This window comes from Sediminibacter sp. Hel_I_10 (genome assembly GCF_000688335.1).
In the GTDB taxonomy this organism is placed as follows: Bacteria; Bacteroidota; Bacteroidia; order Flavobacteriales; family Flavobacteriaceae; genus Psychroserpens.
This window is the reverse complement of record NZ_JHZX01000001.1, coordinates 1,845,489-1,903,159: the sequence shown is the minus strand read 5'-3', so window position 1 is coordinate 1,903,159 and position 57,671 is coordinate 1,845,489. Positions and strand designations below refer to the sequence as shown.

Here is a 57,671-nt window from a genome sequence, read left to right as displayed (position 1 = left end):
TTTACCTAAAAGTAAATAGGCTTCATCAATTTGTGGATTGTGCTCTTTGCCTTTAATGTTCATCCCGTGTTTTTGAACGGCCTTAATCGCTTTTTCCTCAGCACGTTCAAAATCTTGATTTTTAGATTGACCAGGTAGAAAGATATCTTCTGAAACCTGCATACGTTCTATAGGCAGAAGTTCCCAATAGTTATCTGTGGCAGCATTATCTACGGTAGCTCTACCATTTTCTAAAGCAATCTCGCCATTGTAGAGAATGTTATATTTTGTGCCTAAAGCATGGAAGTTCCTATTGACAAAGGTGTCCTTTTTTCGTGAGCAACTGGTCACCAAAAGCAAGGCGACAAACATAAAAATAACGACTTTTAACGTTGTTTTCAAAAGGTTAAGTTTTTTGTAATAGGTATAACTAGATTGTGTTATAAATATTATGTAATGCTGTAAAAATAAGCATCTTTTTGAATTTTGAATGGGTTTTTACGTATTTCTGTTGGTATCCAATTGGGTTTGGGTAATTGTAGTGATAGTTTTAGACAGCATATTAAAAATGACTCAGCCTTCCTTTTTTAGAAATAAAAAGATATAGAGTATAGACTTGACTTCGTTGATGTAATTGATCTCTTTAGAATTGCCAATGCAAAATAAGATGCAATCTCAAAAAGCGGCACAAACAATATAGAGCTTATTATACTAAAGTACTTCCAGAGAAATGGGCTTCAAGTTCTTTTAAAGTAGCTTCATTAGTTGCTAAGTCCTTAACAATCTCTCCTTTTTCTAAGACAACGATTCTTTCGCATACATCGGTTACATGCATGAGGTCATGGCTAGATACCAAAACGGTGACGCCTTGGGTCTCAGCCAAATCTTTAATGATGCCTTTGAGTCTAATTTGGGTGGTTGGATCTAAATTAGCGAAGGGCTCATCTAATATAATGACTTCTGGTTTTCCTATGAGAGCGGCAACAATACCCGCTTTTTTCTGGTTCCCTTTACTTAAATCTCTCAAGTATTTTTTTTGATTTAAGATTTCGCCATGGAAAAAATCAGAAAACTGAGCGACCAGCATGTCCACATCGGCTTTGTTTTGACCACGAAGCTCTCCTATGAAATAAAAATATTCTTCTGGGGTAAGATATCCAATCAAGAAACTCTCGTCTATAAAAGCAGAGGTAAAAGGTTTCCAGTCTTCACTTTTGTCAACTTCAACGCCGTTATTTTTTATGTGACCGCTGGTTGGTTGAATCAAATCCAATAACAGACTGAAATAGGTTGTTTTCCCGGCGCCGTTGTTGCCTACAAGCCCGAAGCTTTGACCTTTGGGGATATCGAGATGGTCTATTTTCAAAACAGTTTTTGAACCGTAGGATTTTGAAAGATTTTCAGTTTGTATCATGAGAGGTTAGATTAATTGTCTTGTGCAAACGCACCGATCATTTTGTATTTAGAATTTTGATATTTCTTCACAATGTAGGTCATTAGCTTAGGGTGTAATACAATGCCAATAATCCCTAAAAGGCTTAGAACCGAGCAAGCAATTTCAAAAGAAAGAAGCGCATAAGTAATACCAAAAATAGCCAATGGTAATAGCATGAGAGGGATACCAATAAGCCATTGTACAGCTCCTGTACCTTGATAGTTGAAAGCGGCGCGTTGGCTTAAGTCAATTTTTTTACGATTATAAGAGCCACCAATTAAAATGACATGCGTGTTTACGCCAATATTGTAAAGCGCTGCGGCAAAATGTGCCAATAAAATTTTCCAGCCAAAATAGACATAAGGGATGCTGAGTACAAATAATAAGATGACACTCATGGTCATGAGTATGAACTTAGATTTTAAATATTGTTCATACTTAATGTTTTGGCTCATGAGCATTTTGTAATAGCCACTGTCCCATGCCGGTACAAATTGTCCGAAATTGATTAAAAATATCCCGGTAACAAAAATGCCGATAAAGGCAAAAAACCAAGGCATGTCTTGATAAGACTGCTGCGGATAGAAAAACAAACCGTAAAGCAGGCCAAGCACCAGCATCCAAACGGAAGATTTGGTGCGTTTGTTTCGCCAAATCAATTTAAGATCCAGTTGTAAAAAAGGCGCAATGTTTCCAAAACGTTTGGTCCACTCCATAGAAGAGGCATTAACTTCTGTGGCTTTTGTTTTGAGACCGCTGTCAAGATAAAGTTTAGCCTTTAATAGTTTATGGTTGAAGAGGTAGAGCCCTACAAGAATAGCTAACAGCACTACAATGAAGATAGGGCTAGCGTATATCGCTTGAAAGGAGCTTGATATTACTTCTGAAAAGGAAATGATATTGAAAAAATTTAAAGCAAATAAACCTCCGGTTATAAGTAGTAACGGCAGAAATGACAGCTCTGTTTCCGAAGAAAAACTCTCAATAATAAAATTGAGAAAGTTGATGATAAGCGTTAAAATAACAATTGCAAAAAACCAAGTGATCACAGATCCTGGAGGATAGCCGTTGGCTAATAACATGATGTTAAATGGCAAAAATGCAAATAGCGGTAAAAAGTTAAAAAATGAGAATGCCGATTTACGAAGTACATAATGTACCACATTACTGCGTCTCACCGGGAGTGTCAACAATGGTTTGACACTCATAACGGGTAATTTCTGAAAAAAGAAACGCAAAACAATATCCATTAAGACATAGTAAAACAGATAGTTGTTTACTACAACAAAGGGATCTTGCTCTGGAAAAACCTCTTTAAGTCCGGGATAAAGGGCAATGCCCATAATCAAGAACATGAGCATAAAGTACAAGGCCACAAACACCAAAAGGATGTTTATGGCGATGCTTTTTTGCCAGTATGCAGATCTTACATACTGTTTCCATTCTAAATTAAGAAACTGTTTTAAGGTCATGATTCTTGGTTGGTTGAATAGGATATCTTAGTTGGTATATTTTTGAGCAATCTGCTGAACTTGCATCCCCCAGGTTTGACCTACCATCATTGCAGATTGGGTAAGCGTCGTTTGTTTTGAAGCTAACTTTTTACCAAGATCAGTTTTATAGAATTTTACCAACTCAGCAATATCTTCTTTTGTAAACTCCTTCATGTAAAGATCGGCGATTTTTCCATAAAGATCATCAAGCGTAGCGTTGGCCTCCTTTTTATACGCTTCTTTTTTCTCTGCAGGTACAGCCATGCCAATTTGAGAAATCGCGCTGTCGAAAGCATCAGAAGTTCCGGTTAGTTTTATAAACTCAATTGTTTGTTGTTTAAACTCAGAATTTTCTTGAGCTTGAATTGAAGAGATTATAAATAAAAATACAGCAGCAAATAATAATTTTTTCATGTGTTTTGTTTTTTAAATAGTTGTGGTTTTAATGTATGAGTAGTCTTAAATTAAATTTTGTTACAAATTAACGGCCTCAAATTCTGGATAAGTCTCTTTTAAAAGACTTTCGGCTTTATTTGGAAGTAAATAAAAACTTATAAAGCTGAAAAGAATAAATGCAGATGTTACAAGGGATATGATCAATATGGAATAAAATGAATTTAGAAGTTCGTCTGAAAAATTATAAAGTGATGGTACTTGTGAAATCAGTGCAAATCCAATTCCGCCTGCTTGCTTAAAAATGATATCTTCAAGCAGCCACTTTTTGCTCGAGACGGCCTTTCTTTGCCTATAACTTCTAGAGAGTTTGACCATACTATAAAATGAACACACAACGATAATGGCATAAATAGCTACAAGCCAGTAATTACCAAACGGAATGGAAAACAAAGTATACAACGCACAAATTAAAGCAAGAGTAGCCAATATTTTAGGGATCCCAAACCAAGTTTTTAGTTCTTGCCATAAATACTTGTAGTAACGTTTGTTCATGGCTTTTTGACGCTGTTCTACAACCTCCATAAAACCAAATATCCCGAACTTTTTAAAAGATTGATCTCTAGCCTCCTCAAAGCTCAGTTGTGGATTTTGTTCCCAAATGGCTTCAATATCGTTGGCGAGATGGTCAACGAGTTCGGTTTGTAAATCGTAAAACTCAACGTAATGTTGTTCCGTAAAACTGTAGAGCCGTTCTATATGTGTTTCGGTAATGTGCTTCATTATTATAAACTCCATTTAGGGTTAACGAGTGTTTGCATCATGGTGATGTAATCTTGTAACTCTTGTAATTTATTTACGGTTTCCTTGGTGCCTTTTTCAGTAAGTTTATAATACTTGCGTAAGCGGTTATCAACTTTAGCAACTTCGACCTCTAGCAAACCATCAGCCTCCAATTTATGTAAGGCAGGGTATAATGCACCTTCTGTAATGTTAAGTTGGCCCTTGGTAATTGCTTTAACTTTTTGTGTGATCTCGTAACCATACATTTTATCATTTTCTTTCAAAAGTCTTAAGATAATGGTAACCAAGCTGCCCTTATATAATTTGGAATTTGCCATAATCAAATATACATAAATTTCTTAGGCATCTATTTTAGAGGTCCATTATTTTTCTCTTGAAATTGAAAAGAAAACCGTTTTGGCTTGCGTATTTTTGCAAAAAATAAATGACATGGCTCAATTTCATCAACTTGTTATAAAAGATATTCATCGAGAAACCGCTAAGGCAGTTGCCATTAGTTTTGAGGTGCCAGAATCCTTATCCTCCCAGTTTCAATTTAAAGCAGGACAGTACATCACGCTTAAATGTATGGTTAACGGAAAAGAGGTAAGACGGGATTATTCCTTATTTGCATCTCCAAAGAGCGGCCTGTTAAAAGTTGCCGTTAAAGAGGTGGCCAATGGGACTTTTTCGGCGTATGCTAACACCACTTTAAAAGTAGGAGATACTTTGGAAGTTGCTCCTCCAAATGGAAGATTTTTATTTGACCCTATGGATACGTCTGTTAAAAACATTGCGCTTTTTGCTGCGGGAAGTGGTATCACACCTATATTAAGTATCGTTAAATGTGCTTTAGAGGAGACGGAGCATCAAGTGGTTTTGATTTATGGGAATAAGTCCAAAGCAGAGACCATGTTTTTGGAAGAGCTAGTGTTACTTCATCAAAAATATCAAGACAGATTTCACCTTCAATTGGTATTTAGCCAAGCCGATGAAGTAGATGCGATCTTTGGGAGAATTGAAAAGAGCAACGTGAACTATGTCTTTAAAAACAAGCACAAAGGGCTAGATATTGATGCTTATTATTTGTGCGGACCAGAAGCCATGATACATCATGTCAAAGAGGTTTTGGTTGAAAACGGAGCGCACGAGAACACGATTCACTTTGAATTATTTCAAGCGGCTCAACCTGCACAAGAGGCGTCTGCTAGCATAGGAGAGGGACAAACAAAGACAACGGTTATTTTAGATGATGAAACCTTCACTTTTGAAATGTCTCAAGAAGATTCCATATTACAAGCAGCGTTAGATGAAGATATTGATGCGCCCTATTCTTGCCAAGGCGGAATTTGTAGTAGTTGTTTGGCAAGAATTACCGAAGGCGAAGCTACAATGCGACAAAACAATATTTTAACAGATAGTGAGGTTGCTGAAGGATTGATCTTAACTTGCCAAGCGCATCCAACTACAGCGAGCATAACGATAGACTATGATGACATATAATTGAAGCATCATTGCATAAAACGGCTTTTTATCTTTAAAACGCGCACTTTGTCGAATTTCAAAAAGATGTTTTAACATTTTCTTTAGACTTAGATGTATAAAAAATAAATTCGCCCCAGGATTAGAATTAATTATAGGGATTATTTAAGAAATTCTATACCTAGCCTCGTTGAAAAACGGGGCTTTTTTTATGTCAAAATGTGCTCAACTTTTGCAATAACTTGTTCTGGAGATACACTTCTTAAGATGTTCTCGTAACCTTTAGGAAGCGTTTTGCCGTAAACGGACGTGGGAATTTGAGGATATTGTTTTCGGTCTGCTAAAGCCGCATTTTGCTTGCTTTGGTTAAAAGGATAAAAACCAGCATAGGGATGGGTCACCCCCCAAATGGTCACCACCTCAATACCCATCATTGCTGCCATATGGGCATTGCCAGAATCCATGGCAACCATAAGGTCTAGGTTAGATATGATATCAAGCTCTTGACTTAGGGAGAATTTTCCGGCCAAATTAAGTACTTGACTTTTGTTTTCCGAAAGCTTTTTGAGCAATAACTCTTCCTCTTTGCCAGCACCAAAAAGTAAAACTTTGTAGCGTTTTGATAAGTCATCAATAACGGTTTCCATAAGATCGATAGGGTAGACCTTGCCAGCAAAAGCTGCAAAAGGAGCAACCCCTATCCATCGCTTCGTGTCTTTACCAATAAAGGTAACGAGTTCTTCATCTAAAGAAGCTCGTTCTGGAAATGTAGGGTTTGATAAGTCAACTTGAAAACCCAAGCCTTCTAAGACATCTGCATAACGTTGGTGTGAGGTTTTTAGTTGTTTGAAATGCTGACCAGTAACCAAGGCTTTTTTCTCAGCCCGACCTTTGTTGATTTGTACTGTTTGTTTTCCGAAGAAAAAGAATATTATTTTTAGAATATTGCTGCGCAGTACATTATGAAAGTCCGCAACCACATCAAACTTGAGGAGTTTTAACTCTTTGGCCAAACGCCATAATCCCAGAAGTCCACTATGTCGCCCTTTGAGATCTGCCTCAAACACTGAAACATTTTTCAGATCCCTAAAGAAGGGTTTGAAAAAAGACTTGGTTACCACCGTAACCTTGATATCTGGATATGTTTGGGTAAATGCCCTTAAGACGGGAACGGTCATGGCCACATCGCCCATTGCAGACAATCTTATAACTAAAATATGCTTATGGCTAGACTTCTGCATCATTTAGGTGACGCCTTAATTAGGTATCATTATTTCTGTGAGCGCAAGACTGGGTTGAGTTCATCATCATTATACATTTTCATCTGCTTGTAGACTTTCATGTATTTGTCTCCTTGGCTGATATCTTTTAATAATGTATCTATTGCAGTAGACAGATCTACTCGTTGTTCTAATAAAATATCAAGTTTTTTCTGGCAAGCTTCGCGATGTGCATTTGAGGCGTCTTCGCGAGTGGCTTCCTCATGCATATGATATATTTTAAGAGCTAAAATAGAAAGCCTATCTACACCCCAGGCAGGACTTTCTGTATTAATGGTTGCCTCATCCTTAGGAGAAACCGTTTTATATTTTTCAAGAAAATAGCTGTCAATATACTCCACCATATCTGTTCTGTCTTGGTTAGAGGCATCAATTTGACGCTTTAATTTTAACGCCGCTACAGGGTCAATATTAGGGTCTCTTATGATGTCCTCATAATGCCATTGTACCGTATCAATCCAACATTTTCTATATAGTAAATGCTCGATTAATTGGTCTTCTTTATGATAGGGATTGTGAAAAGATTGATCAACGCTATTTACTACATGATAGGTAGTTATAACCTCTTGAAAGATGGTATTGGCTTTTTTTGAAAACATAAACGCTTAAATTAAAGTACAAATATATGGGGAATTATTAACTTTAGACCTCTAAATACCCATCAAGCATGCAGGTTCATAACTTATCTGAAGACAACTCGATTCTTAACTCATTTATTGCAGAACTGCGTGATGTAAACATACAGCAGGATCGGATGCGCTTTAGGAGAAACATTGAGCGCATTGGGGAAGTTTTGGGCTATGAGTTGAGTAAAACGCTTCAGTTTAAAGATCAAATTATTAAAACACCTCTTGGAGAATCCCATACACAGATTTATAACAGTGATATCGTTTTATGTTCAATTTTAAGAGCAGGGGTGCCTTTGCATAACGGCCTGCTTAACTATTTTGACGATGCTGAAAATGCTTTTATTTCGGCATATCGACATCACAAGCACGATCCCGAAAGTTTTGAGATTATTGTGGAGTATTTGGCCTGTCCAAATCTTGAGGGTAAAACCTTGCTGTTGGCTGACCCTATGCTAGCTACGGGTCAATCTATGGTAGCTACATTTGAAGCACTAAAGCCTTTTGGAACTCCTAAAGAGGTGCATCTGGTAAGTGTTATAGGGGCAAAAGAAGGCGTTGATTTTGTGTCAAAACACTTTTCGAAAACTACGCACCTTTGGATTGCAGCGGTAGATGATCAATTAAGTGACAAAGGCTATATTGTCCCTGGTCTAGGAGATGCTGGTGACTTGGCTTTTGGACAAAAACTACAAAACTAAAATCACGAAAGGCGTGACAACCAAAAGCCAAAGAAAACTTTCTTTGAACCACTTTTCTGAGATAATTTCTAAGTAGTTGGTAATAATAATTGCCAATGGTGTGAACAGAAAAATGAACTCACTTCCATTTTTTGAAGGAGCAACAGCAATTACAAATAGACAAAGGATTAAATTAAAGACGATGAGTTTAAAAGTGGGTCTATGACTTTTCATTTTTGATTTAATGTTCCTCAGATAGTAAAACAAGGACCATAGCCCCAAAGAAAACAATACGGTAGTTCCAATAATAATGCGCTTAGAGTTTAGAGAACTGAAATCTAAACTGTATGCTGTAAATGTCTTCAGACCGTTAAGAATCTCAATATTCATTAGGATTCTATAACAAACAACGATAATGCCCACAGTTGCCAATCCCACTAGAGGGATGAGATAATTTTTTATTTCACTAAAACTATACACTAAAAGCGCCACGTAAATCAAGATAAAAAACACGATACACCAAAAATAGAGTAAGGAGGCAGCCGCAACCCAAAAGGCGGCGTCAAAAAGTTTTTTCTTTACATCGCGATGGGTTCTAAGGCTCAACATACGGCGTAAGGCAAAAATCAAAAATAGGTTGGCCAATACAATCTTTGCGTTCATTAATGTCTCTGGTAAAATGGCAACAAAAACCAAAAACAAGAGCATTTTGAAGCTGTTTTTTTGAGTGAGTTTATTTTTAGTCACAAAAAAATCAAAGACAAATACTGAAATGATCAACGCGATAAAAACGCCCAATTGTTTCAAGATCCAAAGGGTGTCAAGTTCTTGAACTTGCACATTAAGTCTTGAAACTGTGAAAATGACCAAAAGTAAAATGCCAAGCACTACATAATGGATAGGTTTTGATTTATTGAAAAACACCGAGAGCATTGCGATAGTTTAATCGAATTTAAATTCTCAATTTGAAAACAAATACGTAATTTTGTGCGGTAAATATAAGAGTATATCAACTGAAACGTTTATCGGTTTCTGAAATATTGTGACAATGAAAGATTTTTTTTACGCTATTCAAGATTTATTTGTAGACGTTCTTTTTGCACCTTATGATGCATTAAGAGCTTTGGAGTTAGATAACTGGTGGGCTGCAAACTTTGCATCTTGGTTATTTATCATTGTTGGTATTGTGGCTTTTGTCTATTGGATGCTACAACTTAAGAAGTACAATGATAATGATGAGGAGAACAAAAGCATTACCTCACATTCTTACCTATAATATGAGTTTTGATCTCGATGTTTAATCGAGATCAAATCCAATATCTTTACGATAATTGATCTTATCAAAATGTAGTTTTGCTATAGTTTGGTAAGATTTTTTTATGGCCTCTTGATAGCTGTCCCCATAAGAGGTTATCGCCATGACGCGCCCTCCTGAAGTTACTATTTTACCATCTTTTAAAACAGAGCCAGCATGGAAAGCAATAGAGTCTGTAATGGTTTCAAGTCCAGAGATTTCTTTTCCTTTTTCATAAGCCTCAGGATATCCACCAGAAACAAGCATCACGGTAGTTGCTGCACGGTTATCAATATCAATTTGAATCTCATTAAGGCGTTCTTCAGAAATCGCTTTAAAAAGAGAAACGAGATCATTTTTAAGTCTTGGTAAGACAACTTCTGTTTCTGGATCACCCATTCTTACATTGTACTCAATCACCTTAGGATCATCTCCAACTTTGATAAGACCTATAAAAATAAATCCTTTATACGGGAGCTTATCTTTTATCAAACCATCTACCGTTGGCTTTACAATTTGATCTTCTACTTTTTTCAAAAAGCTTTCAGAAGCAAATGGAACGGGAGAAATGGCACCCATGCCGCCAGTATTAAGACCAGTGTCACCTTCACCAATTCTTTTGTAATCTTTGGCTGTAGGTAATATTTTATAATGCTTACCGTCGGTTAAGACAAAGCAACTCAATTCAATACCATCCAAAAATTCTTCAATGACCACTTTTTGACTTGCATCTCCAAACTTAGCATCTAGAAGCATGCTTTTTAATTCGGTTTTGGCCTCGTTGAGGTCATTGAGTATCAATACGCCTTTTCCGGCAGCTAGACCGTCTGCTTTTAAAACATAGGGAGGTGTAAGTGTTTCTAAAAAAGCGTATCCTTCGGAAATGTTTTCAGCATTAAAACTTTGGTAGGCTGCAGTAGGAATATGATGCCGAATCAAAAATTCTTTAGCAAACTCCTTACTACCCTCTAAAGCCGCAGCAGCCTTTTGTGGCCCTATCACAGCAACAGTTTTTAACGTGTCATCATTCAAGAAAAAATCATGAATACCCAAAACCAAAGGATCTTCTGGGCCAACCACCACCATATCAATTTGGTGCTCTATCACCAAAGCCTTAATGGCTTCAAAATCTGTGACATTAATGTTGACGTTAGTGGCTATTTGAGCAGTACCAGAATTTCCAGGTGCAACATATAGTTTCTCACATTTAGGGCTTTGAGCTAATTTCCAAGCGAAGGTATGTTCCCTTCCGCCAGAACCAAGAATTAGAATGGTCATAAAAGTTGTTGATTTTGTGTAAAAATAATAGTTTTTAGTGGCTCCAAGAGGATTGTAAGGCGAGTTTTTTTCTTTACTTTACATCAAATACTAGTGCTGTTTTTTGTGAAATTGTTTGACCTTACCTTAAAATTGAATGGCTTTCCGCTGGAAAAAGCAAAGCGAGAGTTGACTGCTATTCAAGAAATAAAAGAACAGGCTTTCGATTCATTTCTATCCAAAAAACGAAAAGATATCCTTGACTTTCATATTAAGAACAACCCCTTTTATAAAGCGATAGTTCATTCTCGTGACATTTCAGATTGGGAGCACCTTCCAGTAATGACCAAACGCGACCTACAATCTTCTTTAGAAGAACGGCTCTCTCATGGCTTTTCTTCAAAGCATGTCTATATCAATAAAACGTCTGGCTCTTCTGGCGATCCCTTTATTTTTGCCAAAGACAAGTTTTGTCACGCCATGACTTGGGCAGTGATACAAAACAGATTTGGTTGGTACGGTTTAGATTTTAATAGCTCGAAGCAAGCGCGATTTTACGGCATTCCGCTTGATAAAAAGGGGTATTACAAAGAGCGTCTTAAAGATGCTTTTGGGAATCGATATCGGTTTTCGGTTTTTGATTTGAGCGATGCAGCTTTTGAGACCTGTTTACAAAAGTTTGAGCGTAGCCCTTTTGATTATATTAATGGCTACACCAGTTCTATTGTGCAGTTTGCTAAATTTTTGAAAACACGTGATCTTAAATTAAAATCCATCTGTCCCTCGCTTAAGGTGTGTATCGTTACTTCGGAAATGTTATTTGAAGACGATAGGCAGTTAATGGAAGAGGCGTTTGGAGTGCCTATTGTCAATGAATATGGCGCCTCTGAGTTAGATTTGATTGCTTTTCAAAATCCAAAAGGTGACTGGCAAGTAAATAGTGAAACGCTTTATGTTGAGATATTGAATGCGCAAGGTGAGGTTGTTCCTAATGGAACAGAAGGCCGAATCGTCATTACCTCACTTTATAATAAAGCACATCCTTTCATACGCTACGATATTGGGGATATAGGACAGTTATCTAAAGCCAGTACACTTCAAAAACCGATTTTAGAAAAATTAGTGGGGAGAACCAACGATATTGCTATTTTGCCAAGCGGAAAAAAAGCAGCAGGTTTGACCTTTTACTACATTACCAAAAGTATTATTGAAAACGACGGAAACGTCAAGGAATTTGTAATTGAACAGCAGAAGCGTCATCTTTTTAAAATTACTTATGTGAGCGAAACGTTACTTTCAGAAGAAAAAAAGAACACCATTTTGAAAGCGATAGTTACCTATCTCGAAGATGGCCTTACCGTAAATTTTGAACGGAAAGAGCGTTTATCACGATCTGATAGTGGAAAACTCAAACAATTTTCTTCCCTGGTTAATATTGAAGACTCATGAAGGACATTGCCATTATAACAAGTTATTTTCCTCCAGAAACTGGGGCGGCCTCTAACCGAATTTTTCATTTGGCTCATGGATTAAAACAGATGGATTATAAGGTTCAAGTATTGACACCTTTGCCCAATTACCCTACCGGTCAAATTTTTGATGGGTACAGAGGGCGGTTCAAACACATTTCAAATGAAGACGGATTGACCATTAATCGTTTATGGATTTATGCCAGCAACTCAAAAAACAAAGCTTTAAGACTTTTAGCGATGTTGTCTTACAGTTTTAGCTTGGTCTGGTTTTTTATGTGGAATACATTACCAAAGACTGTCATTGTGCAATCGCCCCCACTATTGGTCGCCTTTACGTGTATGTTGTTTTTGCGTTCTAAAAAGCGCAAGCTAATTTTAAATGTGAGTGATCTTTGGCCAATTGCAGGGTTAGAGCTTGGTGTTTTCAAAAAGAATTGGAGCTATAGACTTTTAGAGCGTATTGAAGCATTCAACTATAGAAATGCTGACTTAGCATTAGGTCAAAGTGAAGAGATCTTGACACATATCACATCAATTTCTCCAACTGTTCCCCAATTTTTATATCGAAACTATCCAGATTTTGAACCTCCTAAATTGCAGGGCAATTTGATAGAGAAAAAGAAACTTACCATTGTTTATGCCGGTCTTTTAGGTATTGCACAAGGGATTTATAAGCTGTGCCAGAACATAGATTACAATAACATTGAGTTGCATATCTATGGTTCTGGAGCTGAGCAATCTAAAATTGAAAGGTTTATTCCAGAAAATAAAAGTCTTCCTATATACTACCACGGTCAAGTGGGCAGAGCAGAACTCCATAAGGTGTTATTGCAATATGATTTGGCCATCATACCGTTGTTAAACCGAATTTATGGATCTGTACCCTCAAAGATTTTTGAATATGCACGATTGGGTCTACCAATGTTATATTTTGGAGGCGGTGAGGGAGAGACTGTCATTAAGGAATTTAAACTGGGCTGGATTGCAGAGGCAGCTAATTATGACGCGCTCAATGAAGTAATTTCAAGTATTGAAGTTGGGATGATTACGAACGATTTCCGAAGAGAGATACAGCAATCAGCAGTCTCCCATTTTAATTTTAATGAGCAATTAAGACACTTAAAAGAGGTACTTTAATAAGCTTTGTCATCTCCCTTGATGGCGCTTAAAAAGGTACGAGTAATGATTTTTAAATCGAGAAGCAAAGACCAGTTTTCAATATAGAATATATCATATTTTACTCTACCAATAATGTCTTTGTCTGTTTCAATTTCTCCTCTATATCCGCTTATTTGCGCTAAGCCAGTAATGCCTGGTTTTACAAAATGGCGTACCATAAATTTGTCAATTTTCTTGGCATATATGTTTGTGTGGCTTACCATGTGAGGTCTAGGTCCAACCACAGACATGTCTCCAAAAAGTACATTGAAAAATTGAGGTAATTCATCAATACTTGTTTTTCTTATAAACCTCCCAATTTTAGTGATACGCTGATCTCCACGTGTGGCTTGGTATAAATGTGCATCTTGATTTGGTGTCATAGACCTAAACTTATAACAATCAAATTCTTTAAAGTTAAAGCCGTTTCTAGACTGTTTAAAAAAGACGGGGCCCTTAGATTCTAACTTAATAAATATCGCAATGATTGGTGTTAGCCAAGATAACACGAATATGATGATGAAACTTGAGAAGAGAATGTCGAACGTTCTTTTGATTACGGTGTTAAGAGAATCTTCTAGAGCAATATTTCTTAAGGAAAGTATGGGGATATAATCATAATATTCGTACTTAAGTTTCTTAGAGTAAATCTCTTTGTTGTCTGGCAGAAACTTTAAAATCTTGAGATTGTTATCGGCAAAATCTACTATTTCACTAATCTGTAAGTTGGTTAGTTCTGAAATGGAACAGTAAATCTCATCAATTTGTTCTTCTTTAATAAACCGAAAGCATTCGTTCAGATTAATTAATTTTCGTTCTTTAAAACTAAAGGTCTTTGTATGAATGTAGCCATATTCTGGGTTCTTATTAAAAAACTGCTCTAAGGCCAAGGTTTTTTTATTGGCGCCAAAAATCACCGTTCTTCTGTAATTTCCGCCGAAGGATACCCGATATTTCTGCAGAAGGTAGTAGATGGCAAATTTGAAGAAACTAATACTTAGAAATACAGCGACGCTATAATTAAAAATGGTGATTGGATAAATATTCTGTTCATGGTAATATCCAGAAAATGCAAATATAATGAGTGTAAATAAGACGAGTTGTGTTAAGATAAAGGACAATATTTTTACCTCTCTGGTATATCGGTATACTTCATAAAAGTTAGAATATACAGAAAGGATGATCCATGATAAAGACGCAAACCCCACAAATATGACGGGATCAATATTTTTAAAAAAATAAAACACAGCAAAACCATTGACAATGCTCAAATCAATGAGATATGAAATAGGTCTTAGGTATCCAGAATATCGGCCTTGTTTAAATAAACTCAAATTGTTTTAATTGAAATTTTAAATAATTTCCCTCAATTAAGGAAAGCATATTTTTCCAAAGATAAACCGCGGTATGTTTTGAGCGAAATTTAATTCAAAAATTCAGAAAACCTCTCTTTTAATTTGAAGATTTCGATGTGCAAATACTTTTAAGATTTGAACTTTTCTTTTAAAACTAAAAAAATGAATTTTGAATTGCCAATAAGATAACGTTTCCACATGCGTTTAGGTTCTTGTAGAAAGCGATAAAACCACTCTAAACCTACATTCTGCATCCACAATGGTGCTCTTTTTATTTTACCAGACACCACATCAAAACTACCGCCAACTCCCATTATAAAACTTACGTTTTTCAAATATTTTTTGTTATTGTATAAAAAATTTTCTTTAGTTGGAGAGCTAATTGCTACAAATAAGATATTAGCATTGCTGCTTGAAATCTGCTTAGCTATTTCCTCTTCCTCGGTAATGTCGAAATAACCATTGCGGTATCCCGCGATAATATCTGGAGAAAATTTTGTGGAATAAGTTTCAACTACTTTCTTGACGATCTCTTCTTTGGCTCCAAGGAAAAAGATTTTATAATTTTTAGAATGGGCTAAGTCTATTATATTAGACATTAAATCTATTCCTGCTACTCGCTCTTTTAGAGGCTTATTTAAAAATTTAGAGGCCCAAACTACGGCTTGACCATCTGCATTGATCAAATCGCTGGAGTTTACGCTCAATCTTAATTCAGCATCCTCTTGCATAGCGACAATTTTACCAGCATTAACAACAACGTGATGCAACTGCTTTCCATTGGAAATCGTGTTTTCAACCAATAGCAAGGTTTCTTGCATATTGAGATTATGAATGTAAGCTTTGAGGATGTTTATTTTGTTCATCTATGTGATAAGGCGTTGCAGTAAAAAAGGAGTACATTATGAATAATCCGGCAAAGTTAGTTAAAAGTTTACCCCCTAGAAAACTAAGAATAAGTATAATGATAAAAATAGCAGTATCCTTACGATTTATAAATTCTTTACTAATACGATAGAAAATCCATAAAAAAAGAGCAGTACCAAGTATTCCCCAAAAAAAGAGTAAGTCGAACATTTCCATTTCGACCCGATAGTCGATAAATTCACGATTATAAAATAAGATATCCATAATTTGAACTTCGCCGTTAAAAATTCTTGTAAAAGAATTAATAGCATTTGAAAACCTCGTACTCGATATGGCTGATAGCAACCCATCCTTCTCATATATTATGATGTGTTCCTTAAAAATATTTGTAAAAAAACTTATTGCGAAGGTTTTATAGTATAATAGTGTAATTGTAACAGTACTTAATGCTACATAGAAAGAATATTTATTATAATCAAAGAGTTTTATCACTAAAAAAATAAGCGCTAAAAAAATAACCATTTTTGTTCCCACTAAAATTGCAATTAATACATTTAAAACTATAAGTATCTTATTTCTTTTTAATGGTGGATATATAAGATTAACTAAAATATAAAAGCTATAGATATAATTAGTATCGCTAATCATATTGATAAAACCATTGTACCCTAGCCGATCTCCCCTATAGGTCTCAAAAAATTTTAAATCGAAAACAAGCCCAATAATTATTAGTGCAGAATTTAATAATAATAATCGATCTATATAAGTTAGTATTTTATACTTATTAGATTTGTTATACTCTTTAAAAAAAATTAAAAACAATAAGACGTATAAGTATCGTACAGCGTAAATATAAAAATCTATTTTTACGCTACCGTTATATATTAATAGCTCAAATAACAAATAACAGCAAAGACATAGCAGGTATTTTGATAATTTATTCTTATCGTCTTTAAGAGCTAAAAAAAAAGTGAAGACAACAAATACCAATTTTATGAAAAAGCTTAAAGAAACATATAAACCACTGTAATGAAAGCCATAGATTTTGGTAATAAACTCACTGAAAAGAATAATTGTTATTACTATTTGAGGACTATTTTTTCTAAAATAAGTATCAAGCATAACATTGTTTGTTTATTGTTAGCACTTTTTTTTATTACCGCTCCTTTAAAATATAATTTGAACTCAATATCCGTTATATTACTATTAGGTTATAGTGTGGTAAAATATAAAGATTTTAAGGTTAAAAAATTCTGGGAATTTTATCCCTTTTATCTATACTATTTTATTGTGTGCTTTAGTATTTTCTACACTGCGAATATAGAAAATGGATTCAAGTACTTTTTAAACCAAGTACCCTTTTTAATTTTTCCTTTTATATTTTCTACAATTACCGTTAAGGAAAAAGCCTTAAAAAAAATTATCCGTATTTATATTTATTGGATCTGTGCGCTTATTATCTATAGTGAACTCTCAACAATTTGGAGCATTTTGGCTAATGGTGATAGTCTCTTTTTATTGTTTAGAAAGGATTATTCCTATATAGATTTAGCTAATAAAATTGACATACATCCTCCCTACATGATGCTTCAGGTTTCATTTTGTATTATTTATTTAATTTCAAATTTCAAGACTTCTAGTATTCATAAATTTTTGAGTATTGCAATTTTGCTTTTGATGTTTTTTTATTCAGTTCATTTATCTAGCAGAATGCCTTTAGCCGCACTAGTCTTAGTGTCTATATTCTTAACGTATTTAAAATTTAAAACACCTTATGGCAAAATAAAAACAGTTTTTAGTCTCATTTTATTAGGTCTTGTATTTTCCTTTATTTTATTTAATGTTAGATCAACTCGCTATCGGTTTCAAGAGCTTATTGGGATGCAGTATTCAAATGGAGTATATATAAAATCTGGATACTCTAAAATAATCCAATGGGAGTCTGCTATTGAGGGAAATAAAAATTTTATTTTTGGTAATGGGGCCGGAGATGCTAACCAAAGTATTATTGAAAGTAATTATAAAAACAATCTATTAAAAAGTGCAAGACTCAGTTACAATGCTCATAATCAATATATTCAAACCTATGTTGGGATTGGTATTATTGGAGTTGTGATTCTCTTATTTTTATTGTACAGTTCATTTTTACAACCTTCCAAAAAGTTACTTTATCTTACTGCTAAAGCTTTTATAATTTATTTAATAATTGTTTTTATGACAGAATCTTACCTTGAACGACATCATGGAATAATGTTTGTCAGCTTTATTTTATGTCTTTTCAACTCTAAAGAAGATCGTTAAAATAGATTGAGGGATTTATTTTTTAATTTCATAAATAAGCTCATTGTCATTATTTATAATTTTAATTTGGTCTTCTTCATCTACTACTTCAAAACTTAAAGCTTCACCATAGTTGCCATTTTTTACCTCAATTAACGTTACTATTTGCGCCTTTTTATTTTTAGCCTTTTTTGAAAAAACTACCATATTGCCATCAATGGCTTTCCCGTAGCCCAAAGTATTCACTCCTCGAAATTCATGAGAATCGATGTTGCTTGAAAAAACGTTAACTTTTGATGGGGCTATATATTGATTAAAGATTAAATCATTTTTTTTAAAGTTTAAAACCCATTTAGTATTACCCGCTTCCTCAAAATTATAAAAACCGCTGCCAAGATTAAAAATTTGATTTAGTTCAAACTCATTATCGTCACTTAAACTTGTCACACTATCACTTATTAAAATAAAATTTGGTTTAAAAACCAATAAAGCTCTTTTCAACATGAATGATTTAGTTTTTAAACTCGACTCAATTATAGCGTAATTTTCATTTATTGTAAAATTTTCAATTTTCACATCATTGGAATCGATTTTTTTAAAATTGAACTCTTGATTGTTAACTGTAATTCCACTATGCGCAAATGTGGTTCTTACAAATTTAGAAATACTGTCTTTTTCATATCCTAAATGTCCTGCGTCGGTTATTAAATCTTCATTATTACTCGATAAAGTAATTGACATAAAATCGTTATGCTTATGAACTGGCGATAGGTTTGTATTGATAAAGGATAAATAGGTTCGCTCTATAGCTTTAACAGCGTTCAAATCACCTAAAGCCTGCTCTTTATATATGAAATAACCGCTTTTCGGGAAAACCTTGAAAGCGCTATTTCTTTTTACATGGCCTGCATCCTTTTTGGGAATAGAACCAACATTTGATGAATCAGGAGTGGCTCCGTATTTTTCAATTAAATTCATTGGATATTTAGAATAATAGGTGTCACCAATGATTGGCATTGTATTATTCGGCTTAATTATAGCTTCAGCAAAAAGTTTCATTTCACCTATTTTAGAATCCCAATCTTTATTGTATTTTAAATCATAACTAGTAAAAAGCTCTGTGATTTCTATTAAAAGGTCTAATACATAAAGATGATACCCTGGACTGTTTTCCGTACACACGCCTTCATCTGTAACTTCAATGTCAAAAATATTATCTAATCTTTCAATAGCTTTTTCCTGCCACTTTTGTCCTTCTTTAAAATTCAATAGTTGTGATACTTGGAGTAAGGCTCTGTCAATCATCACTGCGTGATTACCTTGGGTATAGTTTGAGTCTAAGTAAAGCCATTCACAATGAAAACTTAACATTTCTATAATTTTACTTCTTAACCTCTTTTCATCAGGATAAGTAAAATAAACATGTAATAAATTAAGAACTCTGTTTGCAACAGCATGATCATTCCATACATCGGAAGATAAGTCCTTGGGTTGCTCTGTGAAATCACTTTTATAATGAGCATACCATGAGTATATTATTTCCTTAGACTTGTTTATATCGGCAACATCTTTTGTGTAATTATAATCTTCGGCTAAAAAACCTAACATTCTTAAACTTTGGAAATATAATCGCCAGGATTTATTATTATATGGGTTAGCATCCCAATTAATGGCATCATTATACTTAAAAGGTTTCCATAAATTAAAAACATAAATTTCATTATTAACAATATAATTCTTCGCTTCGGCTGCTACGTTTTTTGTTATGTCAACTCTTTTAGTTAATTTATTTAAGCTTTCCGCATTAGAGTAATTTTGCTTCTGTGCACAACCAAAATTCATAAATAAAAAGATAAATATTATGTTTATAGTTGATTTCATGTTTTTAATTTTTTATATATGATATCATACTTCTTCGCATTATTACTCCAACTTCTATTTTCAGTCACATATTTATATGCTTGGCTAATTATTTTAAAATCTAGACCATTTTTCACTAATTGCATAATTGAGCGCTCTAAAGCTTCGAGTGAATCACTCTTAAACAAAATTCCGTTAAAGTTATCTGTTATCAATTCTTTCATACCGCCAACATCACTTGCTATTACTAATTTCTTATACGCCATAGCCTCTAAAGGCTTTAAAGGGGTAACAGTATCAGAAATTTTTGATTTAATTCTAGGGTTAATTATCACATCTATATTTTTAAAAGCAAGGTTTATTTTGTCAGACTCTACACGGCCTTTGAAAATAACATTTTTAACTCCCAGATTCTCTTTTAAATTGATGAGCTCGTTTAGAAACGTCCCAGACCCGTAAATATAGAATTTATTAGTAAATTCTTCGCTTTCAAGCTTAGCCCATAACTTTATAATTAAATCTAAACCTTCAATGGGGCTTACACTGCCGATATAACCAAATCTTAAAGGAAACGTTTGATTGTAATCAATGGTCTTATCTATTAAAGATAAACTTACAGCGTTTGTTATGACTTCAACATTTCTAATTCCCCGATCACTAATGTTCTGTCTTAAATTTTCGTTTATAACAATGACTTTATCAGCTCTTTTCATACACTCCGTTTCAATATATGAAATAATTTTAGGTTGTATTTTTTTTATATAGTTGTTGGCGCCATTTTTTTCTCTCTCTTCCCACAAGGAACGCACCTCATATACTACAGGAATCTTAAACTTTCTTCCCAATACAATAGCAACTATAGCACAAAAAAAGGTTGCATGTGCATGTAAAATATCAGGTTTTTCTACGCTTAGAATTAGTTTTACTTTTTTGTAAAATGAAAAAATGGCAAAACTTTTAAGGATTCTTTTATTTAAAGGCGTCTTGCTTTCTTTGACTAAATAATCAGGCTTATTATTATAGGTTCTATAGTGTTTAATATCATTAATTATATCTAATTCCGAATCACTAATTCCATTTTGAAATGGACTAGAAACAACAACCGGATTAAGGCCAACATCTCTTTGTGCCATTACAATATCTCTCGTTCTAATACTTGAACCAGATATATTGGGTAGCGATTGATATACTATGTGAAGGATTTTCATTTTATGAATGTACTTTTTTCTTCAAAATATTCTGACTGAAAAGAAAAATAAATAAGAGTACCAGTGTTAAATAATTTTGATAAATAAATGAATTGGTCAAACTTAAAATAATAAATAATAATAGATAATACTTGAAGGATTTGACATCTGATAAATACTTTAAAAAATAAAAGAAAAAAATTAGAGGCAGAAAAAAGAACAAACCATATTTACCGTACAGCGTGGGTAATAATGAATCTAAATAAATGTTGTAATCGTCTAAATTCTTCCTATAATGAAACCAGGGAATGTAATATGTAAAACCTATTCCTTTTCCTAAAAAATAATTGACCAAACTAAATGATTCCAAAGCATTATAGAATGGACTGAGCCTTGTATTTAATATTGAAACTAAATATTCTAGAGATAATAATTTTTTAAATCTAAATAAGGCAGATGTTTCGCTTATTTTTTGAATATTGAAGACCATAAAGACCACTATGCTAAGTAAAGCAGAGAAGACTAAAAGAATCTTTCTGACTGATACTTTTTTTAAAAACGACAAGCCTATGAAAAAAAGTAATATTAGAGAAATCGTTCGATTTCCGGAAGCTAGCAGTGGAATTATAATATAGATCCAATTAGTAAAACTAATCCTTATATCATTTGCTAGGCAATGAAGTACATAAAAAGGAAGAACAAAAGTCGCATAATTCATGTATCTTACTTCATTTATACTAAAATAATTGTCCTTAGTAATATACTTGTGAATTTCATACTTATATAGTAAAAAATAAATGATTAATGAAAGTAAAAAATTCCATTTTATCAGTTTGTTAATATAGTTATAATCTAATTTTAAGCTACCATTTAGTTTAACAAATACATATAGTATTACACCAAAAACAATAAATCTCAAATCTTTAAAAATATTAATTATAGTGTGGTCTAAAGCTAAGGGAATGGTTATTAGCACGAAGAACAGAAATGCAAGTATTGCCAACAAAATTTTATAATCAAGAACATAAAACTTGATGCTTTTAAATCTTAATTTAAGAAGTCCGCCTAAAATAAAAAACAAAAAAATAGGTATTTGAAAATTAATGTGCCAATTCGTATTTAAGTTCGTAAATGGAAACACAAAAATTATAAATGTAAAAAGTTTTGTATATTTTGAATTATTACAGTTTAAACCTAAAAGAAAAAATAATAAAGAAAATAAGATATATAATGCGACTCCCATAATTTTAAAATTTCTTCAATAGCTTTAATGGTGAACCACCATAAACACCACTATGATCAATAGATTTTGATACTAGAGAGTTTGCACCAACAACAACATTATCGGCTATACTAACACCCGGTAAAATGGTTACGTTACTCGCAATCCAAACATTATCGCCAATTAACACGGGATTTCTATCATAGCCCTGTAAACGAATTGGAACTTCCTTTCTATCAAATTTATGGTTTTGTGAGTAAATAATTACATTAGGTCCTATTAATACATCATTTCCGAGTGTAACATTGCCTCCAGCGTTAATTATTGTGCCCCGATTTATAGAAACATTATTTCCAATATTTAATTTTGAAGGGGAGTCTATATGAACCAAGTCCCAAACTTTAACATTTTGACCACATTTATAGGGTAAAAAGACATTTCTTAAAGTACAACCAATGTTTCCTGGTATTATTTTTAAAAACCCGTTAAACCACAATATTAGTTCATATTTAATTCTCATTTCTAGAAATATTTTTTCGAATAAAAACCCCAAATAAAAACTCTAATAAGCCATAAAAAAGAAAAAAAACATATTGTTATCACTACAGACTTATCCATAAAATAGAAAAACATTAAGATAATGAGTGACAAAAGAATAAAAATAAAATTCATTTTTTTTATATCATTCAAACCTGCCTTTACCCCTATGATAGCTGAAAAAAGAGAATAGATCATTTTAGTATTTCCCATAATTAGAAACATGGCTATAATTATGAAATTTTCTGCAAAATCTATTTTTAAAACATTCCATTCTGTCAAAAAATAGGCAAGTAAAATGATAAATCCCGTAAGTAACAGAGAAACTTTCAATATTGAAAGGATTCTCTTTTTGATATCTATGTCTCGATATTTAATATATACTAATTCTTTAAATCCCACATAACTCTGTAAAAGTGAAAATGGAAACAAAAAAACAGTTCCCAAATAAAAGTAATCACCAAATTCCTTTTTTGTGAATAAGAATTCAATAAAAAACCTATCTCCTTGAGCTAAAAATGACAATGTTAATAGTGCAATAGAAAAATGAAAACTAAATAGTAGTATTTCATTATAGCCCAATTTATCATTTAATTTAATTTTATTTTTTTTTATTAAGAATATAAACGATACGGTTATTACAATCCATAGGACAATGGTCACAATGCGCAAATAGTAAGCTAACTCACCTATAAATAAAAAATAAAAAGCAAGAAATCCTATTGTCAATTTCCAAGAATTTTGGATAGTCTGAGAATAGAAAAATTGACTTCCCAAACGAAACACATTATACAATAACATTGAACATATTACCCCTAACGAGAGGAAAAAGGTTGTGAAGTAATTAATATTTAATTTTAAAATCACAATAAAATAAACCGACGCTAATACTGAGCTAAACAAAGCAGCTATTAGCGCAATTTTGATCAATTTAACGTCGAGTAAGATTTTTTTATTCTCCCTAACCTCTGACAATCTCAAAAAAACTTGCTCTATGCCAAATACACCAAATGATGTTAAAAGTGTTAGCACAGTAATAATTATCGAGTATTGATAATAACCATCAACACTCATGACGTTTTTAAACCCTAGGTTTGCAATAAAAATACTCAATGACCCTAGAGCCATTACAGCTAATGAAGAGTGTTTTATGCTTAAATCTATAATCCTTTTAAACATAAATAACTTCTAAAGGTTATAATCTTACAATTCAAGTTGTTTCCTAAGAATTCACCTTTATAATCAGATGAAGGATAAAAATAAAATAATGTTTATCAACTTTGATAAGTTCTATATTTGATATGATATTCACCAATAGTATATCAAATGATATTTCAAAGCTTTAAATTAAACAATCGTTGTTTCGGTTTCGCATATAGATTTAGACTCTTTCTATTTCAAAACAAAAAAATACTATACCTCACAGAGGTTTAGTTAAGGAATTGACAGATATTGTATTTATGTTCCATATCCATCGGCCATTTTCTAGCCAGATATTTCAGCCATCCGAAGAATCGAAATAATTTTTCTCACTAAGTTAAACTTTCTCATTATTGCTCCAATTTAAATAATGGTAAAAGACTAACAAATAACCTAGATATCGTTTTCAATTTAAATTCACTTAAATACTCCACAAAAATCCAACACAATTTGATCTTCTCTTGGGGAAATTCCAAAAAACTCATCATGAGCAACTAAAAACACAAGAATATCTGCTTTTTCAAATGCAACCCTATAATCGGTGATTTTAAATACATTATGATCAGAAATGTTTGGTTCCACAATGTAGTAGATTTCATTATTTGAGTTTTGCAATACCTTTTGAACAATATACTTAGCTGGGGATTCTCTTAAATCATCAATATTGGGCTTAAATGCCAATCCCATTAAAGCTATATTTGGCTTCTTTCCGTGTTTTAATTCGTATTCTAGTCTTGCATTTTGAACTTTTTCTGCGCACCAAAAAGACTTATAATTATTGATTTCTCTTGCTTTTCCAATAATTTGGGATTCCATGGGGTAATCTGAGACGATAAAATAGGGGTCTACAGCTATACAATGCCCACCAACGCCACAACCAGGTTGCAGAATATTGACTCTTGGATGTTTGTTTGCTAATTCTATAAGTTCCCAAACGTTGATATCTGCTTTATCACAAATTAACGATAATTCATTAGCAAACGCAATTTGCACATCTCTAGAAGAGTTTTCAACAAGTTTGCACATTTCGGCCGTTCTAGAATTTGTCTCATGAAGATCTCCTTTAATATATTTACGGTAAAAATCAACTGCCTTTTTCGTAGATTTTTCATCGATACCCCCAATTACTCTATCATTATGAACTAGTTCGTACATTACGTTGCCTGGAAGCACTCTTTCTGGGCAATATGCAATAAAGATTTCTCCTTTCAATTCTGGTCTTTGCTCAAATATAAGGTTTGTCATAAGCTCTGTAGTGCCTATGGGCGAAGTGGATTCTATAATATATAAATCTCCTTTTTTAAGTAGTGGGATAATACTATTTGTGGCATTCGAAACGAAAGAGATATCGGGTTCATTTTTTTCTTTAAAGGGAGTAGGGACCACAATAAGAAAAACATCAGCTTCTGTAGGTATTGTGGCGGCTGAAAGATACCCTTCTTTTACGGCTTTAGAAATAACGACATCTAAATCGGGCTCAACGATATGTACGTCGCCTCTATTTATAGTATCAACTACATTTGGGTTAATATCAACGCCACTTACATAAGTGTGATTTTTTGCTAGGAGGGCAGCCATTGGCAAACCAATATACCCCAATCCTATTATTGAAACTTTAAACGTATTATTCACTTTATTTGTCTTTAATAAATTCTACTATCTTTTGACAAGCGGTCCCATCACCATAGGGGTTGTGCAACATGCTCATTTTGAGATAAGCATTTTGATCGTTTAAAAGCTTGTTTGCTTCATCATAAATTTTTAATTCATCTGTGCCTACTAAAAGTACTGTTCCAGCTTTTACTGCTTCTGGTCGTTCTGTATTATCGCGCATAACTAAAACGGGTTTGCCTAAACTAGGGGCTTCTTCTTGAACACCTCCACTATCGGTAATGATAATATGAGATCTATTCATTATATAAACAAAAGCAGGGTATGAAAGTGGATCAATTAAAATAATATTTTCAACTTTTCCTAAAATCGAGTAAACAGGTTGTTGAACCTTTGGATTTAGATGTACGGGATATATTATTTGAACATCCTTGTTGTTAAGAGCAATTTTTCTAAGAGCGTTGCAAATATTTACAAATCCTTGACCATGATTTTCTCGTCTGTGACCAGTAACTAAAATAAGACGCTTATTATTGTTTATAATTAAATTTAAGTGTTCAATTTCAGGATCCTTAAATTCTGAAGATTTTACTTTTTCAGCACTAAAATTTAGAGCATCAATAACGGTATTTCCAGTGACAAGAATATTTTCTTCCTTTATATTTTCATTTAGTAAGTTGTCTCTTGAAGTAACTGTAGGTGCAAAATGAAATTCTGATACTTGACCCGTAATACTTCTATTGACTTCTTCCGGGAATGGAGATTTTTTATTAAAAGTTCTTAGTCCGGCTTCAACATGACAAACTTTTGCCCCAGAATAAAATCCAGCAATACTGGCGGCCATAGTTGTTGTAGTGTCTCCATGCACGAAAACAAAATCTGGTTTAAATTCTTCTAGAATTGGCTTTAATGCAGTAATGATATTTGCAGTTAAATGATATAGATTTTGATTAGGTTGCATTAAGTTTAAATCGTAATCGGGGATTACTTCAAAAAACGATAATACTTGATCTAGCATTTCACGATGTTGTGCCGTGATGCAAACCTTTGTGTTAAAAAGTTGATGTTGGTCATGTAGAGCTTTAACCAGCGGGCACATTTTAATGGCTTCGGGTCTAGTTCCAAATACGATCAGTACTTTTTTTTTATGCATTTTCTGTGTTATGGGTATCAGGATTTTAAAAGGATGTTATTACTAAACTATCATTCCAGCAGCTACCGTTTCATTGGTGGCATCATCAATAAGAATAATGCTACCTGTGGTTCTGTTCTCTCTGTAAGAATCGACCATCAAGGGTTTTGTGGTTCGTATTTTTACTTTTGAAATATCATTCATAGTCAGTGTATCATCGTCATTGATACGGTCTAACGTTTCAATGTTAATTTTATAGATCACTTCTTTGATCATTGCCGTTTGCTCGTTACTTGTGTGTCGTATACTGTATTTCGCTCTTGGTTTTGAAGGCTCATTATGCAACCAGCAAAGCATGACCTCAAGATCTTGAACCGCCTCGGGTTTGTTATTAGAACGCACAATCATATCGCCACGGCTTACATCTATGTCGTCTTCTAACGTTAGAGATACAGACATTGGAGCATGAGCTTCATCTAAAGGCTTGTCTAGGGTGTCAATAGTCTTAATTTTTGAGGTAAATCCAGAAGGCATTACCGTAATCTCATCGCCAACTCTAAAAACGCCGCTAGCAACTCTACCAGCGTAACCTCTGTAATCTCGATGCGCTTCGTTCTGTGGTCTTAAAACAGTTTGTACAGGGAATCTCGCATCTACTTTGTTAATGTCACTACTGATGTGCATGGTTTCTAAAGTGTGCAATAAAGGAGCACCTTGGTACCAATCCATGTTTTTTGATCGATTAACGACATTATCCCCATTTAGGGCACTTATTGGAATAAAACGAACATCTTTTACTAATAATTTTGAAGAAAAGTCCTCAAATTGCTCTATCACATTATTGTAAGCCTCCTCTTTATAATCAACTAAATCCATCTTGTTTACGCAAACAATAAGATGCGGAATTTGTAATAAAGAGGCAATAAAGGAGTGTCTTTTAGTTTGCTCAATAACGCCATGTCTAGCATCCACTAATATAATTGCAGCATTTGCTGTGGATGCTCCAGTTACCATATTACGGGTGTATTGAATATGGCCAGGAGTATCAGCAATAATAAATTTTCGTTTTGGAGTGGTGAAGTATCTATAAGCCACATCTATAGTTATGCCTTGCTCTCTTTCATCTCTCAATCCATCTGTAAAAAGGGCTAAGTCTACACCATCATGACCTTTCTTTTTACTTGTGTTCTCTATGGCTTGAAGTTGGTCTTCAAAAATAGATTTAGAATCGTATAGTAAACGGCCTATTAAGGTACTTTTACCATCATCTACACTTCCTGCAGTTGTAAATCTTAATAATTGATTATTATCTAACATGCTCATTTGTTGTTTAAAAATATCCTTGACGCTTACGATCTTCCATGGCGGATTCTGATCTCTTATCATCACTGCGATTTCCTCTTTCTGTTTGGCGCATTCCAGAAACTTCTTCTGCGATTTTCTCCAACGTATCTGCATCAGATTCAATACCCCCTGTAATGGTAATATCCCCCAAGGTTCTAAATCGAATTTTTTTAGTTACTATTTCTTCATGATCTTCTAGCACTAAGAATTCGGAATTAGGAATCCAGCTCCCTTGTCTCCATACCACTTCGCGCTCATGTGCAAAATAAAGTGATGGAATTGCAATATTTTCACGTTGGATATAATTCCAAACGTCCATTTCAGTCCAATTACTTATTGGGAAAGCTCTAAAATGTTCTCCTTCAAAATGTTTTCCATTAAAGATGTTCCAAAGTTCTGGTCTTTGATTTTTTGGGTCCCATTGTCCAAAATCATCACGATGCGAAAAGAAGCGCTCTTTAGCTCTTGCTTTCTCTTCATCTCGACGCCCGCCACCAATAGCACAATCTATTTTATTGCTCTCAATAGCATCTAAAAGCGTCGTGATTTGCAAAGCGTTACGAGTAGCATTTTTACCTCTTTCTTCGGAAACCCTTCCGCCATCAATGGATTCTTGTACCGATCCAACAATTAATTGAGCCCCTAAGTCGGCGATGATATCATCTCTAAACTGAATAGTCTCCGGAAAATTATGTCCAGTATCCACATGCATTAATGGAAACGGAATTTTAGCTGGATAGAACGCTTTTTTTGCAAGATGCGTTACTAAGATGGAATCTTTACCACCAGAAAATAATATGACTGGGTTTTCAAATTGGGCCCAAACTTCTCGTAGAACATAGATCGCTTCACTCTCTAGTTCGTCTAAATAATTTAAAAAATATTTACTCATGGTTGAGTTGTAATTTTGGTGTTATAAGATCGAGAATCTTTGTAACGGATTCTTCTATGGTTTCGTTTTCTGTAAGAATTTCAAGATCTGGATTTTCAGGTATCTCATAAGGGGCTGAAATCCCAGTCATATTTTTAATCTCACCTGCACGTGCTTTTTTGTAAAGTCCTTTAACGTCTCGTCGTTCACACTCTTCAACGCTTGTATTGATGAAAACTTCTACAAAGTTAACATCTTTGACTATAGTTCTAATATTCTCACGGTCTTTTTTATAGGGAGAAACAAAGGCGGCTAAAACCACCAGACCCGCGTCTACCATGAGATTTGCTACTTCTGCAATACGTCTTATGTTTTCAGTTCTGTCTTCAGGAGTAAAAGTGAGGTCGTTATTAATACCTTTTCTTATGTTATCCCCATCAAGAGAATATGTTTTAATCCCTTTTGTGTGAAGTTTGTTTTCGACCAAATTAGCGATGGTAGATTTACCAGACCCTGAAAGTCCCGTAAACCAAATTAAAAAAGACTTATGCTTATTGGCTATATTTCTATCAAGTTTAGATGTTTGATAGTTATGAGCAATGATGTTTTCTTTCATAATAATTTTAATCGCTAGTTCTTGATTTTAAACCATAGTTGATTTTGTACCATGTACGTTCATGAAAATAATAGAGTAACATTTTAGTGACCACTTCAGCAAAACCAATTTTTAAACCTGTTAGAGGATTGCCAGAAATGAACCATGCTAACAACATGGTATCCATGGTACCAATTAAACGCCATGTAATGGTTTTAGCAATATGTCTTTTCCTGCTTTCTAACGTCTCGCCATCTTTAGAGAGATTTATTTTAAACCAAACTCGTTCATGAAAATAATAAAGTAGCATTTTGGTAACCACCTCTGCCATGCCAATTTTTAGACCGGTCATGGGATCTCCAGAAATAATCCAAGATAAAATGATGGTATCAATAGTACCTACAAGCCGCCAAGTTATGGTTTTTGCGATATGCCTCTTATAGGTGTTGTCTTTCATTATTTTGAAACTAAAAACCAGGGGTTGAGTAAGTTGTGTTTATTGTAGAGTAGTGGTTGGTCGGTCTCTTTAGAAATAACTTCAATACCTACAGCGTTACAAATGGCCTGTCCGGCAGCGGTATCCCACTCCATGGTTGGTGCAAAACGTGGATAGACATCGGCACTACCTTCTGCTACCAAGCAAAATTTTAATGAGCTCCCTTTTGACACAATATCTACAGATTTCCCGGCTTTTTTTAAGCCTTCTACATAGTCTAAAGTTTCCTGACTCATATGAGATCTACTACCAACAACTTCAACAGTTTGCTCATGATCTGGTTTTGGTTGAAGTACTTTTGAACGCTCAAGAATATCATGCATTGGGGTCAAATGACTGCTCAATTCTGCTTTATAAGCTTTTTGAGTCGCTACATCAGCGTAATAAAGAATCTTTGTAGCTGGAACATAGATCACACCTAATTCTGGTTTACCATCTTTTATAAGAGCGATGTTGACTGTGAATTCTCCATTACGTTTAATAAATTCTTTCGTGCCGTCTACTGGATCAACTACCCAACAGTGTTTCCAATCTTTTCTAATGGAATAATCGGTCTGTTTATTTTCTTCACTAATAATAGGAATTTCTGTAGGAATCAAAAATGAATTAATAACATCGTTTGCTCTTTTATCGGCTTCTGTCAGCGGGGATTTATCATCTTTAAGCTCCACATCAAATTCAGTATCATAAACGTGCATGATGACTTCACCTGCCTTTAATGAGGCCTCTATAGCCGTTCTTAAATTACTATTGAGCTTTATACCAGTTGTAGACATGTTCTATTCCGTTTTCTAAATTCATTTTGTGTTTCCAGCCTAGTGCGTTTAATTTTGAGACATCGGTTAGCTTTCTCATTGTGCCGTCGGGTTTATCAGAATTATAAACAAGTTTGCCTTTAAATCCAACGATTTCTTTTATCATTTCGGCTAGTTCTTTTATAGAAATATCCTCTCCTGTGCCTATATTAATATGGGTATTACGCACTTCTTTATCTTCTTTAGAGAAGGTGTCATCGAAGTTTCGGTTTTCCATCAGAAATACGCAAGCATCGGCCATATCCTTAGACCATAAAAACTCTCTTTTAGGTGCTCCAGAACCCCATATTTCCACACTTTCCGAAGTCACCCCAAATGATGATAGATAAGATTTGGCCTCGGTAATATTTGAAAGCCCCGTATTTGTAAGAACAGCAGCTTCATCAGATTCATTCAGTAATTTTGCTAAATGTAATTTTCTTATTAGTGCTGGAAGCACGTGCGATTTTTCTAAATCAAAATTATCATTCGGCCCATAAAGATTTGTGGGCATTACCGAAATGAAGTTCGTGCCATATTGTAAGTTATAGCTCTCACACATTTTAATTCCGGCTATTTTAGCAATAGCATAGGGCTCATTGGTGTATTCTAAGGTGTCTGTTAACAGACAGGACTCTTCCATAGGTTGCGGGGCATTTTTTGGGTAAATACAAGTGCTTCCTAAAAAGAGCAGTTTTTTAACGTCATGAAGGTAACTTTGATGGATGACATTGTTTTGGATCATCATATTCTCATAGATGAAATCAGCACGATACACATTATTTGCAATAATGCCACCTACTTTAGCTGCAGCTAGAATTACATAGTCTGGCTTTTCTTTTTCGAAAAAATCGCTAACTGCATTTTGGTTACTTAAGTCTAATTGGGCATGAGTTCTAGTAATGATATGATCATAGCCTTTTTGCTCAAGATTGTCTAAGATTGCACTTCCAACAAGACCTCTGTGACCTGCAACATAGATTTTTGAATGTTTTTCCATATCGGATTATTCGAAATAATTTTGGATTCTGTATCCTCCATCTTTAAGATACTGTTGTTTTTTCATGAGATCAATATCACTGGTCATCATGTCTTTAACCAAACCAGCCAAATCATATTCTGGAACCCAACCTAACTTTTGTTTTGCTTTTGAGGCATCACCAATGAGTAATTCCACTTCTGTTGGTCTAAAATATTTTTCATCAACTGCAATAACTTCTTGACCAATTTTTATTTGATAATCTGAGTTGCTGCAAGACTTAACATAACCCTTCTCGTTTGAACCTTCTCCTTTAAATTCGAGTTCAATTCCTACATGAGAAAAGCACATTTTTATAAAATCTCTAACGGTTGTTGTTTTGCCCGTAGCGATAACCCAATCTTCAGGCTCATCGGCTTGAAGGATCATCCACATCATGCGTATATAATCTTTAGCATGGCCCCAATCTCTTTGGGCATCTAAATTTCCTAAGTAAATTTTATCTTGGAGACCTAAAGCAATTTTAGAGGTGGCTCTGGTTATTTTCCGTGTCACAAAAGTTTCTCCGCGAATAGGGGATTCATGATTAAATAAAATACCGTTACAGGCGTACATCCCATAAGCTTCACGATAGTTTACGGTAATCCAATAAGCGTACATTTTTGCTACCGCATAAGGACTACGTGGATAAAAGGGTGTGGTTTCAGTTTGTGGTACTTCTTGAACCTTACCGTAAAGCTCAGAAGTGGACGCTTGATAGATACGGGTTTTTTTCTCCATACCTAAAATGCGTATGGCTTCTAGAAGTCTTAAAGTTCCAATACCGTCAGCATTTGCAGTATATTCAGGCATTTCAAAAGAGACATGAACATGGCTCATTGCAGCCAAGTTGTAAATCTCATCTGGCTGCACCTCTTGAATGATTCTTATCAGGTTCGTACTGTCTGTAAGGTCTCCATAATGCAAGAAAAATTTTTGATCCTCAACATGTGGGTCCTGATATAAATGATCAATTCTATCGGTATTAAAAAGAGAAGATCTTCTTTTGATACCGTGAACGATGTATCCTTTTTTTAAGAGGAACTCACTTAAGTAAGCTCCATCTTGTCCTGTAACTCCTGTAATTAAGGCAACCTTGTTTTGCATGGATTATGGTTAAAAATTAGTATTGGTATAAGTTGATTTCCATAAAAATCAACAAGTTGACAAAGGTATTATTTCCTACGTTAATTACAATCATGCAAAGCATTAATCGAACATTTTATGATTTCAATAGCTCAGAAATGGTGCTATTAACACTTGTTTGCCAACGGAAAGACTTATTTGTTAAATTAGATGCTTTAGAATTGTTTAACACACTGTATTTTGGCCGTTTTGCTTTCATAGGAATACTATCAACCTTTGATATTAATTCACTTTTTTTCATTTGTTCAGCTATTTGAATAGCGAATCCATGCCAAGTGGTTTCACCAGAAGCTGAAAAATGATAGAGTCCAAAGGATTTAGACTTGGTCTTAATGAGATATAGGATAAATTCGGCTAAGTCTAGAGAACTTGTTGGTGTTCCAGTTTCCGAAGTAACAATTTTAAGAGCTTCATTTTTTTGAAGTTTTGAAGTGATGGTTTTGGCGAAATTTTTCCCATAAGGGGAATAGAGCCAAGAGGTTCTAATAATAAAAAAATTGGTAAGGGTCTCTTTTATATAATGCTCACCTTTTAACTTGGATTCTCCATATTGATTAAGAGGATTTGTTTCGTCTTCTTCCAAATAAGGTGTTTTTTTGGTACCGTCAAAAACGTAATCTGTTGAAATATGTATTAAAATAACGTCATGCCTTTCGCATGATTCAGCTAAGATTTTTGGGCCTTCAGCGTTAATATGGAAAGCCTCTTTAACTTCAGTTTCGGCGCCTTCAACATTGGTATATGCTGCACAATTGATGCAGTAATCAAAATGATTTTCAGCAAAATAAGCATCTACTTGATCAGAATTGCAAATATCTAAAGTATCTCTTGAGGTAAAGTGAAATTCAAATACATCTGAAATGCTATTATAGTTTTTTTGAAAGGTTAGGCCTAGTTGTCCATTTGCGCCAGTAACCAAAATTTTAGTTTTCAAAATTGAAATTTTTAAACGTTGGTAGTTTTGTGTCTCTTTCGGAAAGTATAAGCTGGTTTTCAGGAATTTGCCAATCGATATTCAGGATTGTATCGTTATAAATGATGCCCGACTCAGATGCTTTGTTATAATAATTGTCGCATTTATAGCTAAAAATGGTATCGTCTTCTAGAACCACAAATCCATGTGCAAAACCTCTGGGAACAAACAATTGCTTTTTGTTTTCTTCTGAAAGCTTTACAGAAAAATGCTTGCCAAAAGAAATGGAGTTTTTTCTCAAGTCGACACAGACATCTAAAACAGCTCCTTTAATTACCCTTACAAGTTTGGCCTGTTGGTGTCTTCTAGTCTGTAAGTGCAAGCCTCTTAAGACTCCTCTAGAAGACATGGATTCGTTATCCTGAACAAAATGGATGTTTTCACCAGTAAGTTCTTTGAATTTTGCTTGATTGAAACTTTCAAAAAAGTACCCTCGTTCATCTTTAAAAACAATAGGTTCAATAATAAAGCACCCTTTTAAATGTGTCTCTTTTATTTGCATTATTTGTTTTTAATTAACCCCAATAAGTTTTTTCCATAACCGCTTTTCAATAATGGTTTCGCCAGATCTTTAAATTGATTTTCGGTAATATAGCCCATTTCATAGGCTGCGGCTTCAATAGATCCTATTTTCAAGCCTTGGCGCTCCTCTATGACTTCGACAAATTGTGAGGCCTGCATTAAAGATTGAAAGGTTCCTGTGTCTAACCAAGCAGTTCCTCGATCAAGAATACTAACGTTTAATTTACCTTGTGATAGATAGGCCTTGTTCACATCTGTGATTTCAAGCTCTCCTCTATGGCTAGGTTTAATGTTCTTTGCAATGTTTACTACAGAGTTATCGTAAAAATAGATACCTGGGATAGCAAAATTAGATTTAGGCTTTTCTGGTTTTTCTTCAATTGAGATGACTTGTCCATCATCATCAAACTCTGCAACCCCATAGCGCTCTGGATCGTGAACACGATAGGCGTAAATAATGCCGCCTTCAGGATTATTATTGGCTTGAAGCAAATTTGATAACCCAGAACCATAGAAAATATTATCTCCTAATATCAAGGCGACTTTATCATTTCCTATAAATTTTTCACCTATAATAAATGCCTCTGCTAAACCATTTGGCTCTTCTTGAATTTCATATTCAAAACGGCAGCCATATTTTTGACCATCTCCTAATAAATCTTGAAATAGAGGGAGATCTTTGGGGGTTGAAATGATTAAAATTTCTTTAATACCAGAATACATTAAAGTTGATAACGGATAATAAATCATCGGTTTATCATAAACAGGCATGAGTTGTTTGCTAATAGATAGCGTAAGAGGGTGTAAGCGCGTGCCAGAACCCCCGGCAAGTATAATTCCTTTCATATCTTTAACTATATTGTTTCTGGTAATAGTTTTGATAATTACCACTAGTAACGTTTTTAAGCCATTCTTCGTTAGATAGATACCAGTCTATAGTGCTACTTAATCCTTCTTCAAAAGTAACTGAAGGTCGCCAACTCAAATTTTTCTCAATTTTAGAAGCGTCAATAGCATATCGAAGGTCATGACCGGGTCGATCTTTAACAAAGGTAATAAGGCGCTTGGATGAACCTTTAGTTCTGTTCAGTTTTTCATCCATTAAGTTGCAAAGTAATTCAACTAACTCAATATTTTTCCATTCGTTAAAGCCACCAATATTATACGTTTCATGATTAAGACCTTCATGAAAAACAAGATCTATTGCTATGGCATGATCTATAACATATAGCCAATCTCTTGTGTAGTTACCATCGCCATAAACAGGTAAGGCTTTATTCTGAATAATATTGTTAATGAATAAAGGAATCAATTTCTCAGGGAACTGATTTGGGCCATAGTTGTTAGAGCAATTTGTAATAATGTATGGAAGACCATAAGTTTCGCCATAAGCTCTCACAAAATGATCTGAGCTGGCTTTTGATGCAGAATATGGAGAATTTGGATCGTATGGTGTATCTTCTTTAAATAATCCGGTTTTACCTAATGTCCCATATACCTCGTCTGTACTAATGTGATAAAATAACTTATCTTTAAAATTGTCTTTCCAGAGTGTTTTAAATGCATTTAATAGATTCATTGTGCCAATCACATTAGTTTTTACAAATGCCAAGGGGTCGGTTATGGATCGATCTACGTGCGATTCTGCCGCCAAATGAATGACCGCATCAAATTTATGCTTTTGGAAAATAGAGTCTATAAAAGATTCGTCATTAATATCGCCTTTGATGAAATGATAATTTGACTTATGCTCTATAGATTTGAGGTTTTCTAAATTCCCAGCATAAGTTAGGGCATCTAGGTTATAGATTTTATAATTTGGATATTTTTCTACAAACAGTTTTATCACGTGTGAGCCTATAAACCCGGCTCCTCCAGTGATTAGAATTGATTTTTCACTCATAGGATTTTATGAATTTTATAGTTTTTATGCCCAGAAACAATAGGCTTAGTAGAACGAATGCAACTATTGGAAAAATTAATTTGTATTTTCTAAAAATCGAGTTGTCTCGAGATCCAAGTTCTGGAAATCTAGAAATAACGTCATAATAAACATTTTCCTCAATAATTTGTTGATCTAGCACTCGAAGAGAATCCCTAAGGCGCAATTCGTTTTGCAAGAGCTCATATTCTTTTGTATCTGCTTTTTCTTGAGAAACAGGCATCATACCCTGAATGCTAAGTCTTCCTGAGCCACTCTTACTTTCTTCTTCTTTAATACTTAAATATACTAGTTTCATGGAATCTAGCTGTTTTAAGTTTCTCCTAAAGATTCGCTTCTTAAGAGCAATAGTAGAATCTCTTCTAGTTCTTAAAGTTTTGGAATAATCATTTTCAAAAGAGTTTTCAAATCCTTCATTTAAATCTCTGAATATATCCCTTTTGAAAGATTTCACCTCAATTGAGAATATTGAACTTGAAAACAAATCCCTGTTCTCTTTATAGTCTTTGAAAGTGGTGTTCTTTGCTCTTGTACTATCTATTGTATTGAGATAAGAATCATATTCCTTAAGTAAGTCATTTTCGGTTTCTGGTCCAGCATCTAGACTAAAATTAACTAGCTGTGTAGCATCGTCTTTCTGAATATCAAAGAGTGAGGCCAATTCTTCAATATTACCATTATTTATTAGCGAGTTGTAATAGTCTATGTTACTTGCGAGTTGATATTTAGATTCAAAGTAAGGCTCAACTAGCATCCTTCCAAAATATACTGGTTCTTGAGTTCTTTCATAAACAACTCCAGCAATAAAAGCCGCAATTATAACGATGGCAATGATCTTGAAATTAACAATTATGGCCTTGAGGGCTAAAAGGAAAATCGAAAAAACAGCTTTGAAAATTGAACCAATAAACTTGAAGAATTTTTCAAAAATTCTCCCAATGGCATTGAACAATTGTCCTAAATCAACTTCTTCAGAATTAGAATTCTGAGTTTGTTTGTCACTCATGAGTATTGGGTGTTAGTTAAATATCTGCTGTAAGATTGTTCTTGTTATGAGATAGGTTGGTTTTACCCCTGAAGTTCCTAGGCCTCCTGAGGCCAATGTGCTTCCCGTTTCTAAGGGGTTATCACTAGCATAATAGGCATACCTTACTTTAACATCAGAGTTAATACTGCCTCTTACACGAGCGGCAGCTTGAATGGCTTTTTGGTAATGTGCACCTTCCATTTCTAGACCTATAACGTTCCAAGTAGAATTGTAAAAGAATTTTAATATTTCCTTGTTTTGTAGAGAAGTCCCCAAAACGGTAATCATTGTGCCTTCACAAACGGCCACACCTTGATTGTCTAAGCTGCTTTTGGATAATTCATTCTGAAAAGGATAGTTATCAGCAGTACCTTCAAAAATATGTGCTGAAGGTATCATGATATCTCCCTTACCACCTTCTAAAATTCCAGCCTTACCCATAATAGATATCGAATCTACATTAAGATGCACCTGTTCGCCATTTACTTTAAATGGTTTCAAAAGCTCATCCATGGTCTCATAGGCTTGCTCTCCAAAGGCATAGTCCATAACAAATAGAACTGGTTTTTCTGAATCTTCTATAGAACTGTTTATATCTAAATCTAGTTTGGAGAAATCGATTTTTTCAGAGTCAAATATTTGAACGTCAATATTAGTGCCCGAAGTGTCCTTGATGTAAATCATGCCTTGTTGCAACGCCATTTTAGTAACTTTATTGCGTAAATCATCACTTTGGCTTTGGCTTAAGCGTTCATAAATCTCGAAGATGTTTTTCTTTCCTATTTCTGTCTTTAACGCTATTGGCGCAAATATGGAGTTCATCACGCTATGCATGTTAGCGCTAATGATATGTAGGGGACGTTTTAACAGATTATGCTTTAATAACGTATCCTTAATATGATCTGCCCAAATTTCACCATGTAGATGATGTCCCAAACGTTCACGTAATACAGGGCTAAATGTGACTGTTCTTTTGTTATTGTTGATGACCTCTTCAATAGCTAATTTCCCTAACCAATAAATAATATGCAACAAACGGTCAGGTTTGGCCTTAGTCGTAAATTTTTGATGGGCATTTGTAAGTTCTTCAAACGTTCGGCCAAGAATATTGGCGGTATGGGTTATGGCAACTTCTCGCTCTTTTTGTGATAATTTTTGCGCAGAAAGTACCGCTTTTTCTAATTTGATCCAGTCTCTTGTAGTTGATCCTTGCTCATCTATTATAATGCGCTTACTGATCTTGTGGGATTCAATAAACAAAAACGTCAAATGGGTAAGGATATCGTAAATTTCAGAGCGTCCTCTTGTGACCTCAATATTCATCTGTTCTTCGTCTATACGGTAACAATTTCTTCTTCGCTTAGGAGGAATAATAGCTTTGAAATGTGAATTTGCGTAGCCTTCATCACTAGTAAGATTAATAAAGCTACATTGTTCTATGCCATCTGGAAGTCTATCTATTACATATAGCAAACCTTCTAGTTCTGCTTTTTCATCTGAAACAGATCCATAAATCTCAGGTCTTAATAACAGTAAAGATTCTCTCAATGTTTCACCAGAAACACCCATAGGTTTGTAAAACCCACGGTTAAACAAATGACGCATGGTAATATACATTCTCTCGATAGCACTTGAGCTCTCTTGGGCTCTGGTTCTTTCGTGATGTTTTCTTTTACTCATTAACCTAGGTTTACGGGCAAATATAGTACTATTTAACTAATTTCAAATCGTATAGGGCGTCCGCTATTTTGCGGTCATTAGACAATCTTGGAAGTTTGTTTTGACCCCCTAATTTGCCAACAGATTTCATGTAATCTTGAAAACCGTTTTTCTTGATGGTCGTAATTTTTAAGGGTTGTAACACCTTACCTTCTATAAGATCAAAATAGTAGCTGTTCTGTTTTTGCAAGGCCTGATCTATTTTTTTTGCTAATTCTGAAATATCCCCGGGTGGTTTTTCGAATTCAATAAACCATTCGTGATAGGGTAAGCCTGATTCGGGATTGATTTGAGGTGCTACAGTAAATTCTGAAACTTGTATGGTTGTAGATGCTGTAGACTCCTTAAGCGCATGTTCTACTTCCTTGCCGATAACATGTTCGCCAAAGGCAGAGATAAAGTGTTTGATACGCCCAGAGACAATTATACGATACGGTTTTAAAGATGTAAATTGAATGGTATCTCCAATATTATAAGCCCAAAGACCAGCATTGGTAGAAATGATCATCACGTAATTAACGTCAAGTTCTACTTGTTCTATAGTAATGCGCTCTGGGCTTTCATCGAAAAAATGTTCTGCTCTAACAAACTCATAAAAAATACCAGAATTAAGCTGTAGGAGCATACCTTTTTCTTTTTGAAGATCTTGAAAAGCAAAAAAGCCTTCACTTGCAGGATAGAGTTCAATACTATCTACTTTTCTCCCGATAAGATTTTCAAATTTTGAACGATAGGGCTCATAGTTAACGCCTCCAAAAATAAAAAGGCTGAAATTTTTAAAAACGTCTCCAACTTTTTGTCCTGTTTTTTCCTGAATTTTCTCAAAATACATTTGAACCCATGAAGGAATTCCTGAGATGACGCTCATGTCCTCTGGGAGCGTTTCATCTACAATGGCACTTACCTTGGTTTCCCAGTCTTCTATGCAGTTGGTTTCCCAAGAGGGCATTCTGTTTTTTTGAAGGTATTTGGGGACATAATGCGCCACAATTCCTGATAAACGGCCTAATTGGACTCCGTTTTTTTCTGTGAGTACAGGACTGCCTTGTAAAAAAATCATTTTACCATCAACAAAACGACTGTTTCCAGTTTCAGCAATATACATGAGTATTGCATTTCGTGCCGCTTCCACATGGGTCGGCATGCTTTCTTTGGTAAGTGGGATGTACTTTGCACCAGAGGTGGTTCCCGATGTTTTGGCAAAGTACAATGGTTTTCCTTTCCAAAGAATATCTTGCTCTCCTGCAACCACACGATCAACATAAGGTTTTAGGTCTTCATAGTCTCTAATAGGGACATTTTGTTTGAAGTCTGAATATGTTTTTATTTCAGAAAAGTGATGATCTTTCCCAAAAACCGTTTCCGAAGCATCTTTTATCAAGTTTTCAAAAACATAGTGCTGCGTTTCAACAGGCTTGGAAGACCATTTGTGTATCGACCTACGAATGCTCTTAGCAAAGAGTTTGGCGAGTTGTGGTTTAAGGGATAGCATTAATTAAAGTCTATAAAATTAGCAGGATTAACGGGATAGCCCCTGTTCCATAGTTCAAAATGTAAATGCGGACCCGTGGTCAGTTCGCCTGAGTTACCAGCCATAGCAATAACTTCTCCCGATTTGACTAAGTCACCTTGCTCTTTTGTGATAGAAGCGTTGTGTTTATAAACAGAGATGAGTTCAAAATTATGCTCAATAATGATGACATAACCGGTTTGGGCAGTCCACTCTGCAAAAATAACCGTACCATCTGCAGTAGCTTTCACTGGAGTATCTTTTTTAACCACAACATCTACAGCATAGTGCTTGTCTTCAATATTGTAACCCGCTGAAATTTGACCATTTACAGGAGGGAAAAGAACAAAATTGGTAGCTGTAGTTGCAGATTGAAAAACATTATACTTGTCTTCTTTGTCTACTAAGTCTCTTAGTATAGAATCTTCTTTTGTTGGAATTAGGCTGATTTGACTGGCATCAATTTTTGCGGCATCTATAATAGAGTCTCTATTAAAATCTATGGTCTTTACATCTCCAGTCAATACTTTTTTGATTGAAGAATAATATTGAGCATTTAGATCAATTACATTCTGAAGAGAATCTGTCTGATAATTTAATAAGGTGGCCTGTTTTTTTAGAGCGGTTGATGAGTAGCCAGGAATATACTCTCTTAATGAAGTGAAGGCAATCAAAAAGATCGTCCCTGCAATGAGAAGTATAGATCCCAAAGACATAATTACAAAGACATTTAAACGCGTAAGTTTTATTGCAAAGCGCTCTTCAAAAGTATCTTCATTTAATACCACCAAACGGTATTTATGAAGCAGTTTCTTTTTAAATTTCTTTTCTTTTTTCGTCTTGGCCATTGTAATGCAAAATTAATTAAAATAAATGCAAGTTCTTGTGATGCTTAGTTAAGTTTGAAATCGATGGATTGGTAAATGACGTTGATCAAATAGCTATTATAAATAAAAAAAGAAATCTTTTAAAAGATTTACTTAATCACATTTAAATGAGTTAAACGTATTTTATCACCTTTAATTATTAAATTTGCTGTCTAAAATGGAATTGTTATGATGACTTTAGGTATATTTTTAGCATTTGGTGCATGGCAAATTATTTTAATTGTCGTTGTGGTCTTGTTATTGTTTGGTGGGAAAAAAATTCCTGAACTAATGAGAGGCCTAGGAAGCGGGATTAAAGAATTTAAAGATGCTAGCAAAGAAGAGGATGAGAACACCTCTACGACAGAAAAAAGCAATACTAAATAGATTTAATTACAAATATCTCAATTGAGAATAATACTTATAATTTTAGTCTTGTTATCTAGCTTCAAAGTAAAGGCTAACGATTTCTATCCTGTTAAATTGTTTATGGTAGATGGAAGCGAGAAGTCTGGATTTGCCCCGTTACCTTCAAATAAACTTTTCAAGAAGAATATCCCTTATAGAGACACTGAGAAAGGAAAATCTCAGAAAATTGATAGTGACAATATTTATAGGATTATAGTAACAGTTGAGAATGAAGAATACTTATTTGAGCGTGGAACTGTCATTAACGTAACAAAGAATTTTTATAACAAAGAAATTGATTGTAGTAGCCGAAATAAAATATGGATGCTGGCGACTTATTACAGTAAAAATATTATTCTTTATTTCGGAGCACAGTCCTATATCGTAAAAAAAGGTAAAGTTGTTTCAACAACTATTGATAATTCCGGAACATGGGCAGAAATCTTTTTGCTTGTTAAGAGACCTTCTGAAAACTGTATCGCTAAACTGGGAGCTTTTACTAGTGGAGCTAAAATAATAGGAGAAGAAAGTAGCTTTAGAAAGGCTTCGAAGGTTTATTTCAAAGACAATAGTACTCTGGTTGATAGAATAGACAATAAAGAATTTAAAATTGATGATATAAGGAACCTCGTTAAAGCTTATGACGATTTGGTCAATTAAATTTAACACTAAAATTAAAAGTCCGGCAGAAATGTCGGACTTTTTTGCTTCTATGCTAATAAAAACACTATTAAAAAAATTACTCCTTAGCAGGAGTGCTCTTTCTAGCTTCTAAAGCATCCTTGCTTAATTTGGCCATATTAAATGTTGGGTCAATAGTCAATGCCTCATCCAAAAGGGCAATGGCTTGATCTAAATTGTCCGTTTGATTCATATTGAACACAATTAAAGCCTTCATGTAGGTAAGTGCCGCTTTAAGCGAAACCTCATATGGTCTTTGCGATTCATAAAAAGCACGCTTCATATCCTCTTTAACATTAGCAAGACCATAGGCAACCTTTGCTTTGGCACCAGGTAAGTTTTGAGTTTGCGTCATCAAATCAGCAATTTCATAAGCTAAATAAGGATTAGGGTCCCTATTAAATAATTCTTCGTAAAACACTAAGGCGCTTTTTGGTTGATTCAATGCTTTGAGTGCAAGAGCTTTGACTTCTGTATTGATGTCAGAGTCTTCAGGACTAGGATCAATACCTATGGTATTTAAAGCTTCAAGATTTCTACCTTCAGAAACATAGATGTAAGCTAAGGTGTCCAAGCGTTGTTGATTTGGTTGCAGAATATTTAAGTGGGTCATGGCATTGATAACCCCTTGTGGGTCGCCTTGATTTTTCATTTGAGCATAATAGGCTTCAAAGTGTTTTAAAAGTTCAGACTTCGACTGTGCCGTAATTTGAACGACGGAAATTAATGCTAACAGCAGGACTAATTTTTTCATGATATGATTTTAATTGCGCCAAAACTAAAAAATTATATGGCATAAAGTCTTAAAAGTCTTATAATTGTTAAATGGGCTGTTGGAATGTATAGTGTAATTTCTTAATCAATTTTGAAGAATCAATAATTTTACCATAGCTCTCTTTAGTATTATCAAAACCTGGTGAAGCTAAGTTTAAAGCTTTGCAAATGCTCGTGTAATAGGCTTTCTTTTCGGGATGAGAAGGGTATGCAGCATTAAAAATATTACGCCATGCGTTATGTTTTAGAATAGCATCAATAATGGAAATACAGTCTTTGCGATGAATTAAATTAACAGGTGCTTCAGGATTTGTTAGATGTTCTTTACCCGCTAGATACTTGGCAGGGTGTCGTTCTTCTCCAATAAGTCCACCAAATCTTAAGACAGTGGTATTGAAATGAATGTTGGTTTGAAAGAGCCGCTCAACCTCTAAAAGTTGATGAGCTGTTTCGGATTTTGAAGTTGGTGAATCTTCATTAATGATTGCATAAGGATTTTGATCTTCATAAACCGACGTCGATCCTATAAAAAGAACCTGTTTAATAGAAGAAGTCTCAATATGCGGAATGATGTGAGACATCATTTTTACGTAGTTGTGTTCTGGATGTTTTCTCAAGCCAGGTGGAATGTTCAATATAAGGGTCTCGCAATCTTTAAGACATGTCGTGATATTTCCGATGATACCTTCCGCAGAAAATTTGAGAAGATGGGGTTTAATGCCCTCAGCAGATAGTATATTAAGTTTGTCAGCGGTACTTGTAGAGCCGTGAACAAGTGTGCCCTGTTTCATAAAATGCTTGGCCAGAGGTAGACCCAACCAGCCACAACCAATGATAGATATAGAAGCTTTCAATAGAGATATTATTTTTCACGAAGTTACAAATTATCAGCAGGTCAATTTTCATTCTAGCTTAATTGATGAATTTTCAGTAACTTAGAAGTTAATCAAAACATAAACAAGATTATGGGTATCAAAAGTTTTCAGGGAGCACGAAAGATGCAAAAGAACGTTGCTGAGGTCGCTGCATTTAAAGTGAGCGATTTTATGACAAGAGAATTAATAACCTTTAGACCAGAGCAATTGATTGAGGAGGTCATTCAAACGTTGATAAAATTTAAAATTTCAGGTGGTCCCGTAATTAATGAGCGTAATGAACTGGTGGGCATTATTTCTGAAGGAGACTGTCTCAAACAAATTAGTGAGAGCCGCTATTATAATATGCCCATGGAGCAGCATATCGTTGAGAATAGGATGATAAAAAATGTCGAGACCATTGATGGGGAAATGAATGTTTTTGATGCAGCAAATAAGTTTTTAGAATCTAAAATACGACGATTTCCTATTGTTGAAAATGGCAGGTTAGTTGGGCAGATTAGCCAAAAAGATATTTTAAAGGCGGCTATTGAGCTTAAGGGACAAAATTGGAAATAATTGTATTTAGCGTTTTGAATTCGCGACTTCAGGAAGGTCTGTGATGATCAATTTTTGTTTTGCATCACTTTCTAAAGCTGCTATTTTTGAGTAGGGATAATCGGGCATGGGCTCTTTTAGTGATTTCCATTTTGCGATACCAGCTACAGTAATGAGCTCTCCAATTTCTATAATCCCTTCTTCATATCTTATGGTTTTATTGAAACCAAAGAAATTTTCACTCTCTATGTTGTAACGTTTAAGAAGTTGATTAAATTCTGGTGTGGGGTCATTAAAGGTTCCAGAAGACTGCTCGCTATCTTTAACCAAATGGCAAATATAGTTTTTAGGATGTTGTAATGGTTTGATAATGATAACCTCGCCATTAACATTGATAAAAAAATCCTGAAAGCGTTCTTCAGCAACCAACGTTTCCCAACGTGAGTTTTTGCCAGAATTCACTTTTTGCTCAATCTTCAATTGATAAAAAATACATTTTCGTTTTGAAAATGGCGCAATCAAAGGATCCGTAACATGAAGTGCCTTTCCGCTTACTTTCGATAATTGATTGTTTTTTAGACTAGAAGGTTGGTCTAATGGAACGTTCTTTAAGGTTCTAATAATTACATTTTTACTGCTGAAATAATAGCTTAAAAAAGCAATAACTCCTACAGCACATATCATTAAAACAAATATAAAAATGGGAGACATCTTGTTTGTTTTGCTCGGTTTCTTATAAGTATTGGGAAATTAAAAAATGTTACAAGATTTAGCTTTCCCGTTTAACTAAAGCAAAGTAATCTCCTTCTAGCGGCAAATAGCCTTGATCGTAAACAAAATAATATACCGTGCCAGCCTTGGTTGTGTAAATGCTGGTGAAATAGTTAAAATCGAAACCTTTTTCAATTAATTTGGCTCTAGAGCATTTGGTCTTTTGATCGGGATTTAGGGCTTCTAAAACACGATAGTTTTTACGCAGACGATTGTTGGTGTTTCTTATTAGGTTTTTACTGTCTTTATTAATCGTGTTGTTATAAGAATTACGACAAGCATCACTACAGAACTTCTTATCAATTCTTCCGATAATTTTATCGCCGCATTCTGGACATTGTTTCTGCATCAGTCATGATCTTAGTAACAACAAGATATAAAATTTTTGTTTACAAAGACTCGGTGATCACAACCGTATTGGTACCCTTGACTTTATCATAAACCTTTACATTATAAACCTTTGATTTTAGAAATTCAATAATACTCTGCAAAGCTTGTGAACGGGATTTTTCTAACGAGGCATTAAACAGAATAATACCATTGGTGGATTTTGACTTTAGAACATCTTGCCAAAACAGGAGTTCTAAAAATGGTTTCGGAACATGAAGATCTATAAATAAATCAATGATGATAAGATCAAATTGGGTTTTGTTTTTTTGAACAAACGCTAACGCATCAGCACAAATAATTTCTAGTTGGGAAGACGATTTATGGTTGTATTCCCCTGCCGCGATTTCTATGATAACGGGATCAATATCTACCGCTGTGATGTGTTTTTGATATTTAAAATCTTTCCGAAGGGTTTCAATCACGCTACCGCCACCTAAACCTAGAATCAATACAGAACTTACGGGTTTAAGATTAATTTTCTTTAAACCGAACTTTAAAATGCGTTGTAGAGAACCGTAACTGTAATTCGCATTTTTCGAGTTTAAATGTTTTTTACCGTTATACCATGTGATTTCTAAGGTACCATTAAAATCAGATTTCACTGTTTTGGTAATAGGGTAAATATAGCTCAAGAGTTTAGACATGTGGACAAAGATAGCTAAACAACAGATAGAAATATCCGTTGACAAACGACTACAAATATTTACAAACGAATTTAAATAGGTAACTACCGACTACATGTTGGAGGCTGTCACATCTTTGCATCGTTGGATCAATGAAGGTTCAATAGTATTAACTGTTTAATCCGTCTGTTGAAACATGCAGACTTAAAAAATTAAAATTATGAACACGCTTAGAAACAAAGTACAGTTGATTGGAAGATTGGGACAAGACCCAGAAATCGTAAGTTTTCAAGATGGAAACAAAATGGCAAAATTCTCTATAGCTACAGATGACAGCTATAAAGATAAAAACGGAAACAAGGTAGAGCGCGCTTATTGGCACAATGTTGTCGTGAAAGGGAGCTTGGTAAAAGTAGTAGAGCAATATGTTACCAAGGGTAAAGAAATTGCCATAGAGGGTAAATTAACCAATCGCTCATGGGATGACCAAGAAGGGAATAAGCGCTACACAACCGAGATTTTGTGCAATGAGTTGTTGATGTTGAGTAAGTAGAACGTTATCATTAGTCTAAAGCGCGATTCGTAAGAGTCGCGCTTTTTTTTGTTTTTTATTTAACGAACTAGTGGTTTGTAAAGGATTTCGATGTTTTAGCTGTTTGAAAAAAATGTAGGTTTGACAGCAAACAAAGCTTTAAACTGAACTATTATTATCTTAACCTCAATCCCTTTAAAAATATCCTAAATCCTTCTAATTATGCGCTAATACGGTTATCCTTCATTATCTTTATGTCAAACACATATAAAAACTAATATGCCAACACAACCAAAACTCACACGATTTAAACAAAACGTGATGTCCAAATATCAAATATACAATAGTATATTTATGACATTACCTTTTGATACCATAACCAAAACAGGAGCATTATTGCCCTTGTTTCACGAAACTTGCGAAAATGGCTTTAAGGCTGGAGACAATCCCACCACAATTGTTGAGTCTTTTTTTAACAAGTACCAAGCCCGACGCTCAAAGGAAAGCCAGATCAATCTTCTCTTCCGATTTATACAGTATATAGAACGTCAAGTCGTATTGTTCGATGCCATAGAAGACGCCGCTTTCCCGGTAGTCAATAATATGGATGGTATTGGTACACTAAGAAGTTTAAAAGAATCGGCATCCTCAGAGAATAAACTCGAGGAGCTGCAGCAGTACCTTGAAGAGTTTAAAGTGCGAATTGTACTAACGGCGCACCCAACCCAGTTTTATCCAGGAAGCGTTTTGGGTATTATTACAGACCTCACCGAGGCCATCAAGAAAAATGATTTGTTGACCATTAATGATCTTTTGGCGCAATTGGGTAAAACTCCTTTTTTCAAGCATCAGAAACCAACCCCTTATGATGAAGCGGTAAGCTTGATCTGGTATTTAGAGCACGTTTTTTATTATTCTTTCGGAAGTATTTATGATTATATCCAGCAAAATATTTTCGACGGAAAACATATTGAAAATGATATTATCAATATTGGGTTTTGGCCCGGTGGCGACCGAGATGGAAATCCTTTTGTTACACCAGAAATCACAATAAAAGTAGCGCAACGATTAAAGGAGTCTATCCTTAAAAACTATTATAGAGATGTGAGACGTTTGAAACGAAAGCTAACGTTTAAGAATATTGAAGAACGAATGTCTGAAATTGAAAAGCAATTGTATCTTGCATTTACGTCTCCAGAGAAATCTACAATTACCTTAGAGCATTTTGTTTCAGAGTTAGAGTCAATTAAAGAGATTGTGATTAAAGACCATCAATCGCTTTATGCCAATGAAATCAATAGCTTACTTAATAAAACCCATTTATTTGGTTTTCATTTTGGTGCTCTAGATATCCGTCAAGACAGCCGTGCTCATGCTGCAGTATTCAATACTATGGTAGATACATTGATTGATTCTGGAAATCAAATTTTCCCTGCAAATTATCAAGACCTCTCTGAGCAGGAACAAATTAAGGTTCTTTCAGAAATTAAAGGCAAAGTTGATCTTTCCTTATTTCAAGATGAAACCGTCTTGAAAACATTGGAGACCATGAAAGCCATTAAAACCATTCAAGAAGATAATGGAGAACCAGCGGCCAATCGTTACATCATTAGTAACAACCAAACCACACTTCATGTGATGCAACTGTTTGCGATGTTGAAAATTGTAGCTTTTGAAGATGAGATGACCGTAGACATTGGTCCATTGTTTGAGACCATTACCGATTTAGAAAATGCACCAGCGGTTATGGAAGAGCTTTATACAAATCCGCAATATGCAGCTCATCTAAAAAAACGAGGCAATAAACAAACCATTATGCTCGGCTTTAGTGACGGGACCAAAGATGGCGGGTACTTGATGGCCAATTGGGGTATTTTTAAAGCGAAAGAGCGTTTAACAGAAGTCTCTAGAAAATATGATGTCACCGTGATCTTTTTTGATGGTAGAGGTGGTCCACCAGCAAGAGGAGGTGGAAAAACACACCAATTCTATGCTTCTTTAGGGCCAACAATAGAAGATAAAGAAGTGCAATTGACCATTCAAGGTCAAACGATTAGCTCTAATTTTGGAACATTGGATTCTTCACAATATAATTTAGAACAACTCATAAGTTCAGGGATATTAAATCGATTGAATGATACCAATTTAGCGATGACACCAGAAAACGTAACCGTTATGGATGATCTTGCAAAGTTGAGTTATAAAGCATATTCAGATTTCAAAAGTCACCCGATGTTTGTGCCGTATTTGGAGCGCATGAGTACTTTAAAGTATTATGCTAAAACCAATATTGGAAGTCGTCCTTCTAAACGGGGCAACAGTGATAAATTGGTGTTTGAAGATTTAAGAGCCATCCCTTTCGTGGGGAGTTGGAGCCAGTTGAAGCAAAATGTACCAGGATTTTTTGGAGTGGGTACAGCGCTTAAGCAATATGAAGATCAAGGAGAATTTGATAAAGTGAAGCACTTGTATCACAGTTCAAATTTCTTTAAAACCTTGATTCAAAACAGCATGATGTCCCTATCCAAATCCTTTTTTGACCTTACCAAATACATGGCCGATGATGAGGAGTTTGGAGAATTCTGGAACATCATTTACTCTGAATACGAGATCTCAAAACGCTTATTATTAAAGCTAACAGGCTCTGATGAATTGATGGAAGATGAGCCTGCAGGTAAAGCTTCTATTGACGTTAGAGAATCTATTGTATTGCCATTATTGACGATACAACAGTATGCTTTAAAGAAAATTCAAGAACTAGAAAGGGCTGAGGTTAGAGACCAAGAGCAAATTGATATCTACGAAAAAATCGTAACGCGTTCTCTCTTCGGAAATATTAATGCGAGTCGAAATTCGGCTTAAGATGAAAAATCAGTAGAGCGATGTTCTACCAATTTTAATGAGTACTATTTATAAAAATAGATCCTGTGCCAATCGAAACGTATTGGCATGGGCTTCTATTATTATTTTTATATCTGGAGAATAGCCGCCGCCCATACAACACATTACTGGAATCTTGTTTGATTTACACGTTTCTAATACAAAGCGGTCACGTTCTTTGCAACCTTCAACCGTCATTCCCAAAGTTCCTAATTTATCAGAGGCAAGTACGTCTACCCCGCATAGGTAATAAATAAAATCGGGTTGTTCATTTCTTATAAGTTTTGGTAAGGTATCGTATAATATATTCAAGTAAGTGTCGTCATCTGTATGAGTTTCCAAAGCGATATCTAAATCACTGACTTCTTTTTTAAAGGGATAATTGCTTTTTCCGTGCATAGAAAATGTAAAGACAGAGCGGTCTTGTGCAAAAATTTCAGCAGTACCGTTGCCTTGGTGAACATCTAGGTCCACTATCAATATTTTTTCGGCCAATTTGTTTTGTTGAAGGTATCTAGCTCCAATCGCTTGATCATTCAATAAGCAAAAAGCTTCCCCGCGATTGGTGTATGCATGGTGAGTTCCACCGGCAATATTCATGGCAATGCCATGATCCAATGCAAATTTACTGCCCTTTATGGTACCATCTGCGATAATAATTTCACGTTCAACTAAGATCTTACTTAAGGGGAAACCTATCTTTCGCGCCGCTCTTTTATCTAGCGTTAATTGTTTTAAATCTTGATAATAGGTTTCAGTATGTACCTTTAAAATAGAGGCGTCCTCAGGAATTTCTGGTTCAAAAAAATTAGAGGGCGTACAAGTGCCTTCATAGAGCAGTTGCTCAGGAAGCAATTCATATTTTAGCATAGGAAACCGATGTCCCTCTGGTAAAGGATGCTTGTATATGGGGTGAAATGCTATTTTTAGTTGGTTGGCCACTCTGCTAAATAGAAATTTTTGTTTTTAGAAACTGTGTTTTAATGTAGGCATTGCGCTTCGTGTTTTGTTGATTTAAATCAACCTTGATGGAGCTTTAACTGAATCCGTTTTCGGTTAACATCTACCTCCAGAACCTTCACAATGATTTGCTCTTGTAAATGCACATGCTCATTCACATCTTTTACAAAACCATCAGAGAGATTAGAGATATGGATCAGGCCACTTTCTTTTATCCCAACGTCAACAAAACAACCAAAGGCAGTGATGTTATTAACGATTCCTGGAAGGAGTTGGCCTTCTTGTAAATCGTTGATGCTGGTAATGTTTTGATTAAAACTAAACACTTTTGCTTGTTCTCGTATGTCTAACCCAGGTTTCTCTAATTCACTCAAAATATCTTTCAGTGTTAAAAGACCCACGGTCTTAGTTTGGTAATGGGTAATGTCAATGCTGTTAAGCTTTGCTTTGTTGCCAACCAACTCTGAAACAGAAGCTCCTTTATCTTTAGCCATTTGTTCTACAATACTATAGCTTTCGGGATGTACAGTAGAGTCATCTAAAGGGTGTTGGCCTGCTTTAATTCTTAAAAAGCCAGCAGCTTGCTCAAATGCTTTTTCACCCAGTCGAGATACATTTTTAATATCTTTTCTACTAGAGAAAGCGCCATTATCGCTTCTGTACTTAACTATGTTTTCGGCTAGTTTAAGGCCAATACCAGACACATAGCTCAATAAGCTATGGCTCGCCGTATTGATATTAACACCCACAGAGTTAACACAACTTTGAACCACCATATCCAACTCATTTTGAAGTTTGCTTTGGTCCACGTCATGCTGGTATTGACCAACACCAATAGATTTTGCATCAATTTTAACCAATTCGGCCAAAGGATCTTGTAAGCGTCTCCCTATAGAAACAGAGCCTCTAACCGTAACGTCATAATTAGGGAACTCCTCCCGAGCTATTTTTGATGCGGAATAGATACTGGCGCCTGCCTCACTTACCACGAAGACTTGAATGTCATGTTTAAAACGAATTTTTTTAACTAGAGCTTCGGTCTCTCTTGAGGCCGTACCGTTACCAATGGCTATGGCTTCAATTTGATGAGCTTCTGTCAAAAAACTAATTTTCTTCATGGCTCCCAATGAATCGTTTTTGGGCGCATGTGGGTAAATGGTTTCATTGTGTTTGAGGTCGCCATTTTCATCTAGACACACCACTTTACAGCCCGTTCTAAACCCTGGGTCAATGGCAAGTACGCGCTTCTCTCCTAATGGAGCGCCTAATAAGAGTTGTTTAAGGTTTTTAGCGAAAATGGATATTGCTGTATCATCTGCCTTTTGCTTGGCCTGTTGTAAAATCTCATTACTCAGAGAGGGGTATAGTAGCCGTTTATAGGCATCTGTAATTGCAATTTCAATTTGTTCAGCATTTACGCCTTTGCTCTTTATAAGCTGATCGGTCATGCGCTTTATGGCATTGTCATGATCTATTTCTATTTTAGTTCTTATACACCCTTCGGTTTCTGCTCTGAGTATGGCTAGTAGTCTGTGCGAGGGTATTCGGGTTAGGGATTCTTCCCACTCAAAATAATCGCGGTATTTTTGAGCATTTTCTTCCGTTTTTTTGCTTTTGACCACTTTGGTGACAATCATGGCGCGTCGCTCAAGTTCTTTTCTAATCTGTTTTCTGAAGTCTATTCGCTCATTGATCCACTCCGCGATGATGTGCCTGGCACCTTCTAGAGCACTTTCTTGAGAATCCACTTCCGAAGTTATGAATTTTTGAACCAAAGCATTTAGACCTTTTTGATCCAGATCATGGGATTGTGACATGAGAATCTTTGCCAAGGGTTCTAAACCATTTTTTCTGGCCGTCTCTGCTTTGGTCTTTCTGCTTTTTTTAAAAGGAAGATATAAATCTTCTAAGGCTGTAGGATCTTCACAAGCTTTAACTTTAGCTTCTAATTCTGGCGTTAAGACGTCTTGTTCTAAAAGTGCTTTCAGAATAGCTGTTTTACGTTTTTCTAAACTTTCAAACTGATCCTTAAACTTTACAATATCACCAACCTGAACTTCATCTAGGTTTCCAGTAGCTTCCTTGCGATATCTCGATATAAATGGGATGGTACAATCTTGCTGAATTAAAGCAACTGTATTCTTGATGCTTTTCTCTGTGAGATTAGTATGCTTTTTGATGTAATTTATCATAAAAAAAGACCTTGTAAGTTTTTTACAAGGTCTCAAATTTAAAGGTCTTCACTAAAAGAAGTGAACTTTTTTATGGTAATTTTAGTTTTGCCCAGCTTCTTGCTTAGCCGCTTCAATCATATCCTCATTAGGAATAATCGCAACATTGACTCTTCTGTTTTTTGCACGACCATCAACCGTAGAATTGTCATATTTTGGTTGAGATTCACCAAACCAATTGGTAGTAAATCTTCCAGCGCTCAAGCCTTGTGATTTTAAATAATCAGTTACCGCATAAGCTCTGTTTTTGGATAAGGTCATATTATTATCATCGCTACCAACGTTATCAGTGTGACCAACTACCAAAATATTTGTATCTGGGTATTCTTTAAAAACGCCAGCTAATTTGTTTAAGGTTGTTTGAGACTTATCATTGATATTGTATTTTGCGGTATCAAAATAAACACCACTATTCTCGTCAAATGTAACGACAATACCATCATCTACACGTTCTACCGTAGCTCCAGGAATTTCTTCTTCAATTTTTTGTGCCTGCTTGTCCATCTTGTTTCCTATTAAGACACCTGCAGTACCTCCTACAACACCACCAATAACAGCACCTAACTCACCGTTTCCTCCTTTACCAACATTGTTGCCAATAATTGCACCAAGAACGGCACCACCAGCAGCGCCAATAACACCACCTTTTTGTTTATTGTTAGCGTTATCTACCGCTTTACAATTGGTAAGACTTACTAAGAATGATAGCGATAAAAGATATATACTTAAATTTTTAAAATTGATATTCATAATTATTGAGATTTAGTAAAATTCATATTAATAATAAAAGGTTGACCATTTGTGGTTACCGTTTGTTGCCATTGCATTGTGTTTTCAGACAACTCCGTTAATCTTAGTCGAAATCCTGCATTAGTTTCAGATTTTCCTTTTTCATTAGTTGGTTTTAATAGGAAATCATAATAGCCGGTAACCTCATTAACTTCTTGAATGGTAAAGCTAAAGTAGCGATCTCCCGTATTGCAATTGGAATCAATGATACTGTACAATCCCGTATTATTGTTTGGGATAAATTGCCATTGACTGTTTTCGAAACATTCTTTAGACGTATCATTTAATAACGTGACGTCGTATTCACCTGTTTTGCTATACGTAACTGTGTTGAGCGACCAATTGCCTTTAATAACTTTTTCTGATTGTCGAACCGTTTTTGAGGCCCCGCAAGCCATAAGCGTTGCTGTTATAAGTAGTACAAAGAGTTTTTTCATAATGTGATTATTTAAATCAAATGTAGTTAATCAGGAGAGGTAATAGTGATGCAATAGGTTAAATAAGTGACCTATTCGCATTATCATTTGAAAGAATAAAGGGTTAAGTAATCGCGCGCTTAACCGTTTGAGTCTTGCAGAAATAAAGCGGATAATTTGATGAAAATTCTAGTTTTATCAGAATAAGTTTAATCAAGAACGGTCCTTGATTATTGACATTGCGCATTGTAAAACTGCACGAGTTCGTGAGTTTTTTTCCTTTTGAATTTTTTATTAATGTTCTCGATGACTGCTGGACAATCTGCAAAATATTCTAAAGCGCGTTGTTTGAAGTTTATTAAGTTGATAAAGTTTCTGCTTCCTAGTTGAGTAGCTTTATGATCGCCTTTCTTTTTAACGTAATAATCAGTGATGGTATTCCCTGAGCCGTCTGGGCCAATATAAGTATAAGAGTTACATTTTCCAGACACAATGAGCTCCATTAACATGCCTCTGTTATTTGAAGTCATTACAAATTCTTTGATGACCTTTCTTGTTTTTTTTCTGGTTTTGATATCGTATTCAATTCGGTCTAATTGGTCATAAGGCAGTTTTATGAGTTGGTCGTCAGGGGTTGTTATCCTAATCACGTGTGAAACAGTAAAAATACGTTTAGCTTTAATGAGGCTACCGTCCGTTTTGAATACTGTATATCCATTTTCTTGGCTAAAGGCAGCGGTTACAATGACAAAAAGGATCGTTATTAAAAAGATTTTTTTGGAGTGCATCTGAGGGTGTTTTAAACAATAAAAGATACGAGATCTTCAATTTTTGAAATTTTCTGAATTTTTATGGTCGTGTTTTTAAGTGCTATTTTACTGTATTTAGAAACAAAGATTGCTGTAAATCCTAATTTCTCAGCTTCTAAAATTCGTTGTTCTACCCGCTGCACTGGTCTAATCTCTCCAGAAAGTCCGACTTCTGCAGCAAAACAGATGTCTTTTTGTAAAGCCTCATCTTCATTAGAAGATAATATAGCAGCCACAACTGCCAAATCTATAGCGGGATCATCTACACTAATACCACCCGTAATATTTAGAAATACATCTTTAGCACCAAGACGAAATCCTGCACGTTTTTCTAAAACGGCAAGGAGCATGTTAAGACGCTTAGCGTTAAAGCCAGTAGCACTTCGTTGGGGAGTGCCATAAACTGCTGTGCTTACTAATGCTTGTACTTCTATCATTAAGGGTCTCATACCTTCTAGTGTGGCAGCAACGGCATTACCTGATAGCTCTTCATCTTTTTGTGATATTAATACTTCTGAAGGGTTTGTAACTTCTCTTAATCCAGAACCTTGCATCTCGTAGATGCCTAGCTCATTTGTAGATCCAAAACGGTTTTTATTGGCACGAAGTATTCTAAAGACATGGTTGCGATCTCCCTCAAATTGAAGGACCGTATCTACCATGTGCTCTAAAATTTTAGGGCCTGCAATATGTCCGTCTTTAGTGATATGCCCAATGAGTATAACGGGTGTTGCGGTTTCTTTTGCAAATTTAATAAGTTCTGTAGTGCATTCTTTAACTTGAGAGATGCTTCCGCTAGAAGACTCTATATAATCGCTATGTAAGGTTTGGATAGAATCAATAACCACAATATCGGGTTCAAGCGCCTCGATTTGCTTAAATATATTTTGGGTTTTTGTTTCGGTTAAAATGTAGCAGTTGCTGTTATTTGGATTGATACGTTCAGCACGCATCTTGATTTGTTTTTGACTCTCCTCTCCTGAGACATATAAGGTTTTGTAAGGTAGTTTCAATGAGATTTGAAGCAGCAGTGTACTTTTCCCAATACCCGGTTCTCCGCCTAGCAATGTTAAAGAGCCAGGGACTAAACCACCACCAAGAACACGATTAAACTCTTGGTCTGCCGTGTCTAATCTAGCATCTTGAGACGTATCAATTTCATTAATAAGCAATGATTTTGATACGCGTTTGGAGGCTGATGTAGGCGCTTTCCAATCACTTTTTTCAGGTTTTTGAATGAGTTCTTCTGTAATGGTGTTCCATTCTTTGCAAGACGAGCATTGACCTTGCCATTTAGAATATTGAGCACCACAATTTTGACAGAAAAAGGTTGTTTTTAATTTAGCCATATCGTTTTCCTTTTAATAAGGAATCTTAAAATCAAAGATAAGACTAAATTAAAGTATTTTTAATTGACTTCCTTAAACCATGCAAAGACCGAAAGTAACTTAATGGCTATCAGTTTTGAGCTTAGGTCGTTAGATAATGAATCTTTCAATTTAAAATAAGCCCACTCAAAAAAATAGTCAGTTGCTAATATATGTCGTTTAGTTTTCCTCATCTTCGTCAAGTTCAGGTTCTTCGACAGCTAATTTTAAATCCTCTAATTTCGATTTGATAAATTCTTTATCGATATGATCGGTTTCATTGAGTAGAAGTGCCGATTCGTAATATTTTGTGGCACGTTTTGTCTTACCAATTTTTTCAGCATGAAGTGCCATGTAGTAAGATCCAAATGAAGAACTAGGGTTTTGCTTATCTGCTAACTTCCCAATTTTATAGATGGATTCCATGTCTTCGCGACGCTCGGCAACTTCAATTAATTTTTCAAATTCTAATTCAGAAATTGGTTTATATATTCCGAAGAGATCATCAATACGCTCGTACCTGTCTGTAATATAATTGTCTAGTGTGCCATCATAGGGGATGATTTTCTCCTCAATTTCTTTATCATCTAAAGGCTTATAAAGTTCAAAGATTTTATCCATGGCTTTAGATAGTGCACCTGTAACCAAAGTGTAGTGAGAATCTCCTTTAAGTTCATCAAAGTAGTAGGTCAATTGCAATTGATCTAAACTCTTAATGGCATTGTTTGTCTCATGGATTTGAGTATTAATTCGCTCAATATCGCCATCTGAAGTTGCCATATAATAGAAAATATCACTTTCTAAAAAGCTCATTCGTTTGGCTAAATTTTGACCCATTGTGCCTTTAAAGTCTGGACTTAAATTGATATATGCTTGAAAAATAGGCTTCTCGTCCATCAAAAAAGCATTTATAAAATTACCCATGAGATTGTGTCCAACGGCCACTTTAAATTTACTAGTGTTGTATTTTCCGTCTACGTAAGGGATGAGCTCTTCAACAACAAAATCATAAAAGCGTTTACCAGACTCAAAGGGGAGCCCGGTGACTTCGTCATAATAAGAGTCATAAAAACGCTCTTTACCCTGAACAACGCCTACCACAATAGATTGAGGCATCTCATCAAAATGGGTTTGGAAACTCACTTGTCCTGCTACCGGTTCAAAAAGGTACTCGCCATCAAATACAATAATAACGGGATGTTTTAACTCTGATTCTGGATCA

General features: G+C 34.9%; 58 protein-coding genes (2 of these 58 cut by a window edge). 11 read left to right on the top strand and 47 right to left on the bottom strand.

Annotated elements, in window-relative coordinates:
- From P176_RS0108500 to P176_RS0108475, 6 genes are all read right to left on the bottom strand, one after another.
- Positions 1–381: the 5' end (the start) of a tetratricopeptide repeat protein gene (locus P176_RS0108500; RefSeq protein ID WP_026754310.1), read on the bottom strand. The gene continues 2,175 nt to the left of window position 1, outside the view; only the first 381 of its 2,556 coding nucleotides appear in the window; its start codon is at positions 379–381; the stop codon falls past the left edge of the window.
- A gap of 304 nt (positions 382–685) precedes the next feature.
- Positions 686–1,393, bottom strand: coding sequence for an ABC transporter ATP-binding protein (locus P176_RS0108495; protein WP_026754309.1), 708 nt, complete (start codon positions 1,391–1,393; stop codon positions 686–688).
- Between the two features lie 11 nt (positions 1,394–1,404).
- Entirely contained in the window at positions 1,405–2,886 is a 1,482-nt protein-coding gene (locus P176_RS0108490; RefSeq protein ID WP_037348841.1) for a DUF5687 family protein, read from the bottom strand.
- 27 nt (positions 2,887–2,913) lie between these two features.
- Positions 2,914–3,321, bottom strand: coding sequence for a DUF2059 domain-containing protein (locus tag P176_RS0108485; RefSeq protein ID WP_026754307.1), 408 nt, complete (start codon positions 3,319–3,321; stop codon positions 2,914–2,916).
- Positions 3,322–3,381: 60 nt separating this feature from the next.
- A complete protein-coding gene (locus P176_RS0108480) occupies positions 3,382–4,098 on the bottom strand; it encodes a hypothetical protein (protein ID WP_156032998.1) in 717 nt (238 codons plus the stop codon).
- A complete protein-coding gene (locus P176_RS0108475) occupies positions 4,086–4,421 on the bottom strand; it encodes a PadR family transcriptional regulator (protein WP_026754305.1) in 336 nt (111 codons plus the stop codon). Before P176_RS0108475 ends, P176_RS0108480 begins: the two co-directional genes overlap by 13 nt.
- A gap of 112 nt (positions 4,422–4,533) precedes the next feature.
- Here P176_RS0108475 and P176_RS0108470 point away from each other — a divergent pair, with 112 nt between their 5' ends.
- Positions 4,534–5,586, top strand: a complete 1,053-nt coding sequence (locus tag P176_RS0108470; protein ID WP_026754304.1) for a ferredoxin--NADP reductase — start codon at positions 4,534–4,536, stop codon at positions 5,584–5,586.
- Between the two features lie 188 nt (positions 5,587–5,774).
- On the opposite strand, the gene P176_RS0108465 is transcribed toward P176_RS0108470, so the two are convergent.
- Positions 5,775–6,809, bottom strand: coding sequence for a glycosyltransferase family 9 protein (locus tag P176_RS0108465; protein WP_231481215.1), 1,035 nt, complete (start codon positions 6,807–6,809; stop codon positions 5,775–5,777).
- Positions 6,810–6,835: 26 nt separating this feature from the next.
- Positions 6,836–7,444, bottom strand: a complete 609-nt coding sequence (locus P176_RS0108460) for a DUF4254 domain-containing protein (protein WP_026754302.1) — start codon at positions 7,442–7,444, stop codon at positions 6,836–6,838.
- A gap of 68 nt (positions 7,445–7,512) precedes the next feature.
- On the opposite strand from P176_RS0108460, the gene upp reads away from it, so the two are divergent.
- Positions 7,513–8,172, top strand: coding sequence for a uracil phosphoribosyltransferase (upp, locus tag P176_RS0108455; protein WP_026754301.1), 660 nt, complete (start codon positions 7,513–7,515; stop codon positions 8,170–8,172).
- On the opposite strand, the gene P176_RS0108450 is transcribed toward upp, so the two are convergent.
- A complete protein-coding gene (locus P176_RS0108450; protein WP_026754300.1) occupies positions 8,161–9,084 on the bottom strand; it encodes a DUF6427 family protein in 924 nt (307 codons plus the stop codon). The two genes, upp and P176_RS0108450, sit on opposite strands and share 12 nt — an antisense overlap.
- Positions 9,085–9,199: 115 nt before the next feature.
- Here P176_RS0108450 and P176_RS0108445 point away from each other — a divergent pair, with 115 nt between their 5' ends.
- Complete coding sequence (locus tag P176_RS0108445) at positions 9,200–9,427, top strand: hypothetical protein (protein WP_026754299.1); 228 nt, start codon at positions 9,200–9,202, stop codon at positions 9,425–9,427.
- Between the two features lie 21 nt (positions 9,428–9,448).
- Here P176_RS0108445 and purD read toward each other — a convergent pair whose 3' ends face one another.
- Positions 9,449–10,723, bottom strand: a complete 1,275-nt coding sequence (purD, locus tag P176_RS0108440; protein ID WP_026754298.1) for a phosphoribosylamine--glycine ligase — start codon at positions 10,721–10,723, stop codon at positions 9,449–9,451.
- A 105-nt stretch (positions 10,724–10,828) separates the two neighbouring features.
- Here purD and P176_RS0108435 point away from each other — a divergent pair, with 105 nt between their 5' ends.
- On the top strand, positions 10,829–12,151 hold the full coding sequence (locus P176_RS0108435) for a phenylacetate--CoA ligase family protein (protein ID WP_026754297.1): 1,323 nt from the start codon (positions 10,829–10,831) through the stop codon (positions 12,149–12,151).
- Positions 12,148–13,311: a glycosyltransferase family 4 protein gene (locus P176_RS0108430; RefSeq protein WP_026754296.1), complete on the top strand. Its 1,164-nt coding sequence runs from the start codon at positions 12,148–12,150 to the stop codon at positions 13,309–13,311. The genes P176_RS0108435 and P176_RS0108430 overlap by 4 nt, the downstream gene beginning before the upstream one ends.
- Here P176_RS0108430 and P176_RS0108425 read toward each other — a convergent pair.
- The 3 genes from P176_RS0108425 to P176_RS0108415 all read right to left on the bottom strand — a co-directional run bounded on the left by P176_RS0108425 (position 13,308) and on the right by P176_RS0108415 (position 16,202).
- Positions 13,308–14,666: an undecaprenyl-phosphate glucose phosphotransferase gene (locus P176_RS0108425; RefSeq protein WP_026754295.1), complete on the bottom strand. Its 1,359-nt coding sequence runs from the start codon at positions 14,664–14,666 to the stop codon at positions 13,308–13,310. The genes P176_RS0108430 and P176_RS0108425 overlap by 4 nt on opposite strands.
- A 149-nt stretch (positions 14,667–14,815) precedes the next feature.
- Positions 14,816–15,553: a WecB/TagA/CpsF family glycosyltransferase gene (locus tag P176_RS0108420; protein WP_026754294.1), complete on the bottom strand. Its 738-nt coding sequence runs from the start codon at positions 15,551–15,553 to the stop codon at positions 14,816–14,818.
- The gene (locus tag P176_RS0108415; RefSeq protein WP_156032996.1) at positions 15,516–16,202 is read right to left on the bottom strand and encodes a hypothetical protein; all 687 of its coding nucleotides are present in this window, start codon (positions 16,200–16,202) and stop codon (positions 15,516–15,518) included. Before P176_RS0108415 ends, P176_RS0108420 begins: the two co-directional genes overlap by 38 nt.
- Before the next feature lie 381 nt (positions 16,203–16,583).
- Here P176_RS0108415 and P176_RS0108410 point away from each other — a divergent pair, with 381 nt between their 5' ends.
- The gene (locus tag P176_RS0108410) at positions 16,584–17,855 is read left to right on the top strand and encodes an O-antigen ligase (RefSeq protein WP_026754292.1); all 1,272 of its coding nucleotides are present in this window, start codon (positions 16,584–16,586) and stop codon (positions 17,853–17,855) included.
- A 15-nt stretch (positions 17,856–17,870) separates the two neighbouring features.
- Here P176_RS0108410 and P176_RS0108405 read toward each other — a convergent pair whose 3' ends face one another.
- The 22 genes from P176_RS0108405 to P176_RS0108300 form a co-directional block, all read right to left on the bottom strand.
- The gene (locus P176_RS0108405) at positions 17,871–19,715 is read right to left on the bottom strand and encodes a heparinase II/III family protein (RefSeq protein WP_081820693.1); all 1,845 of its coding nucleotides are present in this window, start codon (positions 19,713–19,715) and stop codon (positions 17,871–17,873) included.
- Positions 19,712–20,827 (bottom strand): glycosyltransferase family 4 protein, encoded by a 1,116-nt coding sequence (locus P176_RS0108400; RefSeq protein WP_197022156.1) that lies wholly within the window; start codon positions 20,825–20,827, stop codon positions 19,712–19,714. Before P176_RS0108400 ends, P176_RS0108405 begins: the two co-directional genes overlap by 4 nt.
- Positions 20,828–20,903: 76 nt before the next feature.
- Entirely contained in the window at positions 20,904–22,124 is a 1,221-nt protein-coding gene (locus tag P176_RS20820) for a DUF6369 family protein (RefSeq protein WP_026754289.1), read from the bottom strand.
- A 4-nt stretch (positions 22,125–22,128) separates the two neighbouring features.
- Positions 22,129–22,623: an acyltransferase gene (locus tag P176_RS0108390; RefSeq protein WP_037349211.1), complete on the bottom strand. Its 495-nt coding sequence runs from the start codon at positions 22,621–22,623 to the stop codon at positions 22,129–22,131.
- A gap of 2 nt (positions 22,624–22,625) precedes the next feature.
- The gene (locus tag P176_RS0108385; RefSeq protein ID WP_026754287.1) at positions 22,626–23,819 is read right to left on the bottom strand and encodes a hypothetical protein; all 1,194 of its coding nucleotides are present in this window, start codon (positions 23,817–23,819) and stop codon (positions 22,626–22,628) included.
- 438 nt (positions 23,820–24,257) lie between these two features.
- Positions 24,258–25,472, bottom strand: coding sequence for a UDP-N-acetyl-D-mannosamine dehydrogenase (wecC, locus tag P176_RS0108380; RefSeq protein ID WP_026754286.1), 1,215 nt, complete (start codon positions 25,470–25,472; stop codon positions 24,258–24,260).
- A gap of 1 nt (position 25,473) precedes the next feature.
- A complete protein-coding gene (gene wecB, locus P176_RS0108375) occupies positions 25,474–26,604 on the bottom strand; it encodes a non-hydrolyzing UDP-N-acetylglucosamine 2-epimerase (protein WP_026754285.1) in 1,131 nt (376 codons plus the stop codon).
- Between the two features lie 42 nt (positions 26,605–26,646).
- The gene (cysN, locus tag P176_RS0108370; RefSeq protein ID WP_369793781.1) at positions 26,647–27,906 is read right to left on the bottom strand and encodes a sulfate adenylyltransferase subunit CysN; all 1,260 of its coding nucleotides are present in this window, start codon (positions 27,904–27,906) and stop codon (positions 26,647–26,649) included.
- Between the two features lie 7 nt (positions 27,907–27,913).
- The gene (cysD, locus tag P176_RS0108365) at positions 27,914–28,819 is read right to left on the bottom strand and encodes a sulfate adenylyltransferase subunit CysD (protein ID WP_026754283.1); all 906 of its coding nucleotides are present in this window, start codon (positions 28,817–28,819) and stop codon (positions 27,914–27,916) included.
- On the bottom strand, positions 28,812–29,414 hold the full coding sequence (cysC, locus tag P176_RS0108360; RefSeq protein ID WP_026754282.1) for an adenylyl-sulfate kinase: 603 nt from the start codon (positions 29,412–29,414) through the stop codon (positions 28,812–28,814). The genes cysD and cysC overlap by 8 nt, the downstream gene beginning before the upstream one ends.
- Positions 29,415–29,421: 7 nt before the next feature.
- Complete coding sequence (locus tag P176_RS0108355; RefSeq protein WP_037348836.1) at positions 29,422–29,850, bottom strand: DUF2061 domain-containing protein; 429 nt, start codon at positions 29,848–29,850, stop codon at positions 29,422–29,424.
- Positions 29,850–30,665 carry a 3'(2'),5'-bisphosphate nucleotidase CysQ gene (cysQ, locus tag P176_RS0108350; protein WP_037348834.1) on the bottom strand — a complete coding sequence of 272 codons (816 nt, stop codon included), beginning with the start codon at positions 30,663–30,665 and terminating at the stop codon, positions 29,850–29,852. The genes P176_RS0108355 and cysQ overlap by 1 nt, the downstream gene beginning before the upstream one ends.
- The gene (locus P176_RS0108345) at positions 30,637–31,683 is read right to left on the bottom strand and encodes a GDP-L-fucose synthase (RefSeq protein WP_026754279.1); all 1,047 of its coding nucleotides are present in this window, start codon (positions 31,681–31,683) and stop codon (positions 30,637–30,639) included. Before P176_RS0108345 ends, cysQ begins: the two co-directional genes overlap by 29 nt.
- 6 nt (positions 31,684–31,689) lie before the next feature.
- Positions 31,690–32,808 carry a GDP-mannose 4,6-dehydratase gene (gene gmd / locus P176_RS0108340; protein WP_026754278.1) on the bottom strand — a complete coding sequence of 373 codons (1,119 nt, stop codon included), beginning with the start codon at positions 32,806–32,808 and terminating at the stop codon, positions 31,690–31,692.
- 115 nt (positions 32,809–32,923) lie between these two features.
- The gene (rfbD, locus tag P176_RS0108335) at positions 32,924–33,781 is read right to left on the bottom strand and encodes a dTDP-4-dehydrorhamnose reductase (RefSeq protein ID WP_026754277.1); all 858 of its coding nucleotides are present in this window, start codon (positions 33,779–33,781) and stop codon (positions 32,924–32,926) included.
- On the bottom strand, positions 33,771–34,322 hold the full coding sequence (rfbC, locus tag P176_RS0108330; RefSeq protein WP_026754276.1) for a dTDP-4-dehydrorhamnose 3,5-epimerase: 552 nt from the start codon (positions 34,320–34,322) through the stop codon (positions 33,771–33,773). The genes rfbD and rfbC overlap by 11 nt, the downstream gene beginning before the upstream one ends.
- Complete coding sequence (gene rfbA, locus P176_RS0108325) at positions 34,322–35,188, bottom strand: glucose-1-phosphate thymidylyltransferase RfbA (RefSeq protein ID WP_026754275.1); 867 nt, start codon at positions 35,186–35,188, stop codon at positions 34,322–34,324. Before rfbA ends, rfbC begins: the two co-directional genes overlap by 1 nt.
- Positions 35,189–35,192: 4 nt before the next feature.
- Positions 35,193–36,245, bottom strand: a complete 1,053-nt coding sequence (gene rfbB, locus P176_RS0108320; protein ID WP_026754274.1) for a dTDP-glucose 4,6-dehydratase — start codon at positions 36,243–36,245, stop codon at positions 35,193–35,195.
- Positions 36,238–37,290, bottom strand: coding sequence for a hypothetical protein (locus P176_RS0108315; protein WP_026754273.1), 1,053 nt, complete (start codon positions 37,288–37,290; stop codon positions 36,238–36,240). The genes rfbB and P176_RS0108315 overlap by 8 nt, the downstream gene beginning before the upstream one ends.
- Before the next feature lie 12 nt (positions 37,291–37,302).
- On the bottom strand, positions 37,303–38,991 hold the full coding sequence (locus P176_RS0108310) for a hypothetical protein (protein WP_026754272.1): 1,689 nt from the start codon (positions 38,989–38,991) through the stop codon (positions 37,303–37,305).
- A 28-nt stretch (positions 38,992–39,019) separates the two neighbouring features.
- Entirely contained in the window at positions 39,020–40,522 is a 1,503-nt protein-coding gene (locus P176_RS0108305; RefSeq protein WP_026754271.1) for a GH3 auxin-responsive promoter family protein, read from the bottom strand.
- On the bottom strand, positions 40,522–41,388 hold the full coding sequence (locus P176_RS0108300; protein WP_026754270.1) for a M23 family metallopeptidase: 867 nt from the start codon (positions 41,386–41,388) through the stop codon (positions 40,522–40,524). Before P176_RS0108300 ends, P176_RS0108305 begins: the two co-directional genes overlap by 1 nt.
- Before the next feature lie 207 nt (positions 41,389–41,595).
- On the opposite strand from P176_RS0108300, the gene P176_RS0108295 reads away from it, so the two are divergent.
- Both P176_RS0108295 and P176_RS0108290 read left to right on the top strand, forming a co-directional pair.
- Positions 41,596–41,793, top strand: a complete 198-nt coding sequence (locus tag P176_RS0108295) for a twin-arginine translocase TatA/TatE family subunit (RefSeq protein WP_156032994.1) — start codon at positions 41,596–41,598, stop codon at positions 41,791–41,793.
- A gap of 102 nt (positions 41,794–41,895) precedes the next feature.
- On the top strand, positions 41,896–42,474 hold the full coding sequence (locus tag P176_RS0108290) for a hypothetical protein (protein WP_156032992.1): 579 nt from the start codon (positions 41,896–41,898) through the stop codon (positions 42,472–42,474).
- Between the two features lie 79 nt (positions 42,475–42,553).
- Here the strand turns inward: P176_RS0108290 and P176_RS0108285 are convergent, their stop codons facing one another.
- A complete protein-coding gene (locus tag P176_RS0108285; protein ID WP_026754267.1) occupies positions 42,554–43,249 on the bottom strand; it encodes a M48 family metallopeptidase in 696 nt (231 codons plus the stop codon).
- A gap of 67 nt (positions 43,250–43,316) precedes the next feature.
- Positions 43,317–44,123, bottom strand: coding sequence for a hypothetical protein (locus P176_RS0108280; RefSeq protein WP_051605433.1), 807 nt, complete (start codon positions 44,121–44,123; stop codon positions 43,317–43,319).
- 111 nt (positions 44,124–44,234) lie between these two features.
- Between P176_RS0108280 and P176_RS0108275 the strand changes: the two genes are divergently transcribed.
- Positions 44,235–44,702, top strand: a complete 468-nt coding sequence (locus tag P176_RS0108275) for a CBS domain-containing protein (RefSeq protein WP_026754265.1) — start codon at positions 44,235–44,237, stop codon at positions 44,700–44,702.
- A gap of 6 nt (positions 44,703–44,708) precedes the next feature.
- On the opposite strand, the gene P176_RS0108270 is transcribed toward P176_RS0108275, so the two are convergent.
- The 3 genes from P176_RS0108270 to P176_RS0108260 are packed head-to-tail and all read right to left on the bottom strand — an operon-like array spanning position 44,709 to position 46,474.
- Positions 44,709–45,392, bottom strand: a complete 684-nt coding sequence (locus tag P176_RS0108270) for a hypothetical protein (protein WP_156032990.1) — start codon at positions 45,390–45,392, stop codon at positions 44,709–44,711.
- A gap of 58 nt (positions 45,393–45,450) precedes the next feature.
- Complete coding sequence (locus tag P176_RS0108265; RefSeq protein ID WP_026754263.1) at positions 45,451–45,801, bottom strand: hypothetical protein; 351 nt, start codon at positions 45,799–45,801, stop codon at positions 45,451–45,453.
- Between the two features lie 40 nt (positions 45,802–45,841).
- Positions 45,842–46,474, bottom strand: a complete 633-nt coding sequence (locus tag P176_RS0108260; RefSeq protein WP_231481213.1) for a spermidine synthase — start codon at positions 46,472–46,474, stop codon at positions 45,842–45,844.
- A gap of 211 nt (positions 46,475–46,685) precedes the next feature.
- On the opposite strand from P176_RS0108260, the gene P176_RS0108250 reads away from it, so the two are divergent.
- Both P176_RS0108250 and P176_RS0108245 read left to right on the top strand, forming a co-directional pair.
- Positions 46,686–47,018, top strand: coding sequence for a single-stranded DNA-binding protein (locus P176_RS0108250; protein WP_026754261.1), 333 nt, complete (start codon positions 46,686–46,688; stop codon positions 47,016–47,018).
- 258 nt (positions 47,019–47,276) lie between these two features.
- Positions 47,277–49,859: a phosphoenolpyruvate carboxylase gene (locus P176_RS0108245; RefSeq protein ID WP_026754260.1), complete on the top strand. Its 2,583-nt coding sequence runs from the start codon at positions 47,277–47,279 to the stop codon at positions 49,857–49,859.
- A 48-nt stretch (positions 49,860–49,907) separates the two neighbouring features.
- Here the strand turns inward: P176_RS0108245 and P176_RS0108240 are convergent, their stop codons facing one another.
- The 7 genes from P176_RS0108240 to P176_RS19160 form a co-directional block, all read right to left on the bottom strand.
- Complete coding sequence (locus P176_RS0108240; RefSeq protein ID WP_026754259.1) at positions 49,908–50,819, bottom strand: histone deacetylase; 912 nt, start codon at positions 50,817–50,819, stop codon at positions 49,908–49,910.
- Positions 50,820–50,896: 77 nt separating this feature from the next.
- The gene (locus tag P176_RS0108235; protein ID WP_026754258.1) at positions 50,897–53,029 is read right to left on the bottom strand and encodes a Tex family protein; all 2,133 of its coding nucleotides are present in this window, start codon (positions 53,027–53,029) and stop codon (positions 50,897–50,899) included.
- An 81-nt stretch (positions 53,030–53,110) separates the two neighbouring features.
- Positions 53,111–53,818, bottom strand: a complete 708-nt coding sequence (locus tag P176_RS0108230) for an OmpA family protein (protein ID WP_026754257.1) — start codon at positions 53,816–53,818, stop codon at positions 53,111–53,113.
- A 2-nt stretch (positions 53,819–53,820) separates the two neighbouring features.
- Positions 53,821–54,294 carry a lipocalin family protein gene (locus tag P176_RS0108225; protein WP_026754256.1) on the bottom strand — a complete coding sequence of 158 codons (474 nt, stop codon included), beginning with the start codon at positions 54,292–54,294 and terminating at the stop codon, positions 53,821–53,823.
- 209 nt (positions 54,295–54,503) lie between these two features.
- Positions 54,504–55,061 carry a hypothetical protein gene (locus P176_RS0108220; protein ID WP_026754255.1) on the bottom strand — a complete coding sequence of 186 codons (558 nt, stop codon included), beginning with the start codon at positions 55,059–55,061 and terminating at the stop codon, positions 54,504–54,506.
- An 11-nt stretch (positions 55,062–55,072) separates the two neighbouring features.
- Positions 55,073–56,431, bottom strand: coding sequence for a DNA repair protein RadA (radA, locus tag P176_RS0108215; protein WP_026754254.1), 1,359 nt, complete (start codon positions 56,429–56,431; stop codon positions 55,073–55,075).
- A 198-nt stretch (positions 56,432–56,629) separates the two neighbouring features.
- A protein-coding gene (locus P176_RS19160) for an alpha/beta hydrolase (RefSeq protein ID WP_051605432.1) crosses the window boundary here: on the bottom strand, positions 56,630–57,671 show its 3' portion. The gene runs 134 nt beyond the window's last position; only the last 1,042 of its 1,176 coding nucleotides appear in the window; its start codon lies off the right edge, out of view; its stop codon occupies positions 56,630–56,632.

Excerpts from the sequence above, each read along its gene's own strand:
- P176_RS0108495 (WP_026754309.1), bottom strand. The coding sequence starts at position 1,393 with ATGATACAAACTGAAAATCTTTCAAAATCCTACGGTTCAAAAACTGTT.
- P176_RS0108490 (WP_037348841.1), bottom strand. The coding sequence starts at position 2,886 with ATGACCTTAAAACAGTTTCTTAATTTAGAATGGAAACAGTATGTAAGA.
- P176_RS0108485 (WP_026754307.1), bottom strand. The coding sequence starts at position 3,321 with ATGAAAAAATTATTATTTGCTGCTGTATTTTTATTTATAATCTCTTCA.
- P176_RS0108480 (WP_156032998.1), bottom strand. The coding sequence starts at position 4,098 with ATGGAGTTTATAATAATGAAGCACATTACCGAAACACATATAGAACGG.
- P176_RS0108475 (WP_026754305.1), bottom strand. The coding sequence starts at position 4,421 with ATGGCAAATTCCAAATTATATAAGGGCAGCTTGGTTACCATTATCTTA.
- P176_RS0108470 (WP_026754304.1), top strand. The coding sequence starts at position 4,534 with ATGGCTCAATTTCATCAACTTGTTATAAAAGATATTCATCGAGAAACC.
- P176_RS0108465 (WP_231481215.1), bottom strand. The coding sequence starts at position 6,809 with ATGATGCAGAAGTCTAGCCATAAGCATATTTTAGTTATAAGATTGTCT.
- P176_RS0108460 (WP_026754302.1), bottom strand. The coding sequence starts at position 7,444 with ATGTTTTCAAAAAAAGCCAATACCATCTTTCAAGAGGTTATAACTACC.
- upp (WP_026754301.1), top strand. The coding sequence starts at position 7,513 with ATGCAGGTTCATAACTTATCTGAAGACAACTCGATTCTTAACTCATTT.
- P176_RS0108450 (WP_026754300.1), bottom strand. The coding sequence starts at position 9,084 with ATGCTCTCGGTGTTTTTCAATAAATCAAAACCTATCCATTATGTAGTG.
- P176_RS0108445 (WP_026754299.1), top strand. The coding sequence starts at position 9,200 with ATGAAAGATTTTTTTTACGCTATTCAAGATTTATTTGTAGACGTTCTT.
- purD (WP_026754298.1), bottom strand. The coding sequence starts at position 10,723 with ATGACCATTCTAATTCTTGGTTCTGGCGGAAGGGAACATACCTTCGCT.
- P176_RS0108430 (WP_026754296.1), top strand. The coding sequence starts at position 12,148 with ATGAAGGACATTGCCATTATAACAAGTTATTTTCCTCCAGAAACTGGG.
- P176_RS0108420 (WP_026754294.1), bottom strand. The coding sequence starts at position 15,553 with ATGAACAAAATAAACATCCTCAAAGCTTACATTCATAATCTCAATATG.
- P176_RS0108415 (WP_156032996.1), bottom strand. The coding sequence starts at position 16,202 with ATGATTAGCGATACTAATTATATCTATAGCTTTTATATTTTAGTTAAT.
- P176_RS0108410 (WP_026754292.1), top strand. The coding sequence starts at position 16,584 with ATGAAAGCCATAGATTTTGGTAATAAACTCACTGAAAAGAATAATTGT.
- P176_RS0108405 (WP_081820693.1), bottom strand. The coding sequence starts at position 19,715 with ATGAAATCAACTATAAACATAATATTTATCTTTTTATTTATGAATTTT.
- P176_RS0108400 (WP_197022156.1), bottom strand. The coding sequence starts at position 20,827 with ATGGCACAAAGAGATGTTGGCCTTAATCCGGTTGTTGTTTCTAGTCCA.
- P176_RS20820 (WP_026754289.1), bottom strand. The coding sequence starts at position 22,124 with ATGGGAGTCGCATTATATATCTTATTTTCTTTATTATTTTTTCTTTTA.
- P176_RS0108390 (WP_037349211.1), bottom strand. The coding sequence starts at position 22,623 with ATGAGAATTAAATATGAACTAATATTGTGGTTTAACGGGTTTTTAAAA.
- P176_RS0108385 (WP_026754287.1), bottom strand. The coding sequence starts at position 23,819 with ATGTTTAAAAGGATTATAGATTTAAGCATAAAACACTCTTCATTAGCT.
- wecB (WP_026754285.1), bottom strand. The coding sequence starts at position 26,604 with ATGCATAAAAAAAAAGTACTGATCGTATTTGGAACTAGACCCGAAGCC.
- cysN (WP_369793781.1), bottom strand. The coding sequence starts at position 27,906 with ATGAGCATGTTAGATAATAATCAATTATTAAGATTTACAACTGCAGGA.
- cysD (WP_026754283.1), bottom strand. The coding sequence starts at position 28,819 with ATGAGTAAATATTTTTTAAATTATTTAGACGAACTAGAGAGTGAAGCG.
- cysC (WP_026754282.1), bottom strand. The coding sequence starts at position 29,414 with ATGAAAGAAAACATCATTGCTCATAACTATCAAACATCTAAACTTGAT.
- P176_RS0108355 (WP_037348836.1), bottom strand. The coding sequence starts at position 29,850 with ATGAAAGACAACACCTATAAGAGGCATATCGCAAAAACCATAACTTGG.
- cysQ (WP_037348834.1), bottom strand. The coding sequence starts at position 30,665 with ATGTCTACAACTGGTATAAAGCTCAATAGTAATTTAAGAACGGCTATA.
- P176_RS0108345 (WP_026754279.1), bottom strand. The coding sequence starts at position 31,683 with ATGGAAAAACATTCAAAAATCTATGTTGCAGGTCACAGAGGTCTTGTT.
- gmd (WP_026754278.1), bottom strand. The coding sequence starts at position 32,808 with ATGCAAAACAAGGTTGCCTTAATTACAGGAGTTACAGGACAAGATGGA.
- rfbC (WP_026754276.1), bottom strand. The coding sequence starts at position 34,322 with ATGCAAATAAAAGAGACACATTTAAAAGGGTGCTTTATTATTGAACCT.
- rfbA (WP_026754275.1), bottom strand. The coding sequence starts at position 35,188 with ATGAAAGGAATTATACTTGCCGGGGGTTCTGGCACGCGCTTACACCCT.
- rfbB (WP_026754274.1), bottom strand. The coding sequence starts at position 36,245 with ATGAGTGAAAAATCAATTCTAATCACTGGAGGAGCCGGGTTTATAGGC.
- P176_RS0108315 (WP_026754273.1), bottom strand. The coding sequence starts at position 37,290 with ATGAGTGACAAACAAACTCAGAATTCTAATTCTGAAGAAGTTGATTTA.
- P176_RS0108310 (WP_026754272.1), bottom strand. The coding sequence starts at position 38,991 with ATGAGTAAAAGAAAACATCACGAAAGAACCAGAGCCCAAGAGAGCTCA.
- P176_RS0108305 (WP_026754271.1), bottom strand. The coding sequence starts at position 40,522 with ATGCTATCCCTTAAACCACAACTCGCCAAACTCTTTGCTAAGAGCATT.
- P176_RS0108300 (WP_026754270.1), bottom strand. The coding sequence starts at position 41,388 with ATGGCCAAGACGAAAAAAGAAAAGAAATTTAAAAAGAAACTGCTTCAT.
- P176_RS0108295 (WP_156032994.1), top strand. The coding sequence starts at position 41,596 with ATGATGACTTTAGGTATATTTTTAGCATTTGGTGCATGGCAAATTATT.
- P176_RS0108290 (WP_156032992.1), top strand. The coding sequence starts at position 41,896 with ATGGTAGATGGAAGCGAGAAGTCTGGATTTGCCCCGTTACCTTCAAAT.
- P176_RS0108285 (WP_026754267.1), bottom strand. The coding sequence starts at position 43,249 with ATGAAAAAATTAGTCCTGCTGTTAGCATTAATTTCCGTCGTTCAAATT.
- P176_RS0108275 (WP_026754265.1), top strand. The coding sequence starts at position 44,235 with ATGGGTATCAAAAGTTTTCAGGGAGCACGAAAGATGCAAAAGAACGTT.
- P176_RS0108270 (WP_156032990.1), bottom strand. The coding sequence starts at position 45,392 with ATGTCTCCCATTTTTATATTTGTTTTAATGATATGTGCTGTAGGAGTT.
- P176_RS0108265 (WP_026754263.1), bottom strand. The coding sequence starts at position 45,801 with ATGCAGAAACAATGTCCAGAATGCGGCGATAAAATTATCGGAAGAATT.
- P176_RS0108250 (WP_026754261.1), top strand. The coding sequence starts at position 46,686 with ATGAACACGCTTAGAAACAAAGTACAGTTGATTGGAAGATTGGGACAA.
- P176_RS0108245 (WP_026754260.1), top strand. The coding sequence starts at position 47,277 with ATGCCAACACAACCAAAACTCACACGATTTAAACAAAACGTGATGTCC.
- P176_RS0108235 (WP_026754258.1), bottom strand. The coding sequence starts at position 53,029 with ATGATAAATTACATCAAAAAGCATACTAATCTCACAGAGAAAAGCATC.
- P176_RS0108230 (WP_026754257.1), bottom strand. The coding sequence starts at position 53,818 with ATGAATATCAATTTTAAAAATTTAAGTATATATCTTTTATCGCTATCA.
- P176_RS0108225 (WP_026754256.1), bottom strand. The coding sequence starts at position 54,294 with ATGAAAAAACTCTTTGTACTACTTATAACAGCAACGCTTATGGCTTGC.
- P176_RS0108220 (WP_026754255.1), bottom strand. The coding sequence starts at position 55,061 with ATGCACTCCAAAAAAATCTTTTTAATAACGATCCTTTTTGTCATTGTA.
- radA (WP_026754254.1), bottom strand. The coding sequence starts at position 56,431 with ATGGCTAAATTAAAAACAACCTTTTTCTGTCAAAATTGTGGTGCTCAA.